The organism is Mesorhizobium sp. M0761 (assembly GCF_040320205.1).
Taxonomy (GTDB): domain Bacteria; phylum Pseudomonadota; class Alphaproteobacteria; order Rhizobiales; family Rhizobiaceae; genus Mesorhizobium.
Window position 1 is genome coordinate 111,695 of the sequence record NZ_JAMYPF010000010.1, and the last position, 57,671, is coordinate 169,365.

Below are 57,671 nucleotides of genomic sequence, written 5' to 3' on the forward strand. Positions count from 1 at the left end.
GCGCCGCCCCGATGAGAGGCGCGTCGGGGCGCGGTCACTCTGGCGCCAGCACCGCAACCTTGAGGTTCTCTTTCCTGGCGCCGCTGAGCTGGATCGTGGCTGCGCCAGGCGTCAGCTTGAAGCGCACGCTCTTGCGGATGCCGGGGCAGGTCTTCACGCCGCTGAAACCGGCTGATTTCACGGCCTGGCCATCCTGAATGACGTCGACCCAGGCCTCATCGGACAGGCTGATCTGGAGCTCTCCTTCCGTTGGCACGGCCACGTTTGCCGTCGCGCCGAACGTGCCGGCTGCCGGCGCGCGTTGCGGTGAGACCGTGAAGCTGACCGCATCGACCGGCTCCAGCGCCATATCCGCGGCTTCGCCGAAAGCAAGAGAGGCACCGGACTGCGCGGCGGGCGCTGCCGGAAACAGTTCCTGCTCGCGTGTCACCGGCCATTTGAAGGCATCGCAGCCAGCATCAGCGGCCATGGCGAAACTGGTGCTTGCGAGGATTGCGAACAGGCTGATGGCGACTTTTTTCATGGCGAAGGAACCCGAATGGTTTGGAGTGTCTACACGCAGATATACAACCTCAACGAGATGTATGCAACCATAACGAGAGCAAATTTCGAAGTCAGACTGGAAATAATTGCAATCACCGATTGTTGATGACAGGCCATGGGAAGTGAATGGTCCAGCGCCGGGTGATGATTTATGGCCGGGCCACATGGTTGGAAAAATGGAGTTTAGATGAAGCTTTTTGACGGTCTCGCCAGATTTCAGCCGCAGGCACTCGGCGTCCTGCGCATCATGACGGCCCTGCAGTTCCTCGAGCATGGCTCGCAGAAACTGTTCAATTTTCCGGTCAGCGCCGAGCCTCACGCTCTTAGCGGCCTGACGGCGACGGCAGGCATCCTGGAATTCGCCGGTGGCATCTTGCTGGCGCTCGGTCTGTTGACCCGCCCGGTCGCGTTCCTGCTGGCCGGCGAGATGGCCATCGCCTATTTCATGGCGCACTACCCGCGCGACTTCTTCCCGGTCAACAACAGCGGCGACGCGGCAATCTCCTTCTGCTTCATCTTCCTCTATCTGGTGTTTGCCGGCGCCGGCGCCTTCGCGCTCGACAACCGCCGCAGCACCTGACGCGCCTGATGCATGTCGCCCAAAAGTGCGCAGCGGTTTTGGGATAACGACTTGCACAAAACAAGACTCTGAAGCGCCTCGGCGAAGCCGAAGCGCTTCAGGCGCGCATTCGCTCGAAGTTCGCGTCAAAGAGCGGCGCTGCCTGAACGCGCGCCGCGTGGCGCTTGCCCAAAAGTTCGATTTCGAAGCCGTCGCTCTTGTCTGCGATCTCCTTCGGCACATAGCCGATGGCGACGGATTTCTTCGAGTGATGCGCATAGCCGCCCGACGTCACCCAGCCGCGCACCGCGCCATCGTACCAGATCGGCTCGTCGCCGATGACATCGGCATCGTCGGCATCGAGGATAAATGTGCGCAGCCTGAGCTTGCCGCCCTGCTTGCGCTCGGCAAGAGCGCCGGTTTTGCCGATGAAATCGGCATCCTTGCCATAGGCGACGAAACGGTCGAGCCCGGCCTCCAGCGGCCCGTAGATCGGCCGGTATTCGCGCGCCCATGAGCCGTAGTTTTTCTCCAGCCGCAGCGCATTGAGCGCGCGCGAGCCGAACAGGCCGAGGCCGAATTCCGCGCCTGCCGCCATCAACGCCTGGAAGGCAGCGCGCTGATATTCCGGCGCCACCCAGATCTCGTAGCCGAGATCGCCGGTGTAGCTGACGCGGCCGACCAGGCATGGCGCCGCGCCGATGTCCATTTTTGCGACCGCCATGAAGGGGAACGCTGCATTGGAGATATCCGCGCGGCTGACCTTCGCCAGCACCTCCCTCGCCTTGGGTCCGGCGATCGCCAGACCGGTCAGTTTCTGCCCCAGCGCCTCCATGCGCACTGAGCTATCCGCAGGTAAATGCGCCTCGAACCAGCGCATATGATACTGCTCGGCGATACCGGAGCCGGCGATGAACCACTCGGTCCCGTTGGAATTGGGGGTACCGATATTGGCCAGCGTGAAATCGCCGATGAGCTTGCCGTCGTCCTTCAGCATCGGCGCCAACGTCATGCGGCTTGGCTTGGGCAACTTGCAGGCAAAGATCCGGTCGAGCCAAGCGGCCGCCCCTTCTCCCGTCACCTTGTATTTGGCGAAGTTCGAAATCTCCGCCAGGCCAACGCTCTCACGAACCGTCGCGACCTCATTGGCGACATGGGAAAAATCGCTGGACCGCCGCCATGAGAATTCGTCCCTGACGCCCTCGGGCGCAAACCAGAGCGGCACTTCCAGCCCATAGGACACGCCCCATTGCGCGCCCTTGGCCGACAGCAGATCGTAGATCGGCGTCGTCTTCAGCTGCCGCCCCGCAGGCAGCTCCTCATTGGGGAAGCGGATCGAGAAGCGGCGCGAATAATTCTCGCGCACCTTTGCATTGGTGTAGGCTATCGTCGCCCAGTCGCCGTAGCGCGCCACATCCATGGCCCAGATGTCGGCGCCGGGATCGCCCTCGATCATCCAGTTGGACAGCGCCAACCCAACGCCCCCACCCTGGCTGAAGCCCGCCATGACCCCGCAGGCGACCCAGAAACCCGGTAGCCCGCGCACCGGCCCAACCAGCGGATTGCCGTCCGGTGCAAAGGTGAAGGGCCCGTTGATGATCTGCTTGATGCCGGTCCTCTCGAAGGCCGGGAAATGCCGGAAGCCGACCTCGAGCGACGGCGCGATGCGGTCGATGTCCGGCTCCAGCAGTTCATGGCCGAAATCCCAAGGCGTCTGGAACTCGGACCACACCTTGTTGGCCTTCTCATAGGTGCCCATCAGCATGCCGCCGCGCTCCTGGCGCAGATAGAGCTCACCGTCGAAATCGACGGCGTGGATGATCTCGGTGCCGGTCTTGGCGTTCCACGCCGCGACTTCCGGCATATCCTCGGTGATCAGGTACATGTGCTCCATGGCCAGCACCGGCAGTTCCAGCCCGACCATGCGGCCGACCTCGCGCGCCCACAGGCCGCCGGCATTGACGACATGCTCGGCCACGACCTCGCCCTTGTTGGTGATGACCCGCCACATCCCGTCGGGCCGGCGCACAATGTCTTCCACCTTGGTGAAGCGCTCGACCTCGGCGCCAAGCTTGCGCGCGGCCTTGGCATAGGCATGCGTCACACCGGAGGGATCGAGATGGCCGTCTTCCTTGTTGCGAACGGCGCCGACGAACTGCTTGGGATCAATCAGCGGCATCAGTTCAGCCGCTTCGTTGGCCGATATTTCCTCGAGATCGATGCCGAGGTAACGCCCTTTGGCAACGACGCCGCGCAGCCAGTCGAGCCGCGCCTCGGTCGCCGCCAGCAGCACGCCGCCGGTCAGATGCACGCCGGTCGCCTGCCCCGACAGCTCCTCGATCTCCTTGTAGAGCGAGATCGTGTATTTCTGCAGCTTGGCGACGTTGGGGTCGCCATTGATCGTGTGCATGCCGCCGGCCGCATGCCAGGTCGAGCCCGAGGTCAGCTCGTCGCGCTCCAGCAGCACGACATCGGTCCAGCCATGGCGGGCCAGATGGAACAGCACGGAGCACCCGACGACGCCACCGCCAATGACCACGACCTTTGCATGCGATTTCATGAGTTTTGCTCTGTTATCAATGAGTTGAGGAGATAAGGTGAATCAGAAAGGCAGCGCCGCGCGCCGACGCTGAAAAAGTCACGGCTCGCCCTGCCCGATCGCTTCCTTGCGCCTGGCCACATACGCCTCCAGCGCCTCGCGCACGGCGATATCCATTACCGGCTCGACATAATCTTCCAGCGCCTTCTTCCACAGCCGCGTCGCGCGCGCCGTCGTGTCGAGGCCGCCGGCCTCCTGCCAGGCCTCGTAATTCTGCCAGTTGGACAGCATCGGCTGGTAGAAGGCGATGGCATAGCGTTCCAGCGTGTGCGGTTCGCCGAAGAAATGGCCGCCGGTCGGCACCGCGCCCAGCGCCTCGACCGCAAGCTCCGCCTCGTCGACGACGATCGGGCGCAGGAATTCCATCATGTGCTGGATCATCTCGACATCAATGATGAGCTTTTCGAACGATGCCGTCAGCCCGCCCTCCTGCCAGCCGGCGGCATGATAGACGAGGTTGCCGTGGCCGAGCACAGCGCCCCACAGCGCCATCAGCGTCTCGTAGGCGCCTTGCGCGTCCGCCGCATTCGATGCCGACCCCGGTGTCGTGCGGTAGGGCAGATTGTAGCGCCGCGCCAATTGCCCCGAGGCGATGTTGGCCTTGGTGTTCTCCGGCGTGCCGAAGGCCGGCGCGCCCGACTTCATGTCGACGTTGGAGGTGAAGGCGCCGTACATCACTGGCGCGCCGGGGCGCACCAGTTGCGTCAGCACCACGCCGAACAGCGCCTCGGCATTCTGCTGCGCCAGGGCGCCGGCGAGCGTCACCGGGCTCATCGCGCCCATCAGCGTGAACGGCGTCACCGCCACCGACTGGCCGAACTCGGCCATGGTCATCAGCCCCTCGGCCATCATCTCGTCGAAGCGGCGCGGCGAGTTGACCGAGATGATGGTGGCGATGCCGGGATCATCGCGCATCTCATCCAGCGTCAGCCCGCGCGCGATTGCCATCATCTCGATGCCGTCCAGCGCCCGGCCTCGTCCGATCGCCGAGACATGGAAGGATTTATCGGTCAGCGTCAGATTGGTGAAATAGGTATCCATGTGCCTGGTGTTGGCCGGCAGTTCCACCGGCGCGCAGACCTGGTTGCCGAGCATGTGGATGCAGTTGAAATGCTGCGCCAGCCGGGTCAGATCGGCATAGTCGTGCAAGTTTCCGGCGCGCCGGCCGCGCTCCATGTCGTGCACATTGGGCGGCCCGGCGACGAGGGTGAAATTGATCGTGTTGCCGCCGAGATGAATGGTGTTGGCGGGGTTGCGCGGCGTCAGCCGATAGCTGGACTGCGTGGTCTTCAGCGCCTCGGCGACAAGGCCACGGTCGATGCGGACGTTCGCCGTTGCATGGTCGACCTTTGCGCCCGCCTTCTCGAACAGCGCCAGCGCCCGCTGAGACATCACCTCGATGCCGAAATTTTCCAGAATATACATCGACGCCTGATGGATGGCTTCGATCTGGTCGGCCGACAGCATCGCCATCGGCGGATAGGGATTGGTCACCCGCCGCAGTGGAAGTTGCGGGATGGCGGCGGGCCCCCGGTTGCTGGTTCGCTCCGCGCCGCGCTTGCGTCTTGGTTCATTCATGCCTGGCATCAGAGCGCCGGCATCCGGACATCGCTGTCAGAAATCCGCCCTTTGCGGACGTGATTTTAGCCAAGGCGGCATTTTTGAATTCTGACGGAGACAGAGGCGACGCAAAAGGTCGGAATAATGGTACAGGCCCACTGAGCGCAGCCAGGCCGGCAAGCCGTTAAGAAACGCCGCAAGATTCCCTTTATGATTTCGGCCTATTCGTTTTCCAATGCGTAGTTCGAGTTTGAGTAAAATTGTAGCGGTTGGCGTGCTGCTGGCTTTGCCGGCCTGCGCGACGCCGCCCAACCATATCAACGATGTCTGCGCCGTCTTCGACCAGAACGACGGCTGGTTCGACAACTGGCAGTCGGCCGCCGAGCGCGCCTCGCAGAAATACGGCGTCCCTGTCCCCGTGCTGATGGCGACGGTGCGCAAGGAATCCGGTTTCAAGAGCAATGCCAGGCCGCCGCGTACCAAACTGCTCGGCTTCATTCCGTGGAAACATGTCTCGTCGGCCACCGGTTTCTCGCAGGCGCTCGACGGCACCTGGTCGCAATATCAGAGCGAAACCGGCAGTTGGGCGGCGCGGCGGACCAAGTTTGCCGATGCCGTCGATTTCGTCGGCTGGTATCATTCCAAGACATCAGACACGCTCGGCGTCGCCCGCAACGACACCTACAATCTCTATCTCGCCTACTATCTCGGCTGGACCGCCTACGGCCGCGGTAACCGTGGCGATGCCGGCGTGCAGGGCTATGCCAGGGCGACCGAAAAGATGGCCCGCGACTATGCCGAACAGCTGCAGCAATGCGGCAGCTGACGTTGCCAAGCGGTCTTGCAGCCACGCAGTTTGCGATCGAAGCGGAACTCAGCCATTCATTCGCTTGGGATCAGGTGGAGGATCGACCTCCCTCCCTTTACCGCTGCCGTCGACAGCTTTCGGTCAAACGTCGCCAATTGGCCGTCACGCGCCTTGGCGAGTCCCAACAGATAGCTATCCGATACCTGTGCCGGGGTGAGGATCCTGGCTGCATCGATGTCGTTGGAAGCGACAAGGCTGATCTCGTCAGGCCAGAACTGATGTCCTGAAAGGGCATGCAGCTTGCCGACAATCTGCGCCACCACGGCGGGCGAACCCGGAGAATTGGGGTATTTCGGGTTGCTTACAATCCTGATGACGCCATTCTCGGTAGTGGGACATGTTGCCCATGATAAATGCCCGGTGGATTGGAACCACCGATGGGCATCTTCATGCGCGACGTGAGCTGGATCGATCAACGCAATCAACACATTGACGTCGAGCAGGAAGGTCACGCCAATTCGTCGCGAAGCGCATTTACCATTTCGAGATCGACCATCGGGCCGTCGGGCCGCGATGCAAGCAAGGGGATGCCGTTGCGTTCACCGCCGGTCGGTGGCCTGCGCAGTGAGCGGCGAGCCAGATCGGAAATGACATCGCCAACGCTGCGATCCTGCTGTCGCGCCATGGCCTTGGCCGCAAGGAGGACATCGTCGTCGATTGCAAGTGTCGTTCTCACAACATGCTCCCTATCGCGCATCAAACATCACACATCACATAAGGCAATTGACAGCAATATTCAAGCGAACGTGGCTGTCGTTCCTTGAGCTATGGCGACGCTGCGGCAATGCGCCAACGAGCGGAATTGCCTCTATGGCTGGTCAGCTCGGCTTCTTGCCATGCGGGCGCTTCGGCGGTTCGCCGGCGAAACCGGGGCCGATCCCATCCGGTGCGTCTTCCGGCACGCCCTCATGCGCTGCGTGTTCCCTGTCGAACTTGATCACCGGCTCCATCGTCGCCAGCACATCGTCCGACAGCCAGCACAGGCTCATATGGCCATCGCCGAGATGCTTCACCGGCGGCACCTTGGTCTCGCACAGATTGTCCGGCACCAGCCTCTTGTAGCCGCAGCGCGTCTGGAACGGGCAGCCGCTCGGCGGGTTCATCGCCGACGGGATATCGCCTTCGAGCACGATGTGCCGTTTGACCACGCTGGTGTCGGCGATCGGGATCGCCGACAGAAGCGCCTCGGTGTAGGGGTGGTAGGGCGGCGCGAAGATCTGGTCGGTCGTACCCTGCTCGACGATGTAGCCGAGATACATGACGACGACCCGGTCGGCGATGTAGCGCACGACGGACAGATCGTGACTGATGAACAGCATCGTCGTCTTGTTCTTGCGCTGGATGTCCATCAGCAGCTCGGTCACCGCCGCCTGCACCGAGACGTCGAGTGCCGACACCGGCTCGTCGGCCACCACCACCTTGGCATCGCCGGCAAAGGCACGCGCCACGCCGATGCGCTGCTTCTGGCCGCCTGAGAGCTGACGCGGCTTGCGCGTCTCGAAGGCCCGCGGCAGCTTCACCAGGTCAAGCAGCTCCAGCATGCGCTTGCGCCGCTCCGCGACATTGTTGCCGACTTTGAATTTTTCCAGCGTGCGGATGATCTGCGAACCGACGGAGTGGCTGGGATTGAGCGTATCGAACGGGTTCTGGAACACCATCTGGATCGACGACACCGTTTCGACGCTGCGCTTCTCGATGCCGGTCGACTGTATCTCCTTGTTGCCCAGCGTCACTGTGCCGGCACTTGCCGTCTCCAGCCCGAGCAGGACCTTGGCCAGTGTCGACTTTCCGCAGCCGGACTCGCCGACGATGGCGACGGTCTCGGATTCGCGCGCCATGAACGAGATCGTCTCATTGGCCTTGACCACGCGGCCTTCGCTGGAGCCGAACACTTCGCTGCCGCCGACCTTGTAGTATTTTCTCAAATCCTCGATCTTGAGCACCGGGGCGCCGGGCACGACCTTCTCATTGACCTTCTTGGCGCCGGGCGGCAGCGCTTCCCAGTCGATCTCGTTGAAGCGCACGCAGCGCGAGAAATGCCCTTCGTGACCGGCGACTTCGATCATCGGGATTTCGGCGGCATTGCAGACGCCCTCGACGAAATGGTGGCAGCGCGGCCCGAAATTGCAGCCCTTGGGCCGCTCATGGGGCAGCGGCAACTGGCCGGGGATAGAGATCAGCGGCCGCGAATTCTTGTCGGCCCCCGGCAGCGGGATCGAACGGAACAGCCCTTGCGTATAAGGATGGCGCATCCGGTCGAAGACGTCCTTGATCTTGCCGGTCTCGACCGCTTCGCCCGAATACATCACCGTGATGCGGTCGCAGGTCTCGAGGATGAGGCCGAGATTGTGCGACACGAAGATCATCGACGTGCCGAACTTCTCGCCCAGACCCTTGACCAGTTCGACGATGCCGGCCTCCACCGTCACGTCGAGCGCCGTCGTCGGTTCGTCGAGCAGAAGCAGCGCCGGCTTCGACAGCAGCGCCATGGCAATGACGATGCGCTGCTGCTGGCCGCCGGACAGCTGGTGCGGATAGGAACGCATCATGCGTTCGGGATCGGGCAATCTCACCGAGCGCACCATTTCGAGCGCCCTTTTGTAAGCCTCTTCCTTCGACACCTTGTCGTGGATCAGCGGCACTTCCATCAATTGCTGGCCGACCTTCATCGCCGGATTGAGGCTCGCCATCGGCTCCTGGTAGATCATGGCGATCTTGTTGCCGCGGATGGAGCGCAACTCCTCGTCGGACAGCTCGCCCATGTCCTTGCCCTGGAACTTGATCTTGCCGCCGACGATCTTTCCGATGTTGGAGAGGTCGCGCATGATGCCGAGCGACACGGTCGACTTGCCGCAGCCGGACTCGCCGACGATGCCCATGGCTTCGCCCGGCATCACCGTGCAGGAAAAGTCCATGACGGCAGGGATCTCGCCCTTGCGGGTGAAGAAGGAGATCGACAGGTTCTCGATCTCGATGATCGGCGCAGCGCTTGGCCCAAGGGTCGGGTTGCCGGGATTTCGAACTGCCTCATTCATGGGTCGCTCCAATCCTATTTTTATGCTCGCGGGGCCGAAACCCGCAGATCAGTCTTTCATCGATTGTTCGCGCAGCGAGTCGGCAAGCAGGTTCAAGCCCAGCACGAACGACATCAGCGCGATTGTCGGCGGCAGCGCCGGGTGGATGAACGAGCGCAGCAGGCGGCTGGCGTCCTTGATCGCGGTGCCCCAATCCGGGCTCTCCGGCGCCAGGCCCAGCCCGAAATAGCCGAGCGTGCCGAGCAGGATCGTGGTGTAGCCGATGCGCAGGCAGGCATCGACGATCAGCGGTCCGCGCGCATTGGGCAGGATCTCCCACAGCATGATGTACCAGGGCGATTCACCGCGCGTCTGCGCCGCCGCCACATAGTCGCGCGTCTTGATGTCCATCACCAGGCCGCGCACGATGCGGAACACGCCGGGGCTGGAGGCGAACACCACCGCCACGAAGATGTTGAGCTGGTTGGGATCGATGTGGATGATCTTGAACGGATCGGCGTCGAACACCAGGCCGGCATAGACCCAGCCGCCGATGATCAGCGTCAGCCCGAGCAATATATAGAGGCGGTCCGGCCGGTTCTTGTAGCGCGTCCAGAACAGCACCGAAAAGAAGATGATCGGGAACAGGAAGAACAGCCCGGCCATGGCGTAGGGGATCGGCGTATCCATGATGCCCGGCGTCACCAGCAGGTAAAACAGCAGGATCACCGGGAAGGCCAGCACCAGATTGGCCAGGAACGACAGCACGGTGTCGATCCGGCCGCCATAGTAACCGGCGGGCAGACCGAGCGTGATGCCGACCATCAGCGCGAAACCGGTCGCCGCCGGCGCGATGATCAGCACGATCTGGCTGCCATAGACCATGCGCGAAAAGACGTCGCGGGCGAGCTTGTCGCCGCCGAAATAGTAGATGAGTTTCGATACCGGCTCGAGCGCGCCCGGCAGCGCATCCTTCATGATCGGGACCTGGGCGAGCGGATCGAAGGGCGCGACGGTCGACGCGAAGATTGCCGTGAACAGCCAGAACAGGCAGATGCCGACACCGACTATGCCGACGCCGCTATCGAACAACTGGCCGTAGAGGCCGAGCCTTTTCTTGTAGGTGAAGCTCGCCCCCATCACCAGGGCAAGCCCTAACCAGACCGGCCAGAAACGCCCAATCACGCCGAGCACGACATTGAAGGCACCGATATATTCGACCTGCATCTGCCCCAGCCCCCTATTGAACTCTGATACGCGGATTGAGGAACGCGTAGCCGACATCCGAGATGAGCTGCGTGATCAGCACGATGAACACCGAGACCAGTGAACAGCCAAGCAGCAGATCGATGTCGTTGTTGCCGGCGGCCTCGACCAGCGTGTAGCCAAAGCCCTGGTAGCGGAACATCACCTCGACGATGACGACGCCGGTAAGCAGCCAGGGAAATTGCAGCATGATGACGGTGAACGGCGCAATCAGCGCATTGCGCAGCGCGTGCTTGACGACGACGCTGCCGAAGGAAAGCCCTTTCAGCCGGGCGGTGCGGATATATTGCTGCGTCATCACCTCGACCATCGAGGCGCGTGTCATGCGGGCGATGTAGCCGATGCCGTAGATCGCCAGCGTCATCACCGGCAGGGTGAAATTGTAGAAGGTGATGCCCTGGCTTGCCGAGGCGGCCGAACCGTTCAGCCAGCCGAGCCAGGAGGCGAAGATGACGGTGAAGATGACGCCCGACACATATTCTGGCGTCGCCGTCGACGCGATCGATGCGACGGACAGCGTTCGGTCCGTTCGCGAGCCCTCGCGCATGCCGGCCAGGATGCCGATCAGCAGCGAAATCGGCACCATCACCAACAGCACGCAGAGCATCAGGATACCGGTGGCGGCGAGTGCGGGGAAGAGCTTTGACGCAACGGAGGTTTTGAACTTGGTCGAGCAGCCGAAATCACCTTCCAGGATGCCGGAGAATTTCGGCTCCAGCGGATCGTTGCAGAAGGAGAAACGCTGCGTCGGCTTGCCGGTCGCCGGATCGGTCACCGGTTGCTTCGGGACGACGCCCAGCCATTGCCCGTAGCGCACGAAGAAGTTCTGCCGGTAGCCATGGTTGACCAGCCAGCTTTCGAGCTGTTCGGCCGATGTGTGCATTTCGGTCTGGCTGATCGCCAGCTTCTTCAAATTCGGCTCGAGGTTGATCAGGAAGAAGACGATCATCGTCAGGCACAGCATCGTCAATGCCATGGTGCCGAGACGCCGGATTACGAAAGAAAGCATGGCGGTCCCCTGCCGGTCTGGTTGGGGTTGGAGCCAGTTCGAAAAACCAGCTTTGCCGTTGCCGGCAGAGTTGGCCGTCAAATCGGCACTCGGATGCAATCAACCCAGTTTTATTGAACGGTCTTTCAGGAGAGTCCGCAACTTTTTGCTGCGGCGGCTTCCGGTTCTGGGCCATGCGAGGCGTGACGGGAAGGAGCGAAGCGCCCCTTCCCTGACGTTCCAATCACGCCTGGTCGAGCCAGACCTTGCCGTAGTCGCGCTCGAAGGTCGGATGCATCTTGTAATTCTGCACCGCCTTGACCGAGTGGCTGTAGAGCTTGCGCCAGTATGGCTGGATCATGATGCCGGAATCCTGCAGGATCTGCTCGATGTCCTTCATCATTTCCTTGCGCTTGGCCGCATCGGCGACGGCCAATGCTGCATTGAGCTTGGCATCCCATTCGGGGTTGGAATAGGCCGACTCGTTCCACGCCTCGCCAGTGCGATAGCCGATCGCCAGAACCTGAACGCCGAGCGGGCGCATGTTCCAGTTGGTCATCGACAGCGGGTACTTGGTCCAGTCGTTCCAGAACGTCGAGCCCGGCAGCACCGTGCGCTTTACCTTGAGGCCGGCGTCGCGCATCTGCGCGGCGATGGCGTCGCCGGTATTCTTGTGCCAGTCTTCGTCGACCGTGATCAGCTCATGCTCGAAGTCGGCCTGGCCGGCTTCCGCCATCAGCGCCTTGGCCTTGGCCGGATCGCGAGCGACTTTGGGCAGCTCGTAATATTCCGGGTGGATTTGGCAGACATGGTGGTTTTCAGCCACCGTGCCGGCATTTCCGTAGCCAAGCTGCAGGACGACATTGTTGTCGACCGCGAGTTGCAGCGCGTTGCGCACCTTCTGATCGCCGTAAGGCTTGTTGTTGATGTTGGTGCGGCACACGATGGTCGACGCGGTGACGATTTCGGACTTGACCAGGTCCAGTCCGTCGAGGATTGACACATAGTCGGCCGAGGTCTCGAAATTGGTATGGACTTCGCCGGCCTCGAAGGCACTGACCATGGCTGCCGGATCGGTGCCGTAGTCGACGAATTCGATGCCGTCGAGGAACACCTCGCCGTCCCACCACTTGTTGTCCTCGCGGCGCTTGTAGACCACCTTCTGGCCGACATCGTAGGAGACGAGCTCGAACGGGCCGGTACCGATCGGGCAGGCTTTGAAGTCGCCGCCCTTCTCGTCGAAGCTCTTGTGCACGATGAGGCCGGGATAGTCGCACATGTTCGGAATGAGCGCGATGTCAGCCTTGCCGAGCTTCAGCTTGACGGTGTGGTCGTCAACCTTGGTCACGGCGCTTTCGTCGAGCTTGTCGTCCTTGACCAGCGTGCCGAGACGGCCAGGCATGGAATTGCCCTCGGCCTTCTTGTCGGCCCAGCGCTTGAGATTGAAGATGACGTCATCGGCGGTGAAGGCATCACCATTCGACCAGGTCACACCCTTGCGCACATGCAACGTGTACTCGGTGGCGTCGTCGTTGACCTCCCAGCTCTCCAGAAGGTACGGGCGGAACGTGTATTCGCTGGTGTACTTGACCAGCGGCTCAAGCGCCTGACGCTCGGCATTGGCGATTTCCGACCAGTCGGCCTTGCGCGGATCCTTGGGATCCTTGACCCATTGCGCGACTTTAAGGATGCCGCCCTTCTTGCCCTGCACCTCTTCGGCCCTGGCTTGGGTCGGCACGGCTACGCCGAGCATGCCGTAGGCCATCGCAGTCGACGCGCCGAACACGCTCGCCATGGCGAGGAACTCGCGGCGATCGACTTTGCCTGCCTTGGCTTCTTCGGCCATGGCCAGGATGTGATCGGGAACGCGATCGCCATTACTCTTGTAATTTGTCATACCTTAACTCCCATTGTTGGCTTTCCGCCTTTTAACATTCCGCATCCCTGCCGTGATGTCAAAGACGGCATGGCTACGGAACCTGTTAGGGAATGTGCAACTTTGAAAAGGGAGCGGTTCGCGTGATAACGACAGACTTGGCGCAAAAGTGCTAGCGCGCCCAGATTCCGCCGGAATCTGCTTAGGCGAGTAATTGATACATTTGGGCGGGTTGAGACAGCGCCAGTTCCGGTGGCGGTAAGGGCCAGGAACTCAATATTCCTTTTCGTAGAATATGCCGCCCTTGGCCTCACCGCCATCGTTGGCCTCGCCGCGCAGCTTGACGCCGCGTCCGACATTGAGGTCGATCGTCGCCTTGCCCGATCCTGGCCTGTCGCCTTTCTGGATCGTCACATAGGTGCGGTCATTGAGGTACTTGCCCGCCGACACGGCGGTGCCGCCCTGGTCATCGGTGGTCACATCCAGGTCATCGACGCCGATTGCACTGCGCAGGTTTTCGAGCAGCGAGGTCGAGCCGCCGACGCCGGCCAATTGGCCCGCGGCCTCGGCCAACTGCGCGATCTGAAGCGGCGACAGGTTCGACATAGAGCGGCCGAAAATCAGCTGCGCCAGCACCTCGTCCTCGGGCAGCGCCGGCACCGATGAGAAGTCGAATTTCGGGTTGGTCGCTTCGCCCGACACGACGATGGTGACGGTGGCGCTGGTCGTGGTCGATGTCGCGGTCAAGTTGAGGTAGGGCACCAGCGAGCCCGAAAAGCCGACCGTGCCTTCGGTAAAGGTCAGCCGCTTGCCGAGGATCGACAGCCGCCCACGCTGCAAGGTGAAGGTGCCGACCGCCTGCGGCGAAGCCGCCGGGCCGGTCAGCCTCAGCGAACCGCCGAACTCGGCATCGACACCCCTGCCCTGGATGAAAATCTGGTTCGGCGCATTGACCGTGACGTCGAGGACAAGCCCACTGCCGCCACCACCGCTGGCCGCCGCCGGTCGCAAGGCCTTATCCTGCGCCCGCACGCTGGCGGGGGCGTTCTTGTGCTTGACACCGAGCGCTGCCAGCGAGCCCGGCAGCTTATCGGGAACGGTGATGACGGTCTTGGCCAGGTTGACGGTGCCCGAAATCACCGGCGCCGAGGTGAGCGGCCCCTTGATGGTCAGGTCGCCGCCGAGATTGGCTGTCACCACCCTGCCGTCGGTATAGCGGCCGTCAACCAGCTTGATAGACAAATCGGCTGGGAAACCTTGCGCCGGATTGATGCCGAGTGTGCCGGAGGCCGACAGGCTGCCGCGTGTCGACAGCGTGCCGGTTAGCCGGTTGACCCGGGCAACGCCGTTGCCGATCGAAATGTCGGCGGCAATGTCATTGACGGCAAGGCCGGAGCGCGCGTCGACCAAGCGGGCGCCCGACGTGCTGACCGTGCCGCCGATCACCGGCGACGCCGCCGGGCCGCGCACCTGGATATTGACGTTGGCGGTGCCGCTGAGCGACAGGCCTTGCGCCGCAAGCTTGGCGGCCAGGAAGGAAAATGGCACCTTGCCGTTGAAGTCGAGCACCAGCGCTGGTGTGCCGGCCGTCGTCACCGTACCGCCGCCCTTGAGGCCAAGCCCGGCGCCGTCGCTGATGTCGGCGTTGAAGGTGAGCTTCTTGCCGGCGAATGTTCCCGACGAAGAGATATTCATGCCGCCAAGACCGGCGCTGCGCGTCTGCGAGGTCTGCACCCCACCAGCATCGATATCGAAGGCGACAGTCGGATTGCCCGGCGCGCCGGTTACCTTGACTGTTCCCGAAATCGAACCGGCGGCTTGGAGGCCCGGCGAAAAACTGTTGGCGAGTGAGGCCGGCACCTTCGACAGCGCGGCGCTGATGTCGAGTGCCTGCCCGACCTTGCCGGTCACCGTCGCCGTGCCGCCACCGAGATTGAGCACCAGCTTGTCCAGCGTCGTGGTGCCGTTCGCGATGCTGACGGTCGAGGCCTGGGCGATGGCCGCCTTGATGCCCTGCACCGTGGCCTGGCCGGAAGCGAGTTCGATGGTGGTGGTGCCGCCAGCCACCTTTACCCTGCCCGCAGCCTTCGCCGGAATGCCCTTGACGGTGGCGCCGCCGGAAAACCCGGTCCAGTCGCCGTCGCGCTTCAAATCGACATCGATGCCGCTGATGGCGGTGCCGCCGGAAATGACGCTGTCGGCGCGAATTTTGCCCGAGATGACCGGCGCGGCGAGATAGTTGGCGACCAGCGCATCGATCGACACCGTCTTCGCCTGCAGGTCGCCGCGCGTAATCGAAGCGGTCGCAGCCTTGACGGCGACGTTCGGGCCATCCGCGGTCTTTGAGAAGGCGATGGTGCCGCGCACGTCGCCTTCGGCCTTTTCCAGCGCCAGCGCCGCCAGGGGCCCGATATCCGGCAGGTCGAGCGCGATGGTGCCGACCGGCACGAAAGCCTCGTCGAGCGCAAGGTCGCCGGAGATCTTGTTGTTGCCGAGCGACAGCAGCAGGCCGTTGATGGCGCTCTTGCCGTCGGCCGTCGCCAGCACCGCGCTGCCTTGCAGCGCCTGCCCTGCGACATTGCCGGTCAGTTGCACATTGGCCGCCGGATTGGCGGCGTCGGCCTTGCCGGTTGCGGTCAGCTTCAACCCGGTGATTTCGCGTTCCGCCACCAGCAGCCGGTCGCTGTTGACTGTCAGCGACAGGTCCGGCGCCAGGCTAGGCCCCTGCGCGCTGAGTGCGAAGCTGATCGCGCCTTTGGCATCTTTCGACAACAGTGAGATGTCGGCCAGTGCACCCTTGATATCTGCGCTGAGCTTATTGTCGGCGAGACTGGCCTGACCGTCCGCGGTCAGTGCGCCCGACGCCAGCTTGACCGGATTGGCGCTGACATTGCCATTGCCATCCCGCTTCAGCGTGGCGCTGAGCTGCGTGCGCTCTGCCAGCACGCTGCGCGCCGCCGCCGGCAACGCCGCCGACAGCACGTCGGCGTTGAGGTTGAGGTCGATTGCTCCATCGGCAAAGCCGACACGGCCATTGAAGGCGCTGCCCAGCGCATCGGCCTGCACCGAGCCGCTGTCGATGGTGATCGCGTCCGCCGCCAGGGTGCCGGCGATCTTGGCGGTGATCTTGCCGGCGATCAGCGGCGCGATGGTCGGATTGTCCAGACCGATCTTGTCCGCCGTCACCGTGCCCGAGATCGGACCGGTTCGGCTTTTCATATCAAATGCATCGGAATGCAGCGCAAGCGCAATGCCCTCGACCTTGGCGTCATCCGTCGCCACCGAAGGCAGTACCGCCGAGATGTCGAGCTTGGCTTGCGCAGCCTGCCCGGCCGCCTTCACCGACAGCGCCTGCAATTCGAGCTTGATCGGGCTTTCCGCGCTGCCCAGCGTCAACGGCAGGCTCGGACCGGACGATGTCAGATCGAGCGCGAAATCGCTGGCGCCGTTCGGGTTGAGGGTGCCGGCCGCCTTGCCGGAGATTTTCTCACCCGAAAGCGTCGCCTGGTCGAGCACGACGCCGCCGGCCGCGGAATAGCTGCCGGCCGCATCGACATCGAGCGGCCCGAGCCCGGCCTGACGGGTCTGGCTCGTCTCGGCGCCGGCCAGCTTTGCATTAAAGCGAATGTCGGGATTTGCTGATGGCCCGGTGATTTGCGCCGTGCCGTCGAGCGTGCCCGCGGCATCGAGGCGGGGCGAAAAGCCATTGGCAAGCGCAGCCGGCAGCGCCGAGAAGGTCGCCGCCAGATCGAGCGTCTGGCCCGCCGTGCCCGACAGCGTCACCGAGCCGCCGCCGAGATCGACTACCAGCCTTTGAATGTTGGTTATGCCATCGGCAATGGTCAGGCTCGACGGCTCGGCGATCGCCACCTTGATGCCGCGCACCGTCGCCTCGCCGGACGCGATCTCGACGCTGGTCGCGCCGCCAGCAATCTTCGCCCGCCCGGCAGCTGTCGCCGGAATGCCTGATATGGTTGCTCCGCCGGTGAAATTCGTCCAGTCGCCGTCACGCTTGAGGTCGACGCCGATGCCACTGACGACGGTCGTTCCCGAGGTCACGCTCTCGGCCTTGATCGTGCCGGAGATCGCAGGGCTGTTGAGATAGTTGGCGATCAGTGCGCTGACGGTGACCGCCTTGGCTGCCACATCACCGCGCGCGATCGACACGCTGGCTGCATTGATGGTGACAGTGGGAGCCTCGCCGTCTTTGGCGAACACCACGGTGCCGCCGATATCGCCGGCCGCCGTCTGCCCGGCCAGCGACGCCAGCGGCGCGATATCGGGCGCGGAGATCGTCAGCGTCCCCAGCGGCAGGAATTTCTCATCGAGCGTGAGGTCGCCCGACACCTTGTTGTCGCCCAGCGCTACGCTGAGCCCCTTGATGGAGCGCTTGCCATCGCTCGTCACCAGCGCCGCCTTGATGGCGAGCGGCTGTTCGTCGACCGCGCCGGTCAGCGAGATATCTGCGGCCGGGCTCACAATGTCGGCCTTGCCCGATGCGGTCAGCTTGATGTCCTTGACCGTGCGGCCGGAGGCCGTCAGGCTGGCACTGTCGGCCGAAACCGAGAAATCCGGTGCGTTGCGCGCGCCGCTTGCCGTCAGCGCGAAATCGACCCCGCCGGCGACCGGCACGCCGACCAGCGAAGACAGCACCGAGACGTCGCCGAGCTTGCCCTTGATGTCGGCCTGGATATCGCTGCCTTGCGCGCTGGCGGTGCCGCTGGCGCTCAGCGAACCGGAAGTGAGTTCGATCGAGTTGGCGGCGAAAGAGCCCTGCGGATCGCGCGTCGCGGTCGCCGAGAATTTGACCCGTTCGCCAAGCAGCGAACTGATCTGCGGCGGCAGCGCCGTCGACACAGCATCGGCATTCATCTTCAGCGTCATGGCGAGATCGGCCAGCGTCACCTTGGCCGTCAGCCCGGCATTGAGAGCATCGCTGCGCAGCGTGCCTTCGTCGAGGGAAATCTCGTCCCTGCTGATCGAACCGGCAAGAGAGGCCGTCAGCTTGCCGGTGATCAGCGGCGCCAGCGTCGCCACGTCGGTCTTCAGCCCGGCGGCCGCCAGACTTACACTGACCGGGCCGCTGCGGCTCTCGATGTCGAAACCGTCGGAATGGATCTTCGCATCCAGATTGTTCACCTGAGAGCCGCCCGCCACCACCGACACCAGTGAAGCGCTGGCGTCAATCATCGGCGCCTTGCCGTCACCGAAGGCGCGCGCGGTCACATTGTTGATGGCCACCATGATCGGCTGCGCCTGGGTACCGACATTGACCGTGACCGGCTTGGCTTTGGCCACGAGTTCGACCGAAAGGTCGCTGGCGCCCTTGGGGTTGACCATGCCGGCAGCGGTACCATGAACTGCGTCGCTCTCGATCGCAGCGCGCTCGATGTCGACGCCGCCGGCCGCGGTCGCGGTGCCGGCTAGGTCGAAGCTGGTCTTGCCGGCAAACAGCGACTTGAACCGTTCCGGCAGGAAGCCTTCGAACGAACCGTCGCCCTTGGCCTCGATCCGGTTGCCCTTGTCGGTGAGCTGGTGCCGGCCGGTGAGCTGGGTAACGATCTGACCGTCGACCATGAAGGTGCCGATGCCGCTCCAGTTGGCCAGCGGCCCGGTGCCCGAGACGACGATGTTGACCGGCGGCGCGCCGGGTAGCTTGAGCAGGTTGGCGATGATGCCGCCGGCCGGCTCGGAAGCCTTGAGATCGAGGTCGAGCTTGTTTTCATCCGGCGCGAAGTGGATGTTGGCGTCGACATTGCCTTCCTTGCCGTCATGGCGGGTAACGTTGAGCACCGTCTGGATCGCCAGCGGCGACGCATCGACCTTGGCCGATCCCTTGGCCGCAAGTTCGGCAATGCCGCTGCCGGCAAGTTGCTGGCCGAGCGCGATCTCCGGCAAATCGATCGCTCTGATATCAAGCGAAACCGGCAGGCCGGTCGACCCGCTCTTGCTCGGCTCGGTGCTCGCCATAGGCAGCCGTGCCAGTTCTATCCGTTCGGCCGCTATGCGGTCGGCGCTGAAATTCTTCGACAACAGCGCCAGCGGCGACCAGTCGACGGCCACCTTGCGGGCCACCAGCCAGGCGCCCTCGCGGTCTTCCAGCACGACATGGTCGACCGTCAGCGCGCCGGACCAGATACCGTTAATGCCGCTGACCGTGACTTTGCTGTCCCCTGACGAGGCCATGTCAGAGATGATGCCGGCGAGATTTTCGCGGCCGCGCTCGGTCTTGGTCAGCACGACCAACGCGCCGATGCCCGCCGCCGCCACGATTAGCAGCGTGTAGAAAAACAGGCGAAGGATGCGTTTCAAAATCTTCATCGTCAGAACGCCTGTCCGATCCCGGCATAGATGCCGAAACGCGGGTCGCCACGGTCGCGGTTGAGCGGCACGGCGGCGTCGATGCGCAGCGGCCCGAACGGCGTGATGTAGCGCAGGCCAACGCCCGCGCCGACCTTCACGTCTGAAAAGTCCGGCGTCGCTGTGGTCGAGACAGTGCCGGCGTCGACGAACGGCACGATGCCGATCGTGTCGGTCAGAGCAATGCGCATTTCGACCGATGTTTCGAAGAAGGAAAGCCCGCCGATCGGCTGATTGTCGATGTCCTTCGGTCCGATGCCCTGATAGGCATAGCCCCGCACCGAGCCGCCACCGCCGGAATAGAAGCGCCTGTCGGCTGGAACGTTCTGAAGGCCGGTGCCGACGATCGAACCCAGCGCGACGCGTTCGGCAAGCACGAATTTCGAGGCCGTGTCGAGCGACTGATAGGCCGACCCCTCGCCCCTGAGCTTGAGGAAGGCGGCGCCGCTCAGAATGTCGTAACTCGGTTCGGCATAGGCCAGAACCCTGAAGCCGCTGGTCGGGTTGAGCCGGTTGTCCCTGTTGTCGTAGACATATTGCAGCGGAATGCTGGCGATCAGGTATTTGTGCTTGCCGAAAGCGTCGGTGATCCTGGAGTAGTCGAGCGCGATTTCAGCCGAAACCGTCTGCTTCTTGTCGATCTCATAGGACAGGCCGGTGCTGCCCTTGACCGAAAAATGGTCGTAGGCGTCGGGATGTTCGAGTACGGTCTTGACGCTGGCGATGAATTTCGAGGCCGGCCCGACCACCCCCGGCTTCTCGAACATGATGCCGGCATTGTAGTTGAGCTCGCTGAGATCGTTGCTGCCGATGCCGCTGATCTTGCCCTCGATGCGCAGCTTTTCGGCCCGGCCGAACAGATTTCGGTGGCCCCAATAGCCTTCCAGGCCTAGCCCTTCGGTGTTGGAGAAAGTGCCGCCGACGCCGAAATAGCGTGGTTTGCGCTCGCTGACCTGAACGCCGATCGGAATGTTGCCGTCGGGGTCAAGACTGTCGGCTTCCTTCAGCGTCACGCTGTTGAACACTTCGAGCCTCAGCAGCCGGTCGCGGGCATCGTCGATCTCGTCAGGCGAATATTGCCGGCCGCGTTTCAGCCCGGTCATATATTCGGTGAACTCGCGATCGACCTTCTCGGTGCCATCGACGGTGGTGTCGCCATAACCGGCAACCGGCCCGGCGGCCACCGTCAGCGTCACGTCTAGCGTCGAGGTGGTGTGCTCGGCCACGACCTGCCTGTCGGTGATCCGGGCCAGCGGCCGGCCCTCCTGCTTCAGCGCCCGCACGATCAGCGCCTCGGCCTTGAGCACGGCGCCCGAGCCGGCATCGCCGCCGGCTATCAGGCCGAAATCGGCGCTCGCCAGCCCGGCGGCATCGCCCTCCAGCCGAATATTGCCGAGCGTGAATTTGGGCCCGCTCGAGATGCTGATCACCACCGGGATCGGCTGCGGACCCGTAAATTCGACATCGGGCGGCAAATCGTCGAGCACCTTGCCCTGGATGGTGATGGTGACGACGCCTTCATAACGGGCGTCGGCATAAAGCGCGGCGACCAGCTGTTCGCGGTCGCTACGCGCCTTTGCCAAAAGGCCGAGCGAGCCGGAAACCGGGCGGTCCTCGTCGGATTTCAGCGACGAGGCGTTTTCGAGCTTCTTGACCAGGTCCTTGTCGGCATCGGGCGCTTCGATGGTCACCGCATAGCGCAGCGGGTCGACGATATCGGCGTCCTCGTCATTCGAAGAGCCCCACAATTTGATGCCGAAGAGCTCGAAGGCGGCCGCCGACCCCGATTCGGCAACGAGCACGGTCGAGCACGCCAACGCCACAATCAGCGCACGCGAAAGCGTGCGCCGTGGCGCACTTACCTTCGACATCTGCGCTTCATACGCCGGCATCAGGACAACCTAGGTTACAAACTAAAATTGGAATGAAGTTTTGAAGCGCTCGTAAAGGGGCCACAATCCAATTGTCTGAAATAGGCAGGGCTTGGAATTCACACCTTCTGCGTTTTCGCAAGAAAGCGTGATCCCTTTCCCGTGGATGAACTATCGGCATACCGGTCATTGGCCGGTTTGGGAACCGTTGGCGGGCGGAAACCTGCCCGTCCTCGTGTTGACAAGCTTGACTGAAGCTTGAACATGCCGCGGACGTAGCAGTGTCTGGAGGGTGTTATGGCGATGCGCGCGGCGGCTCGTGGTCTGTCGATCTTGATTCTTCTCATTTTCGCCTGGGGGTCTGTAGCGCAAGCGGCCGAAGCCCGCCGGGTGGTGACCTCAAATAATTCCGACTATTTCGGCTTCGATCTCAGATCGGACCAGAATGTCAGCCTCGATCAGTGCAAGACGACATGCCTCGGCGACCCCGCCTGCCGCGCCTTTACTTACAACAACAAGGCCAAATGGTGCTTCCTAAAGTCCGACTATAACCAGTTGAAACCCTTCAGCGGCGCGGTCGCGGGCAAGGTCGTCAATGTCGATGGCGACCCCGATATCGGCGCCCCGCCGGAACTCGCCTTCTTCCCCAACTGGATGGCCGACCAGGCCCAGCAATACCGCAACAAGCTGACCGATCCGGCCTATGACAAGCCGACCGACGGGCTGGAATCACTCCGCGCCGCCGCCGAACAGGCTGCACTGACCGGCGACCATGGGCAGGCCATGAACAAATACGAGGCCGCGGTCTCGGTCCTGCCTGACGACGGTCAGCTTTGGCTCGGTCTGGCGCGTGAAACGCTTGCCATACAGCCGGCCAGCGGCACCTCCGAATCCTACAATCTGCCGGTCAAAGGCACCTCCGCCGCCATCAACGCCTACAAGTTGCTGCGCACCACCAAGACCCGCGCCGAAGTGCTGGCGCTGCTCGGCAACGGCCTCGACCGCCGCGATCTCTACCGTCCGGCCCTGCAGGCTTATGAAGCCAGCCTCGCGCTGGTCAGTTCGCCGGCGGTCAAGGCCGAATATGAGGATCTCAAGGCCCGCAAGGGCTTCCGCGTCATCGATCACTCGATCGACGCCGACACCAGCGCGCCGCGCATTTGCGCGCAGTTTTCCGAGGAGCTGGTCAAGACCGGCGTCGACTACGCCCAGTTCGTCACCGTCGACAACCAGCCGCCCAAGGGCGTCGAGGCCAAGGACAAGCAGATCTGCGTCGAAGGCCTGGAGCACGGCCAACATTACGAAGTGACCTTCCGCGCCGGTTTGCCGGCCGCCATTGGCGAGGTCACCGCCGCTCCGGTCGTGCTGTCGATCTATGTGCAGGACCGCGCGCCGTCCGCCCGCTTCACCGGCGACAGCTTCGTGCTGCCCGCCGGCGCCCGCCGTGGCATCCCCATCGTCACCGTCAACATGAACACCGCGCAGATGAAGCTCTACCGTATCGGCGATCGTTCGCTGGCGCAGCTTCTGTCCGGCTATCAGTTCCTGAAGCAGCTCGACGGCTATGATATCTCCAGCATTTCCGACCAGATGGGTGAGCCGGTCTGGCAGGGGCAGCTGGATATCGCCAACGATCTCAACAAGGACGTCACGACTTCGTTCCCGGTCGACGAAGCCTTGCCGCAGCGCAAGCCCGGCGTCTACGTGCTGACCGCGCAAGCGGTAAATGAAAATGACGAGGACAATTACAATTCGCTTGCCACGCAGTGGTTCGTCGTCTCCGACATCGGCCTGTCGACCTATACCGGCCAGGATGGCCTCAATGTCTTCGCCCGCTCGCTCGGAACCGCCAAGCCGATCGCCGGCGCCGAACTGACGCTGCTGGCCAGGAACAATGAAATCCTCGGCACAGCCACGTCGGACGCCGAAGGCCATGCTGTCTTCAACCCCGGCCTGACGCGCGGCGACGGCGGCATGGTGCCGGCCGTTCTGATGGCCAAGCAGGGCGACAACGATTTCGTCTTCCTCGACATGGGCCGCGCCGGCTTCGATCTGTCCGATCGCGGCGTCGCCGGACGCGCCGCACCGGGCGCGCTCGATGTCTATGCCTGGACCGAACGCGGCATCTACCGCGCCGGCGAGGATGTGCATGTCGCAGCCCTTGCCCGCGACGGCGCCTCCAAAGCGGTGGAAAACCTGCCGCTGACCTTCATCTTCACCCGTCCCGACGGCGTCGAGAACCGCCGCATCGTCGCCGATGGCGTCTCGGCCGGCGGCTATGCCGTCGACCTGCCGCTGGAAGCCAACGCCATGCGCGGCACCTGGACGGTGTCGATCTATACCGATCCCAAGCAGGCGGCCGTTTCCAGCCAGATGTTCCTGGTCGAAGACTTCGTGCCGGATCGCATCGAGTTCGACATGAAGTCCGACAAGCAGGAGATCGCACAGGGCGAAACCGCCAACATCGACATTGACGGCCGCTTCCTCTATGGCGCGCCGGCCGCCGGCCTCGCGCTCGAAGGCGAGCTGACGCTGTCGACGGCGCGCGACTGGGACCGTTTCGCCGGCTATTCGTTCGGCCTTGCCGACGAGCAGTCGGCCGAGCCTTCGGTCACCCCGTTCACCGGTCTGCCGGTGGTCGGCGACGACGGCAAGGCGACCTTCCCGGTCACGGTCGACCAGTTGCCCGCGACCACCAAGCTGGTCGACGCCAAGGTCACGGTTCGCATGCGTGAAACCGGCGGCCGCGCCATCGAACGCTCGCTCAACATCGGCATCCGCCCGCAAGGCCACATGATCGGCATTCGTCCGGATTTCGCCGACAATGAGGTGCCGCAGGGCGGCACCGCCAAGTTCAGCCTCATCGCGGTCGACCCCGACGGCAAGCGCGAGACGCTGAAGGGCGCGCAGTGGTCGCTGGTCAAGGTCGAACGCAATTACCAGTGGTACCGCAACAACAACTCGTGGAACTACGAACCGGTCACCTTCACCAAGTCGATCGCCAACGGCCAGGTCGATCTCAGCGCCGATGCCGAGGCGACCGTGACGATGCCGGTCGACTGGGGCCAGTACCGGCTCGAGATCGAGACTGCCGATCCCGAGGGCCCGGCGACCAGCTATGAGTTCGACGCCGGCTGGTATGTCTCCTCGACCTCCACCGAAACGCCTGATGGGCTCGAGATCGCTCTCGACAAGGACAGCTATGCCGTCGGCGACGTGGCCAAGCTGAAGGTGTCGCCGCATTTTGCCGGCGAACTGCTGGTCACCATCGGCGCCGACAAGCTGCTCAAGACCGTCACGGCAACCGTGCCGGCCGGCGGCAGCACGGTCGAGATCCCGGTCGGTGACGACTGGGGCGCCGGCGCCTACATCACCGCAACCCTGTTCCGGCCCGGCGATGCGCAGGAAACCCGCATGCCGGCGCGTGCCATCGGCGTAAAATGGCTGACGGTCGACCCAGGCTCGAAAAAGCTCGCCGTCACCCTGACGCCGCCGGACAAGACGATGCCGCGCCAGCAGCTGTCGATCCCGGTTTCGGTCGCTGGCGTAGCGCCGGGCAGCAATGCCTATGTCACGGTCGCTGCCGTCGATGTCGGCATTTTGAACCTCACCAACTACAAGGCGCCGGATCCGGAGGGCTGGTATTTCGGCCAGCGCATGCTCGGGCTCGAAGTCCGCGACATCTATGGCCGTCTCATCGACGGCTCGCTCGGCACCACCGGCAAGCTCAGGACCGGCGGCGACGGCGCCTCGATGCAGCCGCAAGGCAGTCCGCCGACCGAAAAGCTGGTCGCCTTCTTCTCCGGCCCGGTCCAGCTCGACGCCGACGGCAAGGCAAGGATCGACTTCGACATCCCGCAGTTCAACGGCACCGTGCGCGTCATGGCCGTCGCCTGGACCAAGGATGCAGTCGGCCATGCCACGACCGACGTCATCGTGCGCGATCCGGTGGTGATCACCGCCGGCCTGCCCCGCTTCCTGGCGCCTGGAGATGCAGCCATCATGCGGCTCGACGTCGCCGACACCGACGGTCCGGAGGGCGACTATGCCCTGTCGATCGCCACGACCGGCGACCTCTCGACCGGCGACAAGCCGTTGCCCGAAAAGCTGACTCTCGCCAAGGGCAAGCGCCAGACGCTGACTGTGCCGCTGGTTGCACAGACGGCGGGTAATGCCTCGATCACCATCAAGCTCGCCCATGGCGACGGCACCTCCGTCGAGCAGACGCTGTATGTCCCGGTGCGTCCGGCGCAATTGCCGGTCACCACCCGTCTGGTCGTCGACCTCAAGGGCAATGGCGGCTCGCTGCGCGTCGACAAGGAGCTGCTCGCGGCAAGCCTGCTCGACGGCGCCTCGATCAGCGTCGGCGTTTCGCAGGCTGCCGCCTTCGACGTGCCGTCGCTGCTGATGACGCTCGACCGCTACCCCTATGGTTGCGCCGAGCAGACCACCAGCCGCGCCATGCCGCTTCTCTACGTCAACGATCTGGCGTCCGGAGTCGGCATGCAAAGCGATCCCGAACTGCACGGCCGCGTGCAGGCCGCCATCTACAAGGTGCTGAGCTACCAGGCTTCGGCCGGCAGCTTCGGCCTGTGGGGTCCGGGCTCCGGCGATCTGTGGCTTGACTCTTACGTCACCGACTTCCTGACCCGGGCGCGCGAGCAGAACTACGACGTGCCGGCCCTGGCGATGAGCCAGGCGCTGAGCAATCTGCAAAACTCGGTCGGTTACGACCAGGACGTCCAGGATCGCGGCAGCGAAATCGCCTACGCGCTCTATGTTCTGGCCCGCAACAAGAAGGCCTCGGTCGGCGATCTGCGCTACTACGCCGACACCAAGCTCGAAGCCTTCTCGAGCCCGATGGCCGTCGCCCAGTTGGCGGCGAGCCTGGCGCTCTACGGCGACGCGCAGCGTTCGGAAGCAACCTTCCAGACGGCGCTGCAGCTGGCCAAGTCGACCACCGAATACGACTACTACCGGTCCGACTATGGCTCGCGGCTGCGTGATGGCGCCGCGATCCTGGCGCTCGCCGCCGAATCGAAGCCGGTGCCGACCATCGTGCCGGAGCTGATCCGGCTGGTGGCAAGGGAACGTGCCGATGCCCGCTGGACTAGCACGCAGGACGAGTCCTGGATGCTTCTGGCGGCCCGCGCGCTGAAGTCGGGCAACGACTCGATCACGCTCTCGGTCAACGGCGCGCCGCATGCCGGTGGGTATTCCAACCACCTCAGCGGCACCGACATTGCCGACAGCCCGCTGACCATCGCCAACACCGGCGCCACGCCGCTGCAGGCGGTCGTCACCACGGTCGCCTCGCCGGTAGAGCCCTTGCCGGCCGGCGGCGACGGCTTCACCATCGACCGCACCTACTACAAGCTCGATGGCACCGAAGCCAACGTCACCGAGGCGACGCAGAACGAACGCTACGTGGTCGTGCTCAAGGTTTACGAGCAGAACCGCTGGCCTTCGCGCCTGCTGATCACCGACCTGTTGCCGGCCGGCTTCGAGATCGACAATCCGGGCCTTGTCTCCAGCGCCCAATTGTCGAACTTCACCTGGCTGGCGCAAACGGATGCAGCCCATCTCGAATTCCGCGACGACCGTTTCGTCGCGGCATTCAATCCCAATGACGGCGATGGCGACCGCAACATCATGCTGGCCTACGTCGTGCGTGCGGTAACGCCGGGCACCTATGCCCATCCGGCAGCCACGGTGGAGGACATGTACCGGCCGCAATATTCGGCCCGCACCGCCACCGGCATGATGGAGATCAAGGCGCCGTAAGGCGCCTTGACGAAGATGAACACGCCGATGTCCGCGACCATCTCCTTCTCCCCGCTATGCGGAGAGAAGGAGCCGGCAGGCGGATGAAGGGCACCACCATGCTCTCCAGAAAATTTCTCCGTCGAACAGGCATCGCCGCCGCCTCCCTCGTCGGCTTTGCGGCGATCGCTGCCGCTTCTCTCTGGGAACTCGACCGCGCTTTTCCGCCGCCGCTGCCCGGAAGGCTCACCGTCTCCACCGAGGTCCAGGACCGCGACGGTCAGCTGTTGCGCGCCTTCGCCACGTCGGACGGTTACTGGCGGCTCGACACTCATCTCGACCAGGTCGACAAGCAGTTCGTCGACATGCTGGTCACCTATGAAGACAAGCGCTTCTGGGACCATGATGGCGTCGATGTGCTGGCGCTGGCGCGCGCCGCCGGCCAGTTCGCCACCAGCGGCCATATCGTCTCCGGCGGCTCGACCCTGTCGATGCAGCTTGCCCGGCTGATCGAGCCACGCGAAAACCGCAGCCTCGGCTCGAAGATCAAGCAGATGCTGCGTGCCATCCAGATCGAGCGGCGGCTGTCCAAGCAGGAGATCCTCGAACGCTACCTGACCTTGGCGCCCTATGGCGGCAATCTCGAAGGCGTGCGCGCCGCCTCGCTCGCCTATTTCGGCAAGGAGCCGAAGCGGCTGACGGTCTCGGAAGCCGCCCTGCTGGTTGCGCTGCCGCAATTGCCGGAAAAGCGCCGGCCCGACCGCAATCTCACCATCGCTCATGCCGCCCGCGACCGCGTGCTGACCCGCATGGTGTCGGCTGACCTGCTTGGCGAGCGCGAGGCCGCGCGCGCAGCGCTCGATGATGTCTCGGGCTTGCGCCGCAAACTGCCGGCGCTGGCGCCGCATGCCGCCTATGCCATGCTTCCCAAGGCCGTACCCGGCAAGCCATTGCAGCTGACGATCCGCAAAAGCGTCCAGCAAGGGCTGGAGCAGGTGGCGCGCGATGCCGCGATCAAGCTTGGTCCGCGCCTCTCCGTCGCCATGGTGATGGCCGATGCCCGCACCGGTGACATCCTCGGCGAAGTCGGCTCTGCCGATTTCTTCGACGCCAGCCGTTCCGGCTGGATCGACATGACCAAGATCGTGCGGTCGCCCGGCTCTACGCTTAAGCCGTTCATCTATGGCCTCGCCTTCGAGCAGGGGCTGGTGGCGCAGGAAATGCTGATCGAGGACAGACCGGTCGATTTCGGCGGCTACCGGCCAAAGAATTTCGACATGGGCTATCAGGGGGATGTCTCGATCCGCCAGGCGCTGCAGCTGTCGCTCAACGTGCCGGCAATCCGCGTGCTCGACTCTGTCGGCCCGGCACGGCTGATGGCGCGCTTCCGCCAGGCCGGCGTCAGCCCGGTGCTACCGGTCAACGAGGCGCCGGGCCTCGCCATCGGCCTCGGAGGCGTCGGCGTAACGCTGCGCGATCTCGTCCAGCTCTATACCGGCCTCGCCAATGGCGGCAAGGCAAACACGCTCCATGACGGCACCGAGCCGGCCAACGACGAGCGCGCCACCGCCACCATCCTCGACGCCCAGGCGAACTGGCAGATCACCGACATATTGTCGGGCGTAAAGCCGCCCGAGGGCGCCTTGCAGCGCGGCATCGCCTACAAGACCGGCACGTCCTACGGCTATCGCGATGCCTGGTCGGTCGGCTTCGACGGCCGCTACGTGCTGGGTGTGTGGGTCGGCCGCGCCGATGCCGGTGCGGTGCCCGGCCTGTCCGGCTATGTCTCAGCCGCCCCCATCCTGTTCGAGGGCTTCGTCCGCTCCGGCCTCACCGCCGTCCCGTTGCCCAGCCAGCCGGCCGGTGTCCTCAAGGCCAGGCGCGAAGACCTGCCGGTGACATTGGGGCGCTTCGGCGCCGGCGCCGACGGACTGGTGCAGGCAGGCCCGACGGAACCGGCGCCAACGATCATTTTCCCGCCCAACGGCGCCCGCGTCGATCTCGCCACCAATTCCGCCGAGGCCTCGCCGCTGGTGCTGAAACTGCAAGGCGGCCGCGCGCCGTTCCGCTGGCTGGCCAATGGCAAGCCGCTCGTCGGCATCGACCGCCGCCGCACTGCGACCTGGCTGCCCGACGGCGCCGGCTATTCGACGCTCACCGTCATCGACGCCGTGGGACGCGCGGCAAGCGTGAAGGTGTTCGTTGAATAGATGGCGCCAAGCGATTCAGGGGATTGGGCTTCTTCGCCCGAGACCCGGCGCGAGGCACCCCCCTCTGGCCTGCCGGCCATCTCCCCCGCAAGGAGGGAGATTGGCAGCTTCGGCGCCGCGCTCATTCAGCAACGTTGAAAATTGGCGAAAGCCGCAGCGACACCTGATCTCCCCCCTTGCGGGGGAGATGGCCGGCAGGCCAGAGGGGGGTGTGCCGAAGCGCTTGCATCGAGGATTGGCCTTAGCCCTATCCATGTTCGTTTCGACTTGCTCCCCCGCCGCCGCCGATCCCCTGCCCGCCGGCTTCGTCCGCCTGGCCGATGTCGATCCCTCGATCCGCCAGGACATCCGCTATGCCGGCCTGGAAAACTTCCTGCATCGCAAGGCCGACGGCTATGACGCGCCGGTCTGCATACTCACGAAGCAAGCTGCGCAAGCGCTGTCCGGTGTGCAGAAAGCGCTCGCCGCCGATGGCCTGACGCTGGTCGTCTTCGACTGCTACCGCCCGGCCCGCGCCGTTGCCGACATGGGCAAATGGACCAGAGAGGGCGGCCCGCCCGATCCGCAATGGTACCCTCAGGTGCAGCGCGGCGACCTCATCGCCAAGGGCTATATGGGCGAATTGTCCACCCATTCGCGCGGCTCGACCGTCGATGTCGCCATCGCCCGCAGCGACGGCAAGAACAAGTCATCCGCCGCTTGCGGCGCGGCCGGCGCCGGCACGCTCGGTTTCGGCACCAGCTTCGACTGTTTCGACCCGGCAAGCGAAACCGCCCATCGCCCATTGGCGGCAGAAGCGGCGGCAAACCGCAAAAGGCTGCTCGACGCCATGCGCGCCGGCGGCTTCAAGAATTATGCGCGCGAGTGGTGGCACTACACGCTTCGGGATGAGCCGTATCCAAAGTTGCGCTTCGATTTTCCCATCACTGCGGGCTGAACCGCCCGGTGCTACACCGAGCCTTCCCTCGCTCGGCCTTGCTTCTGCGGTGTCAGCTCCTAGATAGCGGCAAACCGGCCGGATTTGGGTTAGACCAATATGAGGAAAATATTTCCTTCCGAGACCCAATATCGGCGAAAATTTCCTTCGAGCGGACAAAAAAGGCAACGTTGAATGCATCTAATTTCTATCAATTCGATAGAGTTCAGCCGTCATCAACGGAGGCGGGAATGACCAAACCTCATTTCAAGAAACTGCTCGGCGCACTGGTCGCCACATCGATCCAGTTCGGCACGCTCGGTTTCGCGTTTGCCGATACGACCATTCTGAACGTGTCCTACGACCCGACACGCGAACTCTACAAGGCCTATGACGAAGCCTTCGTCGCACACTGGAAGGCCGAGACCGGCGAGACGGTCACCATCCAGCAATCGCATGGCGGCTCCGGCGCCCAGGCCCGCGCCGTGATCGACGGCCTCGATGCCGATGTGGTCACGCTGGCGCTCGAAGGCGACATCAACGCCATCGTCACCAAGTCGAAGAAGATCAACCCGGACTGGCGCAAGAAGTTCGAGAACAATTCGGCGCCTTACACCTCGACCATCATCTTCCTGGTCCGCAAGGGCAACCCGAAGGGCATCCACGACTGGAGCGATCTGGTCAAGGACGGTGTCCAGGTGATCACGCCGAACCCGAAGACGTCGGGTGGCGCCCGCTGGAACTACCTTGCCGCCTGGGCCTATGCCAACGCCAATGATGGCGGCGACGAAGCCAAGAACAAGGAATTCGTCGGCAAGCTCTACGCCAATGCTCCGGTGCTCGACACCGGTGCGCGCGGCTCGACGGTCACCTTCGCGCAAAAAGGCATCGGCGACGTACTGATCGGCTGGGAAAACGACGCCTATCTGGCGCTCAATGAATTCGGCGCCGACAATTTCGAGATCGTCTATCCCCCGACCTCGATCCTGGCCGAGCCGCCGGTGGCGATCGTCGACGCCAATGTCGATGCCAAGGGCACCCGCAAGGTCGCCGAAGCCTATCTCGGCTGGCTCTATTCCAAGGAAGCCCAGACGATCATCGCCAAGAACCACTATCGTCCGGCCAAGCCCGAGCTGGTGGATGCGGCTGACATTCCGAAGACGCCCGAAATCAAGCTGATCTCCATCGACGATCCGCTTTTTGGCGGCTGGAAGAAGGCACAGCCTTATCATTTCGGCGACGGTGGTATATTCGACCAGATCTACAAGCCGGCCCAGTAGGATTTAGATCAGGACGACATGACCATAGCACCCGCCAAGGCGGGGTGGCGATTCAGACAGCCGAGTGTCATTCCGGGTTTCGGATTGACGCTCGGCTTCTCGCTTGCCTACCTCACGCTCATCATCCTCATCCCCCTGTCGGGCCTGATCTGGCGCTCGGCAGCCCTCGGCTGGACCGATTTCTGGGCGATCGCCACCGACCGCCGGACCATCAACGCACTCGAAATCAGCTTCGGCACAGCCTTCATCGCAGCCGCCGTCAACGTCGTCTTCGGCACGCTCGTCGCCTGGGTGCTGGTGCGCTACCGCTTCCCCGGCCGCCGCGTCGTCGACGCCATGGTCGACCTGCCCTTCGCGCTGCCGACCGCGGTCGCGGGCATTGCGCTGACCACTCTTTATGCGCCCAATGGCTGGATCGGCCATCTCCTGGCGCCGCTCGGCATCAAGGTCGCCTACACGCCGCTCGGCATTGTCGTGGCGCTTGTCTTCATCGGCCTGCCGTTTGTCGTGCGCACGGTGCAGCCGATCATGGAGGAGATCGACAAGGAAGTGGAGGAAGCCGCCGCGACGCTCGGCGCCAACCGCTTCCAGATCATCACCCGCATCCTGTTTCCCGGCCTGGCGCCGGCCATCATCACCGGCTTCTCACTCGCCTTCGCGCGCGGCGTCGGCGAATACGGCTCGGTCATCTTCATCGCCGGCAACCTTCCCTACAAGTCGGAGATCGCACCGCTTCTGATCGTCATCCGGCTCGAGGAGTACAATTATCCGGCGGCCACCGCGATCGCGGCGATCATGCTTTTGCTGTCGTTCGTGATGCTGCTGGTCATCAACCTGGCGCAGTCATGGAGTCGCAAGCGCTATGGCTGACCCCGAGATCAAATCCTACGAACCGCATCACGAGAGCCGGTCGGCGGCGGTGACCGAAAGCCGGCCGGTGCGGCTGCTGCTGATGGCGGTGGGCTTCGCCTTCCTCGCCATCTTCCTGCTGCTGCCGCTGATCATCGTCTTCCACGAGGCGCTGGCGAAAGGCATTGGCGCCTACACGGAATCGCTCTCCAATCCCGATACGCGCTCGGCGATCCGGCTGACGCTGCTGGTGGCGGTGATCGCCGTGCCGCTTAACGTCGTCTTCGGCATTTCGGCTGCCTGGGCGATCGCCAAGTTCGAGTTCAAGGGCAAGGCTTTTCTGACCACGCTGATCGACCTGCCCTTCTCGGTCTCGCCGGTCATTTCCGGCCTGGTCTATGTGCTTTTGTTTGGCGCTCAGGGACTGTTCGGTGAATGGCTGAAGGCGCACGGCATCCAGATCTTGTTCGCCGTGCCCGGCATCGTGCTCGCGACCATCTTCGTCACCTTCCCCTTCGTTGCCCGCGAACTGATCCCGCTGATGCAGGAACAGGGCAACGGCGACGAGGAAGCCGCGCTCTCTCTCGGCGCCAATGGCTGGCAGACCTTCTGGTACGTGACGCTGCCCAACGTCAAATGGGGATTGCTCTACGGCGTGCTTCTGTGCAACGCCCGCTCGATGGGCGAATTCGGCGCGGTCTCGGTCGTGTCGGGCCACATACGCGGGCTGACCAACACCATGCCGTTGCATGTCGAAATCCTCTACAACGAGTACAACGCCGTCGGCGCTTTTGCCGTCGCTTCGCTGCTTGCCGGCCTGGCGCTGGTCACGCTGGTCTTGAAAACACTTCTTGAGATGCGCTACGGCGCCGAGATCGCCGCGACGCGCGGGCACTGACTAAATGCATGTCGCCCAAGACTGGGAACCGGTTTTGGGACAACGACATGCACCAAATTACTGAGGGATCTACATGGAAGTTCGCGTTGCCAACGTACGCAAGGAGTTTGACCGGTTTCCGGCCCTCCATGACGTATCGCTTGACATCAAATCGGGTGAGCTGATCGCGCTGCTTGGGCCATCCGGCTCCGGCAAGACGACGCTGCTGAGGCTTATCGCCGGCCTGGAGCGGCCGACGCGCGGAAAGATCTTCTTCGGCGACGAGGACGCCTCGCACCGCTCGATCCAGGAGCGCAATGTCGGCTTCGTCTTCCAGCACTATGCGCTCTTCCGGCACATGACGGTCGCCGACAATATCGGCTTCGGCCTCAAGGTGCGGCATGGACCGTCGCGACCACCGGCGGCCGAAATCCGCCGACGCGCCTCCGAACTGCTCGATCTCGTTCAGCTTTCCGGCCTGGAAAAGCGCTATCCGGCGCAACTTTCGGGTGGCCAGCGCCAGCGCGTGGCGCTCGCCCGGGCCATGGCCATCGAGCCCAAGGTGCTGTTGCTCGACGAGCCGTTCGGCGCGCTCGATGCGCAGGTGCGCCGGGAACTGCGCCGCTGGCTGCGCGAGATCCATGACCGTACCGGCCACACCACCGTCTTCGTCACCCACGACCAGGAAGAGGCGCTCGAGCTTGCCGACCGCGTCGTGGTGATGAGCCAGGGCCGCATCGAGCAGGTCGGCTCCGCCGACGAGATCTACGACACGCCGAACTCGCCCTTCGTCTACTCCTTCATCGGCGAATCGAGCATGCTGCCGGTCAAGGTTGAGAATGGCGAGATCTGGCTCGCCGACCGTCCGATCGGCGTGTCGGCGCCGCACGCACCCGAGGGCGATGCGACGCTGTACTTCCGCCCGCACGATATCGAACTGCTCGACGGCTGCAGCGGCTGCATCGCCGGCACGGTCGTCGCCAGCCGCCGCGTCGCCGGCACAAGACGCGTCGAACTGGAAATCGGCGGCGAGCGCCAGCGCGTCGAGATCGAACTGCCTGTGGACCATCCTGCGGCGCAGAAGAGCCGGGTGGCGTTCAGGCCGAGGCGCTGGAAGCTTTTCCCGGCGGCATAGACATCGATCCGGCGCTACTCCAGCCAGTTCTCGACCGTCAGGCCCTTGATCCGACGGAACTCAGCGGTGTTGGCCGTCACCAGTGTCGTCCCCAACACACAGGCATGGGCAGCAATGAAAAGATCATTGTGGCCGATTGGCTGGCCTCCGGCCTCCAGCTCGGCACGAAGTGCTCCGTATTCGTTATCCATCGGCACATCGAGCGGCAACACAGGAACCTCGGCGAGCAATTCCTCCACCTTGGCGAGCAGCTTGGCCGATCTCTTGCGGGCGCAGCCATAACGCAGCTCCGAGGCGACAACGATGCTGGTGCACAGGGCACCGTCTCCCGCGCGAACCGCCGCACTGGCAGCCTTGCCGGCAGGGTTTCGGATCATGTCGCTGAGAATGTTGGTGTCCAGCATGAACCGCATCAAAAGATATCCTCAGGCCCCACGGGCGCATCATGGATCTCGGGAAAGTCGTCTTCAGGACCAAGCGGCGGCTCTTTCGCCCATTGGGTGAGCAAGGCGGTGAGGCCTGGTTGACGGACCGGCTCGATGATCAGCCGGTCGCCATCGCGGCTGATCAGGACCTTCTCGCCAGGCAGCTCGAATTCGACAGGGATGCGAACCGCCTGACTGCGGTTGTTGCGAAACAACTTCGCCTCCCTGGGCGGTGGTATTGAGTGACGGTGCTGCGGCATGGCAGCCTCCCCTGTCTGTTCCACTTGTATATGCCATTTGTATATGCCACTCGGCCTCGAATTGCAAACCACAGAAAACCCCAATGCATCGGCATTTCGGCTGGAATGAAATTTCGCCGATAACCTGCTTCAGCGATTTCTTTTTCGCTGCAACGCCATACGTCTGCCCCGTGTGCCTCGCAGTACACCCTCCGGCCCGGCTATGTTCTGGCAACGCATTGCACATCGGAGCCTGTTTTCATGAAGCGATTTTTCCTCAGCGTCGCCACTGTCGCCGGCCTGGTCCTCGCCTGTTCGCAGGCCTGGTCGGCCGACAAATTGCTCAACGCTTCCTATGATGTCGGCCGCGAATTGTTCGCCCAGGTGAACAAGGCTTTCGTCGCCGGCCATCCGGGCGTCACCGTCGACCAGTCGCACGCCGGCACCTCGGCGCAGGCGCGCGCCATTGCCGAAGGCCTCGGCGCCGATGTCGTCACCTTCAACCAGGTCACCGACATCGACTTTCTGGTCAAGAAAGGCCTCGTCACCGCCGACTGGCAGAAGGATTTCCCCGACAACGCCTCGCCCTTCTATTCGCTCCCATCCTTTCTCGTCCGCGCGGGCAACCCCAAGCACATCAAGGACTGGAACGACCTCGTGCGCGACGACGTGCAGGTGATCTTCCCCAACCCCAAGACCTCGGGCAATGCGCGCTACACCTATCTGGCCGCAACCGCCTACGCCAAGGAAGCCTTCAAGGGCGACGACGCCAAGGTGAAGGAGTTCGTCACCAAGCTGTTCAACAACGTGCCGATCTTCGACACCGGCGGGCGCGCCGCCACCACCACCTTCGTGCAGCGCGAGATCGGCGACGTGCTGATCACCTTCGAGTCGGAAACGCGCGGCATCCGCAAGGAGTATGGCAACGACAAGTTCGAACAGGTCACGCCAACGGTCAGCCTGCTCGCCGAATTCCCGGTGGCGATCGTCGACAAGGTCGCCGACGAGCACGGCAGCCGTGACCTCGCCAAGACCTATCTCGACTTCCTCTACACGCCCGAGGGCCAGACCATCGCGGCTGAAAATGGCCTGCGCGCCCGCAACGCTGAAGTCGCGGCAAAATACAAGGCCGACTTCCCCGATGTCCGCCTGCTGACGGTGGAAGACGTCTTTGGCGGCTGGGACAAGGTACAGAAGGAGCACTTCGCCGCCGGCGGTCTGCTCGACCAGACCTATGGCAGCCGCTGATATCAGCAGCGTTCGACCTCACCTCACAAGAAAGCCGGCGCTTTGCCGGCTTTTTCGTTTTCGCGCGCCGACAAACGGCTTTCATGCGGAATCTGTCGCGATCGGCGAAAAACGTTACAAAGAATCAACGCCTTTGTGCCTAACGTCTCAACCGGGCGGCTTGTTCTACGCGAAACCGGGTTGTTCAGGCGAAACGTCATGATTTGCACACAAACAACCGCCAGATGCGGGTGGTTGGGGTTTTCATGAACTGAAGCGGGCATGCTTACCAAAAAAGGCAAATACGGCCTCAAGGCCCTCGTGCATCTTTCCGGCCTGCCGGTCGGCCAGCTTGCATTCGTCAACGACATCGCGATCGCCAACAACATCCCGAAGAAATTTCTGGATGCCATTCTGGGCGAGCTGCGCAATGCCGGCTTCGTCCTCAGCCGCAAGGGCAAGGAAGGCGGTTATCGCCTCGCCCGGCCGGCTTCCGAAATCAAGATCGGCCACGTCGTGCGCGTGCTGGACGGCCCGCTCGCTCCCATACCCTGCGCCAGCCGCACGCAATACCAGCGCTGCGAGGATTGCGACGAGGCGACCTGCCAGGTCCGGCACATGATGCTGGAAGTGCGCCAGGCGATCGCCGAAGTGCTGGACAATCGCAGCCTCGCCGCCATGCGCGACGCCGACAATGATGATTTTCCGGTCGAGCTGACGTCGCAGATCTAAATTCGAGCATGATCCCGAAAAGTGGGAACCGGTTCGGACAAGATCATGCTCAAATGAGAGTCCTCAGACCAGGCCGAGCTTGCCGGCCAGGCCGACGCGCTGGATTTTGCCGGTGGGACCCTTGGGTATCTCCTGGAGAAACAGGATGTGGCGCGGCACCTTGAACTCGACGATCCGGCTGCGCGCGAAATCGCGTATCTGCTCGGCATCGGCGGTGGCGCCCTCGGCCAGCACGATGGCCGCACCCACCTCTTCGCCGAGCATGGCGTGCGGCACGGCAAAGGTCACCGCCTGCGCCACCAGAGGATGATCGAGCAGGACATTGTCGACTTCGAGCGGCGAGATCTTTTCGCCGCCGCGATTGATGATCTCCTTCAGCCGCCCGGTGATCTTCAGATCGCCATCCTCGTCGATCAGGCCCTGGTCGCCGGTGCGGAACCAGCCATCGCTGAAGGCAGCTTCATTGGCCACCGGATTGTTGAGATAGCCATCATGGATGTTGGCGCCGCGCACCGCGATCTCGCCCTTTTCACCCGCCGGAAGGATCGTCCCCTTGTCGTCCAGGATCGTCACCTGCGGACCCGCAGGCAGGCCGACCGAGCCTGGCTTGCGGCGCGCAGGCGGCAGGTCATTGGATGTCATCTGGTGCGCCGCCTCGGTCATGCCATAGGCCTCGACCACCGGACAGCCGAAGACGCGCTCGAGGTCGCGGAACACGGTGTCGGGAAGCGCTGCCGAAGACGAGCGGATGAAGCGCAGCCGCGCAGCAGCGATGGTTTCGCCATTGCGGGCGGCGCGCGCCAGGATCGCCTGATGCATGGTCGGCACCGCGCTGTACCAGCTCGGCCTGAAGTCGCCCAGCCAGCCGTAGAATTTGAGCGGGTTGAAGCCCGGCGTGCAGACAACAGCGCCGCCGACTGCCAGCTGTGCGCTGAGCGCCGCCATCAGCCCGTGAATGTGGAACAGCGGCATCACGTTGAGACAGATATCGTCTGCCGAAAGCGCCAAGGTGCTGGCGATGTTGGCCATCGATGCCTGCAGATTGCGCTGCCGCAAGCCGACGATCTTCGGTCGCGCCGTGGTTCCCGATGTGTGCAGGACAAGCGCGAAATCGTCGGGTCCGTTGAACTGCATATCGTCGAGGCGAGCCTCGCTGGCAGCCTCCACCTCGGCGTCGCCCGCCAGCAGAAACTCGCCGGCCTTGGCGCCGTCAGTCACGACGACGTCGAGCACCGCAATGCCGAGCCCCTTTGCGGCGTTGCGCGCGGCATCGCCCATGCCTTGTCCGCACAGCAGCAGCTTCACATCGAGATCGCCGAGATAGAAGCGGAATTCGTCTTCGCCGTAAGCCGGATTGAGCGGCGCCGCCGTCGCCAACGCCGAGACCGCCAGGAAACAGGCCGCCATTTCCGGGCCGTTGGGCAAGACGATGCCGACGGCCGTGCCGCGGGCAACGCCACGCCTGGCGAGATCGCCGCAGAGCTTGTCGACAAGATTGGCGAGGCCGGCAAAGCTCAGGGATGGCCGGTCCGGCGCCATCAGCGCCGCCGCAGCCGGCCGCCAGGGCGCCAGTTGGGGAAGTGCTACCGATAGGGCCTGTTTCAAGTTCGAACCCTGAATGGCGTTCACCATGGCCTTGCCGGCGCCGATTGCGCGCCCGTGGCAGACGCAGTAAAGCGATTTCCGGACGCACGCAAGAACAGGTGGACACCGATCGGATGAGGCTGCCGTGGTTGGGAAAATCCCGGAAAGCCGACCGGACACCATCTTCCGCCGTCATTTATCATACGGAAATCATCGCCGACATCCTGGTGCCCGAACGCGCCGAGCATGTCCGCTTCTTCAGCCGCAAGCAGGTTCGCGCCGGCAAGTTGCGCACCTTCAACAACAGGGATCTCCGCGAGCTGCTGCTGGCCGCCTTCTACATCGGCGTCGCGGCATTGCTACCGGTCAATTGGTGGGCCGAGATCTGCAGCCGCGTATCGGGGCTGCGCCTCAAGCGCCATATCCGCAAGGATTTCGTGCGCTACGCCGCCGCGACGCGCGCCGTGCTCGGCAATGGCATCGATGCGCAAAGGCAGTTCAGGGCCTTGCTCTGCGCCAACCACCGCCGGCGTTTGCTACTTGCCGCGCATCTCATCGGCCGCCGCTGGTCACCTGATATCCGGCTGGAGGGCCTGGAAGGCCTGCAAGCGGCGCTGAAGCGCGGCCACGGCGCTATCATCTGGTGCGATCAGTTCACGACCCAGACCATCATCGGCAAACGCGCTCTCCATGAAGCCGGCATCGAGACACACCAGCTCAGCGTCAGGGCTCACGGCATATCCGATTCGACCTTCGGCTTGCGCTTCCTGAACCCGCCGATGGTTCGGGTCGAGAACCGTTTCCTGAAAAGCCGGATCGTGTTCGACCGCAGCGACGCCTACCAGGTCACCGGCCGGATCCAGAAGATCCTTGGCAGCAACGGCGTGGTGTTGGTGACCAACACGGTGCATGCCGGCTCGACATTCACCGAAGTCGGCCTTGGCGAGAGCGGCTGGACCCACCTGGCTTCGGCGCCGACGAATTTCGCTGCCAGAGGCAAGGCGGCGCTGTTTTCCATGTCGACCTTCGAGACCGATCCGTTCCGCCAATACCGCGCCGTCCTAAGTCCCGAACTGGTGCCGGCCCCGGCAGAGGCCGGCGAGCCCGCGACCAGAGCCGGCGGCGCCAAGAACATGGCGCTTCAGGCCGAGTACATATTGCTCAAGCGCGACCGCTTGCTGGAGGCGCTGAAACTCTATCCCGAGCAAATGATGGTCTGGTCAGGCCATGACCGGTTCACCGAACGGCCGGAAACCGCCTTGCCCGACGAGGGTGGTTCATGATTTTGCGCCGGCCAGCAGGCTGGCAACGGCGGTGACGATTTCAGCCACTGGAAGTGTGGCGTCGGCCGTCAGCGCCCGCTCGTCGGCGCCAGGCGGTTCAAGGATGGCGAACTGGCTTTCGACCAGGCTTGCCGGCATGAAATGCCCCTTGCGGCTGGCGACACGCTGCTTGGCGGTAGCGGGATCGATCTTCAGATAGATGAAAACGATGTCCCGGCGGAAGCCGCGCAGACGATCGCGGTAGCTGCGCTTCAGCGCCGAGCAGGCGGCAACCACGCTTTGGCCGCTGCCGGTCAGATCCGCGATCCGCTCGCCAATGGCATCGAGCCAGCCCTCACGCAGTTGATCTGTGAGCGGCTCACCGCTCGCCATGCGGGCGACGTTTTCGGGCGGGTGCAGCCTGTCGCCTTCGACAAAGACGGCCCCTTCCTCTGCTGCCAATGCTTTGCCGACAGCCGACTTTCCGCAGCCGGCGACGCCCATCACCACAATGGCCCGAGGCACTGAGCCGGTAGCGCCCATTGGCGCCTGTGCCGTCTTTTCGTCCACGGTCAGCGGCTTGCCGGCGCGCGGCCGTAGAGCAGGAGCATGGCAACGATGACCAGGCCATAGACGATCTGCCGCCCCGCCTCCGGCATCTGCATGACCGAGAGGATGGACTGCAGGAGCGTGATCAGGATGACACCGGCGACGGTGCCGAGATAGGAGCCGCGGCCACCCAGGATCGAGGTGCCGCCCAGAACCACGGCGGCGATCGACGGCAAGAGATAGGCATCGCCCATCGATTGCGCCGCCTTGGAGGCATAGCCGGCGAGAAGCACCCCGCCAAAGGCGGACAGCCCGCCTGAGATAGCGAAGGCGATCATCACCACGCGCCTTGTATCGATGCCGGAGAGATAGGCGGCACGCTCGCGGTTGCCGATGCCGTAGACGGTGCGGCCGAAGCTGGTGCGGGACAGCACGAACACCATCGCGGCACCAATCAGCGCCCAGATGATGACGGCGTTAGGCACGCCAGGAATGGTAAAACCTGTCGCAAGATAGCGCATGGCGCCGGTGGCCGAATCCTGTGGCGAGTAGCCGCCGGTATAAACGACCATGAGCCCTTGCGCGACAGCGTTGGTGGCGAGCGTGATGATCATCGAGGGTATGCGCAGATAGGCGACGCCAAAGCCGTTGACGATGCCGATCAGCACCCCGCAAAAGATGCCGAACGGGATGGCCAGCGCCACACCGATCGGGCCATAGGCCGCAGCCGCACACGCCATCATCGCGCCCGCCGCCACCGCCCACGGCACAGACAGGTCGATCTGGCCTAGCAGGATGACCAGCATCATGCCTGTGGCGATGACGCCGAGGAACGAGGCCACCTTGAGCTGCTGCAAGAGATATTCAGGCGACAGAAAGCTCCTGGAATAGAGGCTGCCTAGGAACAGCAACAGCACGATGCAGGCGAAGGCCGTCAGCACCGCCGGATCGGCGCGGCGGATGAATTTCGGCATGCGGCCGGCGATGCCGCCCAACGTCGTTTCGCTCACAGGAACCACTCCAGCCGGTTGCGGACCCGAAACAGTGCGAAGGCGCCGAGGCTGACCGCAACCAGCAGGATAACGCCCTGGAACAGTGGCTGCCATAGCGGGTCGAAATCGAACACGAACAACAGGTCGCCGATGGTGCGGAAGGCCAGCGCGCCGAAGATGGCGCCGATGGCGCTGCCTTTGCCGCCGAACAGCGAGACGCCGCCCAGCACCACCGCGGCGATTGAAAACAGCGTATAGGCGTTGCCGCTGGCATAGGCTGCATCGCCCGTATAGGTGAAGAAGGTCAGGAACAGTCCGCCGATCGCGGCCAACAGGCCTGCGAGCGCGTAGGCAGCGAACTTGCCGCGCCTTATCGGCACACCGGACATGTAGGCCGCCGTCTCCGACGAGCCGGCCGCATAAGCCGCGCGCCCGAGCACTGAGCGGCTGAACGGCACCCAGACGATTAGCACGACGGCGAGCAGCGCGATAAGACTGGCCGGCACTACGCCGAACAGGCGCCCGGTCAGCGCGTCGGCGAGACCTTCGTTGACCGAACCGCCGGGAAACGGCCTCAGCAGCAGCGCGATGCCGAAATAGACCGCACCCGTGGCGATCGTGGCGACGATCGGCTGCAGGCGGCCGTAGATGACGATGGCGCCGTTGATCGCCCCGCAAAGGAGCCCGGTGCCGAGCACGGCGATGACGCCGAAAGCGGTCTCAAGGCCGGTGCCGATGACCACCCAGGAGGCGAGGCAATTGGTCAGCGTGAAGATCATGCCGACGGAGAGGTCGATGCCGGCAGTGATCACGACGAGTGTCTGCGCCATGGCGACGAAGGCGAGCAGCACGCCCTTGTTCGACGCCGTCTGCACGACATTGGCGGTGAAGCCCGCCGGATGGTTCGAGGTGTAGATGACGAACATGACAATGAATATGCCGAGTGCCATCAGTGTTCCGCGCTGCTCGGCCAGCCAGTAGCGCCACTCTTTCACGCGTCCGCTCCCTGTCTTGCGCCGGCATCGTCTCTTGCGCCGGCGTCATCGCCGTGGATGTTAAGCGCGCTTGCAATCAGCGCCCGCTCGGTGATCTCGGCTCCGACCAGCTCGCGCTTGACCGCGCCGTCATAGAGCACCAGCACGCGGTCGCAGCAGCCGATCAGTTCGTCATAGTCGGTTGAATAGAACAGGATCGCCGCCCCCGCATCCGCCAGCTTGCGCATCAGTTGATAGAGTTCCTGCTTGGTGCCGACATCGATGCCGCGCGTCGGATCGTTGAGCAGGATGATGCGCGGCTGGCGCATCAGCCATTTGGCGATGACCACCTTCTGCTGGTTGCCCCCCGACAGCGCACCGACCGGAATGTCGAGGCCGGCCGTCTTGATCGCCAGCAGCCCGACCATGTCGTCGATCAGCCGCTGTTCGGCGGCGCGGTCGATGATGCCGGCCTTGGACAGCCGGTCTAGGGCGGCAAAGGAGAGGTTCTCGCGCACCGTCATCGGCAGCATCAGGCCTTCGGTCTTGCGGTCCTCCGGGATCAGCGCCATGCCGATGCGGTCGTCGCGCGCCGCTTGCGGGCTGGCGATCGAAACAGGCTTGCCGTCGATAAGGATCTGTCCGCCGAGGCCGCGCAGCACACCGAAAAAGGCAAGCAGCAATTCGCGCTGGCCCTGGCCGTCCAGGCCGCCAAGGCCGACGACCTCGCCTGCCCCGACCGTCAGCGAGACATTGTCCAGCCGGTCCGTCCAGGACAGCTTGCGCGCCTCCAGCACGGGAACGGCGGCGGCTGCGGTGCGCGCGGGTTTCGGCGGGAAAATATGGCTGTATTCGCGCCCGATCATCAGTTCGACGACTTCGTTGTCGCTCTTTGTGCCTGCCTTGTAGCTGGCGACATTGCGGCCGTTGCGAAACACCGTGCAGTGGTCGGCAAGCTCGGCGATCTCGTTCATGCGGTGCGAAATGTAAAGCAGCGCCAGCCCTTCCGAGCGCAATCGCTTGAGCACGCTGAATATCCTGGCGACGTCCGTCGCGGTCAGCGCCGAGGTCGCCTCGTCGAGGATCAGGATGCGCGGCTTCCTGGCCAATGCCTTGGCGATCTCGACCATCTGTCTTCTTGAAAGCGGAAGATCCTTGACCAGCGCCAATGGATGGATGTCGGCCGCACCTGCGCGTGCCAGCGCATCCTCGGCAATGCGGCGCTGCGCCTTGCGGTCGATCATGCCGAAACGCTTCGGCGGATCGGAGATGACGATGTTGTCGGCAACGCTGAGTTCGGGAACCAGCGACAGCTCCTGGAAGATGCAGACGATGCCGGACTTGTTTGCAGCAGCAGGCGAAGCGAACGTCACCTCGCTGCCGTTCAGCATCATGCGGCCTTCGTCGGGCGCGACGACGCCCGCCATGACCTTGATCAGCGTCGATTTGCCGGCGCCGTTTTCGCCGAGAATGGCGTGGATGCTACCGGACGAGACCGAAAGCTCGGCCTTTTCCAGCGCCCGCACACCACCATAGCGCTTGGATATGCCTTCCATCCGGAAGAGCGGAACCGCACCGTCCATCGGCCCTCCCGAGGCAGTTTGACTTCAAGGGATATCGAGTGGCCGGCGCCGCGGAGATCCCGCGGCGCCGGATATGCCGCCTATTGGTCAGCCCTATTGGTCAGCTTTGGTCTGGCCCATGATTTCCTGCGCGGTGAAATTGATGCCGCAGGTCGGGAAGGAATTGCCGACGAAGAAATTGTCGGACTGGTCGGGGAAGAAATCCTGACCGGCCTTGAAGTTCGGATCCTCGACGATCGCCAGTGGCAGTTTCACTGCTTGCGGAACGACGTTGCCTTCGAGCGCGGCAATCGCCGTCTTGATGGCGACCGCGACCTGCGCCGGACCGGTGCCGGCCGATGAGCATTTCAGCCCGTCGCCGGCATGTGCCGCGCAGAACTTGCGGAAACCGTTCTCGGTCTCCCCGCCGAACGGCACGAAAGCATGCTTGGCATCGATCATCGCCTGCACGATTCCGGTGTCGCCGCCTTGCCCGGTTATGCCGTCGAACGGACCGTTGGTGGCAATGGCGTCGGCCGTGGCCTTCTGTGCCACGCCGTCGTCCCATTTGCCGACCACCTCGGTGACGTCCCATTTCTTGCCGGAGGCATCGAGCGCTTCATGGATGCCGTTGTGACGGTCGGTGTCGACGGAAGTCCCGGCAACGCCGCGCACTTCGAGCACCTTGCCGCCATTCGGCACATGGCCGACCAGCCATTTGCCCCACAATTCGCCAAGGCCCTTCTGGTCGACATTGACGTTGATGGCGTCCTTGGTATCGAGAATATTGTCGAAGGCGACGAGGATGACGCCAGCTTCCTTGGCGCGCTTGATGACCGGCCCGAAAGCGGTCGGGTTCTGGGCGTTGACGACGATCGCGTCATAGCCGGAATCGATGAAGTTGTTGATCGCCGAAATCTGAGCCGGCACGTCCTCGCCGGTCGAGACGACCTTGAATTCCTTCAGTTTCGCGGCGACCTCCGGCTGGGCCGCATAGGCCTTGGCGGTCTGCACCATCTGGATGCGCCAAGTGTTGGCGATATAGCCATTGGCGAGCGCGATGCGGTATGGGCCGTCTTTCTTGGGGAACTTGAAGAACTGCGTATCAGCCGCCCAGGGCGCAAAGCAATCCGGCTCAGCCGACGGTCCCTTGACGACTTCCGGGTCGGCCATGGCCGACGAACTCAGCATGACGAATGCAGTGGCGGCAACGATGCCACCAACAAGTGACTTGATCATCGATATTCCTCCCAGTTGTAGTTTTGTTTGCTGCTGCTTGTTTATTTGATGCTGTTTGTCGTGGTGTGTTTCCACGCCTGCCGAAGGCCCTCCAGCCTGGCCGGCGCCACGTCTCAAGGGCCCGAAGCCGGCCCGATCCCCTCCCCCTCGCCGCTTCACAGGCGAGAAACGAAACTAGCATATTATACATAATAAACAAGCATGAGCTGTTGCTTATGTATAATAAACAGGGGCGGCCTTTCATCAAAACGTCTGCCCGACGAAAATGGTAGCGCTACCATGACGTTGTGTAAAGCACCATTTGCTGAGGCCGGCCAAAGCGTGTTCAGCGTGCGGTGCTCTCGCGGGGCTTGAGTTCGAAACCAAGATCGACGACCCGCTGCTCAGGCCTTCGTCCTGCGATCGCCGCCAGCGCCATGGCGACAGACCGACGGCCGATTTCATAGCGAGGGGTGCGGATACTGGTGAGCGGCGGGAACGCCGCCTGCATCATTTCGAGGTCGTTGAAGCCGACAATGCCGATTGTTTTCGGCACGTTGAGCGCGGCGCTATGGCATTCGAACAAAACGCCGAGCGCGATGTCGTCATTGTTGCAGAAGACGCCGTCGAGCGCCGGCATCTTGGCCAGCGCATCGCGAAGCAGCTCGCGGCCGAGCGTCACGCTGGACAGTAGCGGCGTGGTGGTGACCAGCCGCGGGTCGAACAGGCCGGCCTTCTCCATTGCCGCGCGATAGCCGGCAAGCCGCCGCTGCGAGCGCGGGTCCATGCGTGCGCCGATGAAGCCGATCCGCCGGTAGCCGGCCTCGATCAGATGCTCGGTCGCGGTGCGGCCGCCGTCAAAATGCGAGAAGCCGACCAGCATGTCGACCGGATCGGACCCGGTCTCCATCACCTGCACCACCGGGCAGCCCGCGCTCTCCAGCAGTTTTCGCGAGGTCGGCGTCTGGTCGATGCCGGCCACGATCAGCGCCGCCGGGCGCTGCGGTGCGAACACCTGCAGCAGGCGCTCCTCCTCGAGGCCGGAATAATGGGTGTTGCCGAGCTGGACGCGGAACGGGCCGTCCGACAGGCTGTCATAGATGCCGCGCACCACTTCGGCGAAGACGTTGTTGGTCAGCGACGGCACCAGCACGCCGAACACATCGGCGCGCGCCGAGGCCAGCGCCCGTGCATTGGGATCCGGGACATAACCGAGTTCGTCGACGGCGGCCTGGATCTGGCGCCGCAGATCCTGGCTGACGCGTTCCGGTTCGCGCAGCGCCCGCGACACGGTGATGGCGCCGACGCCGGCCTTGCGCGCCACATCTGATAGGGTCGGGCGGCCGCCCCCACGACGCGAGCGCGGCTGGGTCATGGACATCCTCCACATGCCGGGCCCCGGCCGCTGCGCCCTTGCGAAACCATGTTCAGCTTTTCCACTGCCACCATGCCAACCGGCTGCTGCCGCACCCACTCGCCTGCTGGCGTCGCGCAGCCAATCGCCCTTGTCAAGCAACAGGGCAATCCTGCCTAATTAAGCCATCAGGGCAGCACTGCGTTTTGCTTTCCACAGCAGCAGCCCGATCGCCACTATGTTCAGCAAGTTCCACGCGATCCCGTTGAGGAACGCGGCGGCGTAAGAGCCGGTCAGGTCGTAGATCCAGCCCGACATCCAGCCACCGATCGCCATGCCGAAGATGGTCGCCATCATGACGATGCCGATACGCTGGCCGGCCTCCCTGGCGGGCAGGTATTCGCGCACGATGATGGCATAGCAAGGCACGATGCCGCCTTGCGACAGGCCGAACACCAGCGACACGACATAGAGCGAGGCAAGCCCGTCGAACGGGATGTAAAACAAGAGCGACAGGCATTGCAGCACGGAACCGAAAAGCAGGGTTTTCACGCCGCCGATGCGGTCGGCGACAAAGCCGGAGGCGAGCCGGCTGACGACGCCCGCCGCCATCATGATCGACAGCATGTCGGCGCCATGCGCAATGCCGTAGCCAAGATCCATGCAATAGGCGACGATGTGCACCTGCGGCATCGACATCGCCACGCAGCAGCCGAGACCGGCAACGATCAGCAGCACCTGTAACGCCGCCGGAGACAGCGAAATCGACTGCACTGTCCGGCTTCCGGGTGAACCGGCGGCAGCCGCCGCCGGAGCAGCGCGCCGCAACAACAGCACCAGGGGCACCATGGTGACCAGGCAGAAGACACCGATGCCGGCATAGGTGAAGCGCCAGCCCTCCGCCTTGATCAGCGTCGGCATGATGGTTGGCCAGAGCGCTCCGGCGAGATAGTTGCCAGCCGCCGCCGCCGTGACGGCGACGCCGCGCCGACGGTTGAACCAGTGCGAGATGTCGGCGATCAGCGGCCCGAAGATCACCGATGTGCCGACACCAATCAGCACGCCCTGGGCAAGGGTGAATTGCAGGATAGAGGTCGACAACGCGGCGAGCAGCAGGCCGGCGGCGAGAGCCACCGAGGATAGCAGTGCCGGGATCCAATACCCCATGCGATCGACCGCGCGGCCAACCAGCACATTGCCGGCGGCGAAGCCGACCATGGTTGCGGTGTAGGGCATCGATGCCGCGGCGCGGTCAACGCCGAACTCGGCCTGCACGGCCGGCAGCACGACGACGACGGCCCACATGCCGACCGCACCGATCGTCGCCAGCAGCATGGAGATGGCAAGCCGCATCCAGGCGTAGCTGCTGTCGATGCCGGGGCTATCCGCCTGATTGGCGACGATCGGGGTCAAGGCGTTTCCTGTCTACGGTCCTGGGAAGTCGACTGTTGTGTCGCCACTATCGGCGCATTCACCGCGACGGGCAGCGCCACAGGGCCATGATCCGTGGCTCCAGCGGCCCGGCGACTTTCTCGGGAACCGGCGGCGGCCTGCCCGAGTTTTTGCGACAGGAAGGAGTTTTGTCATGACCGCGAAAAAGAAATGGTCGACCGAGGTGACCGAGCACAGCGATGCGATGGACCTCGAGGACCACATCTTCGAAGCCGACGACGCCAGGAAGATCGCGGCCTCGCTCAAGCGCTCGGCCGAGCACAGCGACCGCCGCAAGGCCGAGCCGTTTCAGTCGGCCATGTCGATGCTGAATTTCTACATCAACCGCGCCGGCAAGAACCTGCCGCAGGCGCGCCGGAAAGTGCTCGAGGACGCCAAGGACGAACTGCGCGCGGCCTTCGGAAGGCCGCAGCAGGATTAATGCATGTCGCTCAAAAGTGGCGCCGGTTTTGAGACAACGACATGCATAAAACGAAGACATAAAGCGCGTCGACTTAGTCCGTTCAAACGGGAAGCGCTTTTAGCGCTCCCGATTGGTTCTGCCAAATTTACCTCAACTGGACCTAGTGACAGGTCCTCTTTCCCCTCAGTTTGCCGGCCTCGGCTTTGTGGTTCCCCGAGCCTTTGAAGTAGCGGCATGACGGTCAAGATCGGCATCAATCCAATCACCTGGAGCAATGACGATGTTCCCGCACTCGGCGGGGATACGCCGCTCGCGACATGTCTGTCGGAAACCAGGCAGGCCGGCTATCGCGGCACCGAACTCGGCGGCAAATTCCCCAGGCGAAGCGACGAGCTTGGACCGATCCTGTCTTCTTACGGACTGGAGCTCGTCTCCGGCTGGTATGACGGCCGCATTCTGGACCGCACGGTCGACGAGGAATTCGCCGCCATCACCTCGCATCTGACCCTGCTGCGCGACCTCGGCGCCAAGGTCGTCGTCTATGCCGACACCTCGCGCGGCCGTCATGACGGCATTTTCGCGCCGATCTCACAGCGTCCGCGCCTCGCTGACGGCGAATGGACTGCCTATGGCGAGAAGCTGACCGAACTCGCCGACCGCATGGCTGCCTTCGGCGTCGGCATGGCTTTCCATCACCATATGGGCACCATCGTCGAGAGCGATGACGAGGTCGACAGGCTGATGGCCGCAACCGGCAAGAGCGTCGGCCTGCTGTTCGATACCGGCCATTGTCTGTTCTCAGGCGGCGACCCGGCCTCCCTCCTGAACCGGCATCTCGACCGCATCGTGCATTTCCATTGCAAGGACGTCCGCGCGGCCGTGCTGGAGAAGGCACGGCGCGAGGACATGAGTTTCATGGCGGCAGTGATGGAAGGGATTTTCACTGTGCCCGGCGACGGTTCCGTCGATTTCCTGTCGCTATTGAAGCCGCTGGCCAAGCGCGGCTTCGAAGGCTGGATCGTCGTCGAGGCCGAACAGGACCCGGCCAAGGCACATCCCTTGACCTATGCCACGAAGGGCTACGCCTCGCTTCTCGCCACGGCCCGCAAGGCCGGGTTCGAGGTGGCTACACGAGACATGGCCTGACCACCGCCGGGGGGCTGGTGGTTGGGCCGGTTGGGCGCGCGCCTCGGTAGGGGTAGCGACGCGAAAGCGCCCGGCGATCCGCGCCGCCGCCCTCCCTTGGCGGCGCGGATCGCACAGTTCTTGGCATCGAATTTTCGACCCCGGAGTTGCCGGCCCGGCGTTTCCAGCTTGAGGCTGGCGACGAGGCATGCCTTGATGCGGATGGAGGAGCGACATGGCATTCGAGGCGGCACTCGGCATGGAACGGCTTTGCACCATCCGTGAGATCGCCGAGAAGGCGGAACTCGGCGCGGCAACCGTTCACCGCGCGCTGAAGAACAGCCGTGAGGTCCGTCCCGCAACCAGACGGCTGGTGCTGGAGACTGTCTGCCTGCTTAACGAAGAAAAGATCGCCCGCGCCGCCAGGTTCGTCGGAGACTAGCTTGGCCGACCATATGCGCCTTTCCCTCGACATCATGTCGGTCGACCGCGGCTCGGACGAACCGATGCACCGACAGATCTATGGCGCCTTGCGGCGCTTCATCCTCGACGGCCAGATTCAGCAGAACACGCTGCTTCCTTCGACACGCTCGCTGGCCGAGGATCTCAAGGTCGGCCGCAACACGGTGATCGCCGCCTACGACCAGCTGCTCGCCGAAGGTTTTATCGAGGCGCGCGCCGGGTCCGGCACCTGGGTGGCGCCGATCCAGCAGAAACGCCCGCCGGCCGCGCTGCGCGCCGGCCTCGCCGCCCCGCAAAAACTTTCGCGGCGTGGCCAGACCATCGTCAACGGCCCGCAGCCGCCGCGCAATGCCGGCGTCATCAACTTCCATCCCGGCGTGCCGGAAACCGCGTCCTTCCCCTTCACCATCTGGTCGAGCCTTCTGGTGCGCAATGCCCGCAGCCGCGACGAGAACTTGCTCGGCTATATCTCCTTTGCCGGCCATCCCGGTCTGCGCCAGGCCATCGCCTCGACCATCAGCCTGTCGCGCGGCATCAACTGCACCGCCGACCAGGTCATCATCGTCACCGGCGCGCAGGCGGCACTCGACCTCGCTTCGCGCGTGCTGATGGACGAAGGCGACCATGTCTGGATGGAAGAGCCCGGCTATCTCGGCGCCAAGAGCGCCTTTCTCGCCAGCGGCGCGCAGCTTGCGCCCTTGAAGGTCGATCGCCTTGGATGGCATCTCGCAGACCCAGAGCTGCCGCCGCCGCGCCTGATCTATGTGACGCCATCCTGCCAGTGGCCGTTCGGCACCATCATGCGCATCGAGGAACGGCTGCAGTTGCTCGACATCGCCGAGCGCCACGGCGCCTGGATCGTCGAGGACGATTATGACGGCGAGTACCGGTACCGTGGCCGGCCGGTGCCGGCGCTGCGCGGCCTCGATCATGCCGACCGCGTCGTCTATATTGGTTCCTTCGGCAAGACGCTGATCCCGGCGCTTCGCATCGGCTATCTCATCGTACCCCGCGAACTGTCCGTGCCCTTCGACCGTGCCGTCTCGATCACCGGCCAGTTCGCGCCGCTGATCCTGCAGGCGACGGTCAACGACTTCATCACGCAAGGCTATTTCGCCACACATCTGAAACGCATGCGCCGCCTTTATGCGCGCCGGCAAGCCAATTTCGTCAAGCTGTGCCAGGAGCATCTGGCCGAATGGCTGACAGTGACCGAGAACGATTCCGGCATGCAACTGCTGGCCAGTTTTGTCCGACCCTACAAGGACAGTGACGTCGTCGCCGCCGCCGTCAAGGAGGGCCTCGACGTGCAGGGCATCTCGATCAACTACCATTCAAGCGAGCCGGAACACGGCCTGCTGCTCGGCTATGCCGCGATGGACGAACGCCAGATCCTGCGCGCGGTGCTGGCGTTGCGCGCTGCCTTCATGCGGCTGGACCGGCAATAGGCCGATCCAGCGCTGAGCGCTTCAGTTCACACTATCGAATTTCTGCAGATCGACGGGCGCTGCCTTGCGCACCTCGACATCGTCCAGCGAGGCATTCTCCAGCGCCACACGGGCCGCCGCATCGATGTTATGGATCATGTCGTCGATGTCGGCGTCGCCATGCGCCGGATTCATCGCGATCATCACCGTGCGGTTGAGGATGTCGAGAGAACCCTTGCCGAGGTCGTCGGCATAGGTCAGCCGCAGGCCCTTGTTTTCCGGCAGCGTGTACGGATTGAGCGCCGGATGATGCGCGCCCTCATGCATCAGCACCTGGTCCCACTGGGTGAAATTGTGGCGGCCGGTCTTGCCGGCAATGACGCTCGGAATGGTCTTCGAAAAAGTCTGCGCCGCCTGTTCGCTGGGCAGCAGATACATCACCTGCGCCGCGCAATCGTCGTCGGGGCTGTTCATCGGCGACGGCGTCAGACCGAGATTGCCGAGATGGCGCGTGCCGGCCAGCACCTTCTTCTTCTCCGCCCGCATCGCCTCGATGATGCCGTCGAGACGGTCGAGCTGGACATTGAGCATTGCACCCATCAATTCCGAGGCGCGCGCGCCGATGCCGGCGAACGGCTTGATGCTGTCGCTGCGGCCCTGCCAGTAGAAGTGGCAGGGGTCGATGGCGCAGCGCGCGCGCTCGGCCACTTTCGGATCGCTGGTGGCGATGCCGCCGCCCTCGCCCGACGTGATGTTCTTGAAGTAGTTGAAGGAGTAGGCGCCGGCATGGCCGATGGAGCCGAGCTTCTTGCCCTCATAGCCGCCGCCAATGCCCTGGCAGACATCTTCCAGCACGAGCAGACCGCGTTTTTTAGCGATGTCCATGATGGCGTTCATGTTGCAGGCCGCACCCCACATATGTACCGGGATGACCGCCTTGGTGCCCGGGCCGACGGCGTCGCGCAGAGCGGCCGGGTCGATGGTCAGGCTCTCGTCGATATCGACAATGACCGGAATGGCGCCGACCGACAGCACTGCTGTGGCGGTCGCCATATAGGTGTGCGCCGGCACCAGCACCTCATCGCCCGGGCCGATGCCGAGGCCGATCAGGCCGGCGGCGAGCCCATAGGTGCCGCTGGCGGCCAGCGCAAAATGCTCGACGCCGAGATGCCTGGCATAGCGGGCCTCGAAGCGGTTGCACTCGCTGTTCTCGCCATAGCGAAACAGCGCACCCGAGCGGATCACCCTGGCAATGGCTTCGATCTCTTCTTCGCCGGCAGTGTACATGGCAAGTCTCCACATCGCTGATGGTATGAAAGCAGTACGCCTGCGGCCGCTGTTTGAAAGAACCACTCCGCTGCGATCTGACCAAGCCATCCTGCTCACGTCGGAGCGGCGTTTAGCGCCGACTGTGGGCATAGCGAATAAAATCGGCATTCCAGAACGCAGGCCCGCGGAAAAATCGTACCCATCCGAATTCGCTGAAGTGGCCCTGTCGGAAAGCCCGCATTGGGCGTTCCATCGCGTCCAGTTGGGCAAACGGTCGGTTCCATGCAGCACGGGACACACTTTGGAAGACCCTCGAAACCGGCGTGCCGGCAAGATGGTGGCCCGCAAGATGGTGGCCGGCAAGATGGTGGCCGGCAAAACGGTGGCCGTCCATGACGCGACAGCTCGTCCTGCATGAAGACGATGTCGGCATGTGCCATGGCGCCAACAGCGCCTTCCTCGAACTGACCGCACTGGGCGCCTGCAGCTCCGGCGCCGTGATGGTGCCGTGTCCATGGTTCCCTGAGATGGCCGAAGCGGCAGCCGCCGATCCGTGGCTCGATCTCGGCGTCCACCTGACGCTGAACAGCGAAAAGCAGCACTACAAATGGCGGCCGCTGACGTCGCCGTCGCGCGCGGCCGGCCTGACGGACGAGTTCGGCTATTTCTGGCCCGATGTCGCGACCACCCGCCGCAAGGCAGCACCGCAAGCGGTGGAAACCGAGCTTCGCGCCCAGATCGACACCGCCTACCGCGCCGGCATCGACGTCACTCATCTTGACGCCCATATGGGGGCAGCGCTGTCGCCCGAGTTTTGCGACGTCTACATCAAGCTCGGCCTGGAATATCGCTTGCCGGTGCTGTTGACCAAAACGCTGTCGGCCTATTCGCCCAACGACAATCTGGTTGGCGTCACCGAAGCGGCGTTCCAGCGCGGCGTCACTGAAGCCCGGGCCAAGGGCTTTGTCATCTTCGACGCCGCCATTCAGACGACCTGGGGCCGTCCACGCTCCAAGCCGATAGAGCCCGCCTACAGGGCATTGGTCGAAGGGGTGCGCGAAGGCCTGACCTTCTTTTGCCTGCACTTCAACGCGCCGGGCGAGTTGGAACTCATCGAGCCGCGCTCCGCCTATATCCGCACCGAGGAATACGAACTCTTCCGCGACCAGGCTTTCCGCGACTGGCTCGGCGCGCAGGACATCGACATCATCGGCATGAAGCCGCTGCGCGAGGAGCTTCGTGCACGGCTCGGGGCATCGACACCGGCAAAGGCCCGCAAAGCGGCCACCCGGTCAGCGCCGTAAGCCGATCCGTCGGCCGAGGCGCAAAGAGGGAATTGGAACTGCAACGACAATGGGAGAATGACATGAAGACTGTTCTGAAACTGGCGCTCGGCGCGCTTGTCTCGATGAGTATGCTGGCGGGCGTCGTGCAAGCGGCCGGCCTGAAGGATCCCAAGGATGTCCGCATCACCTTCGTGGTGCATGGCTCGGCCTCCGATCCCTACTGGTCGGTGGTCAAGCGCGGCGTCGACGATGCGGCGGCGCTCACCGGCGCCAAGGTCGAATATTATGCGCCGCAAGTGTTCGACGTGGTCGAGCAGGCCCGCCTGCTCGACGCGGCCATCGCCACCAATCCAGACGGCATCGCCGTCTCCATTGCCGACGCCAATGCACTTGGTAAATCGGTCAAGGCCGGACTTGCCGCCAACATTCCGATGGTCGTCCTGGATTCCGGCGAGAAGGAAGGCGCCGAACTCGGCACCTCTCTCTATGTCGGCACCGTCTCCGAATATGATTCCGGCAAGAAGGCCGGCGAGCGGCTGGCCAAGGAAGGCACACTCAAGGTCGTCTGCATCAACCACGAGGTCGGCAATGTCAGTCTCGACCAGCGCTGCCAGGGGTTGAATGACGGGCTGAAGCCGTCAGGCGGCGGCACCGAGGTGCTTACCGTGTCGCCCGATCCGGCCGACATCCAGCGCCGCACCGAAGCCTATCTGTCGGCGCATCCCGACACCCAGGCGGTGTTTGCGCTCGGCGCCACCGCCGCCAATCCGCTGATCCCGTTCTTCCGGCAGAAGGAACTGTTCGGCAAGATCAAGCTCTACACCTTCGACATCAGCCCCGAAGTCCTGGATTCAGTCGTCGCCGGCGAAATGGGCTTCGGCATGGACGCCCAGCAATATCTGATGGGATACCTGCCGGTGATCTATCTGGTCGAGCATGCCACACATGGCTTCTGGCCGCAGAACAACGCCTACACCGGGCCGCTGTTCATCGACTCGCCCGACAAGGCCAAGGCGATCCTGGCGCTCGCCAAGGACGGCATCCGCTAAGGCAAGACCAAAACGGATCGGGGAGCCGCCATGCGCTCCCCGTCTCTGGTCGAGATTGCGAAGTGAGCGATTGGGGAGCCTAATGGCTGTTGTGGAAGACAAGGCGATACCTCCAGAAGCGCCGGCCCCCGGGGTACTGGGCAAGGACCGTTTCGGCATGACGTCGAAACGGGCTGCCGGCACTGACGAGCGGCTGGCCAGCACCGGCCGGCTGACGCAATGGCTGCGCCGGCCCGAAGCCGGTGCCGCCGGCGGCCTCATCGCCACCATCATCATCTTCGCCCTGCTGCCGGGTGCGTCGAACCTCTATTCGCTGCAGGGGTCGATGACCTTCCTGACGCTGGCAGCCGAACTCGGCATCATCGCCACGGCCGCAGCCCTTCTCATCATCGCCGGCGAGTTCGATCTCTCGGTCGGCTCGATGGTCGGCTTCGCCGGCGTCGTCATCGGACTGACGGTGAAATATTGGGGCCTGCCGCTGTGGGGCGGCATCGCCTGCGCCTTCGCTGTCGCCATCCTCACCGGCTACGTCAACGGCCTGATCGTGGTGAAGACCCGCCTGCCCTCCTTCATCGTGACGCTGGCGTCGCTCTACATCCTGCGCGGCCTGTCGATCGGCATCACCCGCGCCGTTACCGGCCGCACGCAGATCCCCTACATCCTCGACGGCGCGCCGGACCCGGCAACCGCCGGCCTGTTCAACGGCCATCTCCTGACCGGCTTCTTCCAATGGATGGGCACGCAAGGCTGGATCGCCACCCGTACCGACGGCATTCCCTTCGTCGTCGGCATTCCGATGTCGATCGTCTGGTGGCTCGGACTGACAGCGCTTGCCGGCTATGTCTTGACCCAGACCAAATACGGCAACTGGATCTTCGCCACCGGCGGCGACCTCAATGCCGCCCGCAATGTCGGCGTGCCGGTCGACCGTGTGAAGATCGCGCTGTTCATCTACACCGCCGGTGCGGCGACCTTGCTTGCCACCATCCAGGTGATGGAGGCCGGCTCCGCCGACACCACGCGCGGCCTGCTCAAGGAATTCGAGGCGATCATCGCCGCGGTCATCGGCGGCGTGCTGCTCACCGGCGGCTACGGCACCGTCTATGGCGTGCTGTTCGGCGCGCTGATCTTCGGCCTTGTGCAGATGGGCATCTTCTACACCGGCATCGACACCGACTGGTTCAAGGTCTTCCTCGGCATCGTCATTTTGATGGCCGTGCTGGTCAACAACTACATCCGCCTCAAGGCGCTCGGACGCGGAGGCGGCAAATGACCTACCCAAACCCATCCCCGGCCATTCAGCCAGCCATGGAATTACGTGGTGTGTCGGTCAATTTCGGCTCGGTGCGCGCGCTGCAGGATATCGACATCAAGGTCTATCCCGGCGAGGTGCACTGCCTGCTCGGCGACAATGGCGCCGGCAAGTCGACACTGATCAAGGTTCTGTCGGGCGTGCACCGGCCGACCAAGGGCGAGATTTTCGTCGACGGCAAGCCCGTCAGCTTCCGCAGCCCGCGCGACGCGCAGGACCTCGGCGTCGCGACGGTCTTCCAGGACCTCGGCATGATCTCGCTGATGTCGATCACGCGCAACTTCTTCCTCGGCCGCGAGCCGACCAGAAGCCGCCTGCCCTTCTCGCGCTTCGACAAGGAGCGCGCCAACACAATTGCCCGTCAGGCGATGGCCGATATCGGCATCGACGTGCGCGACCCGACACAGGCAGTCGGCACGCTGTCGGGCGGCGAGCGCCAATCGGTGGCCATCGCGCGCGCAGTCCACTTCGGCGCCAAGGTGCTGATCCTCGACGAGCCGACCTCGGCGCTCGGCGTGCATCAGGCGGCCATGGTGCTGAAATTCATCATCGAGGCGCGCATGCGCGGGCTGGCGGTGATCTTCATCAGCCACAACATCCACCACGCCTACCCCGTCGGTGACACTTTCACGCTGCTCAACCGCGGCCGCAATCGCGGCACATACGCCAAGTCCGAGATCTCGCGCGACGAGGTGATTTCCATCATGTCGGGCGGCGAGGATCTGAAGGCGGTGGAAGCTGAGATTGCCGGGCTGTTGGCGCAGATCGGCAACCGGCCGGCCGCCGCACCCTGAGCCTGGAACACTTTTGCAGAGAGTAATGACAGCATGAGCAGGATACGCGTCGGCGTCATCGGCGCTGGCATGATTTCGCAGGTCGAGCATATTCCGAATCTGTTGCGGCTCGGCGACCTGTTCGAACTGGTCGGCGTTGCCGACCCGTCAAGGATTTCGCGGGAATATGTCAGCGAAATTCACGGCATCGCCAATTTCGAAACGCCGGAGCAACTGTTCGACCATAAGCTCGACGCCGTCGTGATCGGCTCGCCCGACCCGCTGCATCACGAGCAGGTGCTGGCCGCACTGGGGCGCGGCCTGCATGTCTTCTGCGAAAAGCCGCTCTGCTATTCCCCGGCGGAAATCGCCGAGATCATCGCCGCGCGCGATAAGGCCGGCAAGGTCATGCAGGTCGGCTATATGAAGCGCTTCGATCCGAGCTACCGGCTGGCGCTGGC

Annotated in this window: 44 protein-coding genes (1 of these 44 cut by a window edge); 22 read left to right on the top strand and 22 right to left on the bottom strand. The window is 63.7% G+C overall.

Annotation, left to right across the window (positions count from 1 at the left end):
• Window positions 1–34: 34 nt before the first annotated feature.
• Window positions 35–523: a hypothetical protein gene (locus tag NKI32_RS18165; protein ID WP_023746952.1), complete on the bottom strand. Its 489-nt coding sequence runs from the start codon at window positions 521–523 to the stop codon at window positions 35–37.
• Window positions 524–730: 207 nt separating this feature from the next.
• On the opposite strand from NKI32_RS18165, the gene NKI32_RS18170 reads away from it, so the two are divergent.
• Entirely contained in the window at window positions 731–1,123 is a 393-nt protein-coding gene (locus NKI32_RS18170) for a DoxX family protein (protein ID WP_023746953.1), read from the top strand.
• A gap of 97 nt (window positions 1,124–1,220) precedes the next feature.
• On the opposite strand, the gene NKI32_RS18175 is transcribed toward NKI32_RS18170, so the two are convergent.
• Both NKI32_RS18175 and NKI32_RS18180 read right to left on the bottom strand, forming a co-directional pair.
• Window positions 1,221–3,662, bottom strand: a complete 2,442-nt coding sequence (locus NKI32_RS18175; protein WP_353003100.1) for a GcvT family protein — start codon at window positions 3,660–3,662, stop codon at window positions 1,221–1,223.
• Window positions 3,663–3,740: 78 nt separating this feature from the next.
• Window positions 3,741–5,279 carry a trimethylamine methyltransferase family protein gene (locus tag NKI32_RS18180; protein WP_353003101.1) on the bottom strand — a complete coding sequence of 513 codons (1,539 nt, stop codon included), beginning with the start codon at window positions 5,277–5,279 and terminating at the stop codon, window positions 3,741–3,743.
• A gap of 217 nt (window positions 5,280–5,496) precedes the next feature.
• Between NKI32_RS18180 and NKI32_RS18185 the strand changes: the two genes are divergently transcribed.
• On the top strand, window positions 5,497–6,087 hold the full coding sequence (locus NKI32_RS18185; protein WP_353003102.1) for a transglycosylase SLT domain-containing protein: 591 nt from the start codon (window positions 5,497–5,499) through the stop codon (window positions 6,085–6,087).
• A gap of 56 nt (window positions 6,088–6,143) precedes the next feature.
• Here the strand turns inward: NKI32_RS18185 and NKI32_RS18190 are convergent, their stop codons facing one another.
• The 8 genes from NKI32_RS18190 to NKI32_RS18225 all read right to left on the bottom strand — a co-directional run bounded on the left by NKI32_RS18190 (window position 6,144) and on the right by NKI32_RS18225 (window position 21,525).
• Window positions 6,144–6,581: a TA system VapC family ribonuclease toxin gene (locus NKI32_RS18190; RefSeq protein WP_352656134.1), complete on the bottom strand. Its 438-nt coding sequence runs from the start codon at window positions 6,579–6,581 to the stop codon at window positions 6,144–6,146.
• Complete coding sequence (locus tag NKI32_RS18195; RefSeq protein ID WP_023707713.1) at window positions 6,578–6,805, bottom strand: hypothetical protein; 228 nt, start codon at window positions 6,803–6,805, stop codon at window positions 6,578–6,580. Before NKI32_RS18195 ends, NKI32_RS18190 begins: the two co-directional genes overlap by 4 nt.
• A gap of 142 nt (window positions 6,806–6,947) precedes the next feature.
• A complete protein-coding gene (locus NKI32_RS18200; RefSeq protein WP_023668190.1) occupies window positions 6,948–9,164 on the bottom strand; it encodes a dipeptide ABC transporter ATP-binding protein in 2,217 nt (738 codons plus the stop codon).
• Window positions 9,165–9,212: 48 nt separating this feature from the next.
• A complete protein-coding gene (locus tag NKI32_RS18205) occupies window positions 9,213–10,370 on the bottom strand; it encodes an ABC transporter permease (protein ID WP_353003103.1) in 1,158 nt (385 codons plus the stop codon).
• Window positions 10,371–10,383: 13 nt separating this feature from the next.
• Window positions 10,384–11,418: an ABC transporter permease gene (locus NKI32_RS18210; RefSeq protein WP_023668188.1), complete on the bottom strand. Its 1,035-nt coding sequence runs from the start codon at window positions 11,416–11,418 to the stop codon at window positions 10,384–10,386.
• Between the two features lie 223 nt (window positions 11,419–11,641).
• Window positions 11,642–13,294, bottom strand: coding sequence for an ABC transporter substrate-binding protein (locus tag NKI32_RS18215; RefSeq protein ID WP_023668187.1), 1,653 nt, complete (start codon window positions 13,292–13,294; stop codon window positions 11,642–11,644).
• A gap of 252 nt (window positions 13,295–13,546) precedes the next feature.
• Complete coding sequence (locus NKI32_RS18220; RefSeq protein WP_353003104.1) at window positions 13,547–19,594, bottom strand: translocation/assembly module TamB domain-containing protein; 6,048 nt, start codon at window positions 19,592–19,594, stop codon at window positions 13,547–13,549.
• Between the two features lie 2 nt (window positions 19,595–19,596).
• Window positions 19,597–21,525, bottom strand: coding sequence for an autotransporter assembly complex protein TamA (locus NKI32_RS18225; protein ID WP_353003105.1), 1,929 nt, complete (start codon window positions 21,523–21,525; stop codon window positions 19,597–19,599).
• A 276-nt stretch (window positions 21,526–21,801) separates the two neighbouring features.
• Between NKI32_RS18225 and NKI32_RS18230 the strand changes: the two genes are divergently transcribed.
• The 7 genes from NKI32_RS18230 to NKI32_RS18260 all read left to right on the top strand — a co-directional run bounded on the left by NKI32_RS18230 (window position 21,802) and on the right by NKI32_RS18260 (window position 34,534).
• Window positions 21,802–27,288, top strand: a complete 5,487-nt coding sequence (locus tag NKI32_RS18230) for an alpha-2-macroglobulin family protein (protein ID WP_353003106.1) — start codon at window positions 21,802–21,804, stop codon at window positions 27,286–27,288.
• Between the two features lie 83 nt (window positions 27,289–27,371).
• Window positions 27,372–29,477: a penicillin-binding protein 1C gene (gene pbpC / locus NKI32_RS18235; RefSeq protein WP_353003107.1), complete on the top strand. Its 2,106-nt coding sequence runs from the start codon at window positions 27,372–27,374 to the stop codon at window positions 29,475–29,477.
• A gap of 253 nt (window positions 29,478–29,730) precedes the next feature.
• Window positions 29,731–30,414, top strand: coding sequence for a M15 family metallopeptidase (locus tag NKI32_RS18240; protein WP_023687974.1), 684 nt, complete (start codon window positions 29,731–29,733; stop codon window positions 30,412–30,414).
• A 230-nt stretch (window positions 30,415–30,644) separates the two neighbouring features.
• Window positions 30,645–31,673, top strand: coding sequence for a sulfate ABC transporter substrate-binding protein (locus NKI32_RS18245; protein ID WP_023673082.1), 1,029 nt, complete (start codon window positions 30,645–30,647; stop codon window positions 31,671–31,673).
• 18 nt (window positions 31,674–31,691) lie between these two features.
• Window positions 31,692–32,543 carry a sulfate ABC transporter permease subunit CysT gene (gene cysT / locus NKI32_RS18250; protein ID WP_023687973.1) on the top strand — a complete coding sequence of 284 codons (852 nt, stop codon included), beginning with the start codon at window positions 31,692–31,694 and terminating at the stop codon, window positions 32,541–32,543.
• Window positions 32,536–33,420 carry a sulfate ABC transporter permease subunit CysW gene (gene cysW / locus NKI32_RS18255; protein WP_023673080.1) on the top strand — a complete coding sequence of 295 codons (885 nt, stop codon included), beginning with the start codon at window positions 32,536–32,538 and terminating at the stop codon, window positions 33,418–33,420. The genes cysT and cysW overlap by 8 nt, the downstream gene beginning before the upstream one ends.
• A 73-nt stretch (window positions 33,421–33,493) precedes the next feature.
• Window positions 33,494–34,534 carry a sulfate/molybdate ABC transporter ATP-binding protein gene (locus NKI32_RS18260; protein ID WP_023682212.1) on the top strand — a complete coding sequence of 347 codons (1,041 nt, stop codon included), beginning with the start codon at window positions 33,494–33,496 and terminating at the stop codon, window positions 34,532–34,534.
• A gap of 14 nt (window positions 34,535–34,548) precedes the next feature.
• Here the strand turns inward: NKI32_RS18260 and NKI32_RS18265 are convergent, their stop codons facing one another.
• On the bottom strand, window positions 34,549–34,947 hold the full coding sequence (locus tag NKI32_RS18265) for a type II toxin-antitoxin system VapC family toxin (protein ID WP_023826561.1): 399 nt from the start codon (window positions 34,945–34,947) through the stop codon (window positions 34,549–34,551).
• Window positions 34,947–35,219, bottom strand: coding sequence for an AbrB/MazE/SpoVT family DNA-binding domain-containing protein (locus NKI32_RS18270; protein ID WP_023682213.1), 273 nt, complete (start codon window positions 35,217–35,219; stop codon window positions 34,947–34,949). The genes NKI32_RS18265 and NKI32_RS18270 overlap by 1 nt, the downstream gene beginning before the upstream one ends.
• 240 nt (window positions 35,220–35,459) lie before the next feature.
• Between NKI32_RS18270 and NKI32_RS18275 the strand changes: the two genes are divergently transcribed.
• Both NKI32_RS18275 and NKI32_RS18280 read left to right on the top strand, forming a co-directional pair.
• Entirely contained in the window at window positions 35,460–36,446 is a 987-nt protein-coding gene (locus NKI32_RS18275) for a sulfate ABC transporter substrate-binding protein (protein WP_353003108.1), read from the top strand.
• 261 nt (window positions 36,447–36,707) lie between these two features.
• Entirely contained in the window at window positions 36,708–37,157 is a 450-nt protein-coding gene (locus NKI32_RS18280; protein ID WP_023673075.1) for an RrF2 family transcriptional regulator, read from the top strand.
• A 63-nt stretch (window positions 37,158–37,220) separates the two neighbouring features.
• Here NKI32_RS18280 and NKI32_RS18285 read toward each other — a convergent pair whose 3' ends face one another.
• The gene (locus NKI32_RS18285; RefSeq protein WP_502897963.1) at window positions 37,221–38,762 is read right to left on the bottom strand and encodes an acyl--CoA ligase; all 1,542 of its coding nucleotides are present in this window, start codon (window positions 38,760–38,762) and stop codon (window positions 37,221–37,223) included.
• 113 nt (window positions 38,763–38,875) lie between these two features.
• On the opposite strand from NKI32_RS18285, the gene NKI32_RS18290 reads away from it, so the two are divergent.
• On the top strand, window positions 38,876–40,024 hold the full coding sequence (locus tag NKI32_RS18290; protein ID WP_353003110.1) for a hypothetical protein: 1,149 nt from the start codon (window positions 38,876–38,878) through the stop codon (window positions 40,022–40,024).
• Here NKI32_RS18290 and NKI32_RS18295 read toward each other — a convergent pair.
• The 7 genes from NKI32_RS18295 to NKI32_RS18325 form a co-directional block, all read right to left on the bottom strand.
• Complete coding sequence (locus tag NKI32_RS18295; protein WP_023705608.1) at window positions 40,019–40,573, bottom strand: gluconokinase; 555 nt, start codon at window positions 40,571–40,573, stop codon at window positions 40,019–40,021. The genes NKI32_RS18290 and NKI32_RS18295 overlap by 6 nt on opposite strands.
• 2 nt (window positions 40,574–40,575) lie before the next feature.
• Entirely contained in the window at window positions 40,576–41,562 is a 987-nt protein-coding gene (locus tag NKI32_RS18300) for an ABC transporter permease (RefSeq protein ID WP_023673071.1), read from the bottom strand.
• Window positions 41,559–42,539: an ABC transporter permease gene (locus tag NKI32_RS18305; RefSeq protein WP_353003111.1), complete on the bottom strand. Its 981-nt coding sequence runs from the start codon at window positions 42,537–42,539 to the stop codon at window positions 41,559–41,561. The genes NKI32_RS18300 and NKI32_RS18305 overlap by 4 nt, the downstream gene beginning before the upstream one ends.
• Window positions 42,536–44,101, bottom strand: a complete 1,566-nt coding sequence (locus NKI32_RS18310; protein ID WP_023687963.1) for a sugar ABC transporter ATP-binding protein — start codon at window positions 44,099–44,101, stop codon at window positions 42,536–42,538. The genes NKI32_RS18305 and NKI32_RS18310 overlap by 4 nt, the downstream gene beginning before the upstream one ends.
• A 93-nt stretch (window positions 44,102–44,194) precedes the next feature.
• The gene (locus tag NKI32_RS18315) at window positions 44,195–45,319 is read right to left on the bottom strand and encodes a sugar ABC transporter substrate-binding protein (RefSeq protein ID WP_023682221.1); all 1,125 of its coding nucleotides are present in this window, start codon (window positions 45,317–45,319) and stop codon (window positions 44,195–44,197) included.
• Window positions 45,320–45,644: 325 nt separating this feature from the next.
• Complete coding sequence (gene gntR, locus NKI32_RS18320; protein ID WP_353003112.1) at window positions 45,645–46,673, bottom strand: HTH-type transcriptional regulator GntR; 1,029 nt, start codon at window positions 46,671–46,673, stop codon at window positions 45,645–45,647.
• Between the two features lie 159 nt (window positions 46,674–46,832).
• Window positions 46,833–48,005 (bottom strand): MFS transporter, encoded by a 1,173-nt coding sequence (locus tag NKI32_RS18325; RefSeq protein ID WP_050589244.1) that lies wholly within the window; start codon window positions 48,003–48,005, stop codon window positions 46,833–46,835.
• Between the two features lie 232 nt (window positions 48,006–48,237).
• Here NKI32_RS18325 and NKI32_RS18330 point away from each other — a divergent pair, with 232 nt between their 5' ends.
• The 4 genes from NKI32_RS18330 (at window position 48,238) to mocR (ending at window position 51,542) form a co-directional block, all read left to right on the top strand.
• The gene (locus tag NKI32_RS18330) at window positions 48,238–48,525 is read left to right on the top strand and encodes a DUF3175 domain-containing protein (RefSeq protein WP_353003113.1); all 288 of its coding nucleotides are present in this window, start codon (window positions 48,238–48,240) and stop codon (window positions 48,523–48,525) included.
• A 216-nt stretch (window positions 48,526–48,741) separates the two neighbouring features.
• Window positions 48,742–49,653, top strand: a complete 912-nt coding sequence (iolE, locus tag NKI32_RS18335; RefSeq protein WP_023729403.1) for a myo-inosose-2 dehydratase — start codon at window positions 48,742–48,744, stop codon at window positions 49,651–49,653.
• A 214-nt stretch (window positions 49,654–49,867) separates the two neighbouring features.
• A complete protein-coding gene (locus NKI32_RS18340; RefSeq protein WP_023815611.1) occupies window positions 49,868–50,074 on the top strand; it encodes a LacI family DNA-binding transcriptional regulator in 207 nt (68 codons plus the stop codon).
• Between the two features lies 1 nt (window position 50,075).
• Window positions 50,076–51,542: a rhizopine catabolism transcriptional regulator MocR gene (gene mocR, locus NKI32_RS18345; RefSeq protein WP_245261866.1), complete on the top strand. Its 1,467-nt coding sequence runs from the start codon at window positions 50,076–50,078 to the stop codon at window positions 51,540–51,542.
• 21 nt (window positions 51,543–51,563) lie between these two features.
• Here mocR and NKI32_RS18350 read toward each other — a convergent pair whose 3' ends face one another.
• Window positions 51,564–52,808 carry a DegT/DnrJ/EryC1/StrS family aminotransferase gene (locus NKI32_RS18350; protein WP_352597581.1) on the bottom strand — a complete coding sequence of 415 codons (1,245 nt, stop codon included), beginning with the start codon at window positions 52,806–52,808 and terminating at the stop codon, window positions 51,564–51,566.
• On the opposite strand from NKI32_RS18350, the gene NKI32_RS18355 reads away from it, so the two are divergent.
• The 6 genes from NKI32_RS18355 to NKI32_RS18380 all read left to right on the top strand — a co-directional run.
• Window positions 52,807–53,208, top strand: a complete 402-nt coding sequence (locus NKI32_RS18355; RefSeq protein ID WP_353003114.1) for a hypothetical protein — start codon at window positions 52,807–52,809, stop codon at window positions 53,206–53,208. The two genes, NKI32_RS18350 and NKI32_RS18355, sit on opposite strands and share 2 nt — an antisense overlap.
• Window positions 53,183–54,094, top strand: a complete 912-nt coding sequence (locus NKI32_RS18360; protein WP_353003115.1) for a polysaccharide deacetylase family protein — start codon at window positions 53,183–53,185, stop codon at window positions 54,092–54,094. The genes NKI32_RS18355 and NKI32_RS18360 overlap by 26 nt, the downstream gene beginning before the upstream one ends.
• Window positions 54,095–54,156: 62 nt before the next feature.
• Window positions 54,157–55,125, top strand: coding sequence for a rhizopine catabolism ABC transporter substrate-binding protein (locus tag NKI32_RS18365; RefSeq protein ID WP_023687959.1), 969 nt, complete (start codon window positions 54,157–54,159; stop codon window positions 55,123–55,125).
• 157 nt (window positions 55,126–55,282) lie between these two features.
• Window positions 55,283–56,398 carry an ABC transporter permease gene (locus NKI32_RS18370; RefSeq protein WP_502897964.1) on the top strand — a complete coding sequence of 372 codons (1,116 nt, stop codon included), beginning with the start codon at window positions 55,283–55,285 and terminating at the stop codon, window positions 56,396–56,398.
• Window positions 56,395–57,231, top strand: coding sequence for an ATP-binding cassette domain-containing protein (locus NKI32_RS18375; RefSeq protein ID WP_050593919.1), 837 nt, complete (start codon window positions 56,395–56,397; stop codon window positions 57,229–57,231). The genes NKI32_RS18370 and NKI32_RS18375 overlap by 4 nt, the downstream gene beginning before the upstream one ends.
• Before the next feature lie 33 nt (window positions 57,232–57,264).
• Window positions 57,265–57,671, top strand: partial view of a Gfo/Idh/MocA family protein gene (locus NKI32_RS18380; protein ID WP_353003117.1) — the 5' portion only. Its footprint extends 700 nt past the window's final position; the window shows 407 of its 1,107 coding nt (coding positions 1–407); the start codon lies at window positions 57,265–57,267; the stop codon falls past the right edge of the window.

Excerpts from the sequence above, each read along its gene's own strand:
- NKI32_RS18365 (WP_023687959.1), top strand. The coding sequence starts at position 54,157 with ATGAAGACTGTTCTGAAACTGGCGCTCGGCGCGCTTGTCTCGATGAGT.
- NKI32_RS18310 (WP_023687963.1), bottom strand. The coding sequence starts at position 44,101 with ATGGACGGTGCGGTTCCGCTCTTCCGGATGGAAGGCATATCCAAGCGC.
- NKI32_RS18210 (WP_023668188.1), bottom strand. The coding sequence starts at position 11,418 with ATGCTTTCTTTCGTAATCCGGCGTCTCGGCACCATGGCATTGACGATG.
- NKI32_RS18185 (WP_353003102.1), top strand. The coding sequence starts at position 5,497 with ATGCGTAGTTCGAGTTTGAGTAAAATTGTAGCGGTTGGCGTGCTGCTG.
- NKI32_RS18370 (WP_502897964.1), top strand. The coding sequence starts at position 55,283 with ATGACGTCGAAACGGGCTGCCGGCACTGACGAGCGGCTGGCCAGCACC.
- NKI32_RS18225 (WP_353003105.1), bottom strand. The coding sequence starts at position 21,525 with ATGCCGGCGTATGAAGCGCAGATGTCGAAGGTAAGTGCGCCACGGCGC.
- NKI32_RS18340 (WP_023815611.1), top strand. The coding sequence starts at position 49,868 with ATGGCATTCGAGGCGGCACTCGGCATGGAACGGCTTTGCACCATCCGT.
- cysW (WP_023673080.1), top strand. The coding sequence starts at position 32,536 with ATGGCTGACCCCGAGATCAAATCCTACGAACCGCATCACGAGAGCCGG.
- NKI32_RS18275 (WP_353003108.1), top strand. The coding sequence starts at position 35,460 with ATGAAGCGATTTTTCCTCAGCGTCGCCACTGTCGCCGGCCTGGTCCTC.
- NKI32_RS18165 (WP_023746952.1), bottom strand. The coding sequence starts at position 523 with ATGAAAAAAGTCGCCATCAGCCTGTTCGCAATCCTCGCAAGCACCAGT.
- NKI32_RS18280 (WP_023673075.1), top strand. The coding sequence starts at position 36,708 with ATGCTTACCAAAAAAGGCAAATACGGCCTCAAGGCCCTCGTGCATCTT.
- NKI32_RS18240 (WP_023687974.1), top strand. The coding sequence starts at position 29,731 with ATGTTCGTTTCGACTTGCTCCCCCGCCGCCGCCGATCCCCTGCCCGCC.
- cysT (WP_023687973.1), top strand. The coding sequence starts at position 31,692 with ATGACCATAGCACCCGCCAAGGCGGGGTGGCGATTCAGACAGCCGAGT.
- NKI32_RS18260 (WP_023682212.1), top strand. The coding sequence starts at position 33,494 with ATGGAAGTTCGCGTTGCCAACGTACGCAAGGAGTTTGACCGGTTTCCG.
- pbpC (WP_353003107.1), top strand. The coding sequence starts at position 27,372 with ATGAAGGGCACCACCATGCTCTCCAGAAAATTTCTCCGTCGAACAGGC.
- NKI32_RS18245 (WP_023673082.1), top strand. The coding sequence starts at position 30,645 with ATGACCAAACCTCATTTCAAGAAACTGCTCGGCGCACTGGTCGCCACA.
- NKI32_RS18315 (WP_023682221.1), bottom strand. The coding sequence starts at position 45,319 with ATGATCAAGTCACTTGTTGGTGGCATCGTTGCCGCCACTGCATTCGTC.
- NKI32_RS18175 (WP_353003100.1), bottom strand. The coding sequence starts at position 3,662 with ATGAAATCGCATGCAAAGGTCGTGGTCATTGGCGGTGGCGTCGTCGGG.
- NKI32_RS18215 (WP_023668187.1), bottom strand. The coding sequence starts at position 13,294 with ATGACAAATTACAAGAGTAATGGCGATCGCGTTCCCGATCACATCCTG.
- gntR (WP_353003112.1), bottom strand. The coding sequence starts at position 46,673 with ATGACCCAGCCGCGCTCGCGTCGTGGGGGCGGCCGCCCGACCCTATCA.
- iolE (WP_023729403.1), top strand. The coding sequence starts at position 48,742 with ATGACGGTCAAGATCGGCATCAATCCAATCACCTGGAGCAATGACGAT.
- NKI32_RS18360 (WP_353003115.1), top strand. The coding sequence starts at position 53,183 with ATGACGCGACAGCTCGTCCTGCATGAAGACGATGTCGGCATGTGCCAT.
- NKI32_RS18350 (WP_352597581.1), bottom strand. The coding sequence starts at position 52,808 with ATGTACACTGCCGGCGAAGAAGAGATCGAAGCCATTGCCAGGGTGATC.
- NKI32_RS18290 (WP_353003110.1), top strand. The coding sequence starts at position 38,876 with ATGAGGCTGCCGTGGTTGGGAAAATCCCGGAAAGCCGACCGGACACCA.
- NKI32_RS18330 (WP_353003113.1), top strand. The coding sequence starts at position 48,238 with ATGACCGCGAAAAAGAAATGGTCGACCGAGGTGACCGAGCACAGCGAT.
- NKI32_RS18220 (WP_353003104.1), bottom strand. The coding sequence starts at position 19,594 with ATGAAGATTTTGAAACGCATCCTTCGCCTGTTTTTCTACACGCTGCTA.
- NKI32_RS18200 (WP_023668190.1), bottom strand. The coding sequence starts at position 9,164 with ATGAATGAGGCAGTTCGAAATCCCGGCAACCCGACCCTTGGGCCAAGC.
- NKI32_RS18325 (WP_050589244.1), bottom strand. The coding sequence starts at position 48,005 with ATGCGGCTTGCCATCTCCATGCTGCTGGCGACGATCGGTGCGGTCGGC.
- NKI32_RS18170 (WP_023746953.1), top strand. The coding sequence starts at position 731 with ATGAAGCTTTTTGACGGTCTCGCCAGATTTCAGCCGCAGGCACTCGGC.
- NKI32_RS18355 (WP_353003114.1), top strand. The coding sequence starts at position 52,807 with ATGGCAAGTCTCCACATCGCTGATGGTATGAAAGCAGTACGCCTGCGG.
- NKI32_RS18180 (WP_353003101.1), bottom strand. The coding sequence starts at position 5,279 with ATGAATGAACCAAGACGCAAGCGCGGCGCGGAGCGAACCAGCAACCGG.
- NKI32_RS18205 (WP_353003103.1), bottom strand. The coding sequence starts at position 10,370 with ATGCAGGTCGAATATATCGGTGCCTTCAATGTCGTGCTCGGCGTGATT.
- NKI32_RS18375 (WP_050593919.1), top strand. The coding sequence starts at position 56,395 with ATGACCTACCCAAACCCATCCCCGGCCATTCAGCCAGCCATGGAATTA.
- NKI32_RS18265 (WP_023826561.1), bottom strand. The coding sequence starts at position 34,947 with ATGCGGTTCATGCTGGACACCAACATTCTCAGCGACATGATCCGAAAC.
- NKI32_RS18270 (WP_023682213.1), bottom strand. The coding sequence starts at position 35,219 with ATGCCGCAGCACCGTCACTCAATACCACCGCCCAGGGAGGCGAAGTTG.
- NKI32_RS18230 (WP_353003106.1), top strand. The coding sequence starts at position 21,802 with ATGGCGATGCGCGCGGCGGCTCGTGGTCTGTCGATCTTGATTCTTCTC.